A 57,041-nucleotide genomic window follows, 5' to 3' on the forward strand; every position below is an offset into this window, starting at 1 on the left:
TAAGTCATGAGCGAACGGCTGCAGGACATTGAGCTGAGGTTGCTGCTGGAAGGCGTCTTCCTGAGATACAGCCACGATTTCCGCAATTATTCCAAGGCCTCGCTCAAGCGCCGGGTGTTGCAGGCGCTGACACGCTTCGACTGCCCGAGCATCTCGGCCCTGCAGGAGCGGGTGCTGCGCGATCCGGCGCTGTTTGCCGAGCTGCTGCAATTCATCACCATCCCGGTCAGCGAGATGTTTCGCGATCCGGGCTACTTCCTCGCCCTGCGCCAACAGGTCGTGCCGGTGCTGCGCACCTATCCCTCGCTCAAGGTGTGGATCGCCGGTTGCAGCACCGGTGAGGAAGTCTTCTCGATGGCCATCCTGTTCCAGGAAGAGGGGCTGCTCGACCGTACCCTGTTCTATGCCACCGACATCAATCCGCGCTCCATGGAGAAGGCCCGCCAGGGCATCTTTCCGCTGGAGCGGATGCGCGCCTATACCGCCAGCTATCAGAAAGCGGGCGGCACCCGGGCCTTCTCCGACTACTACACCGCGGCTTACGACGGCGCCCTGTTCGACAAGTCGCTGATCGCCAACGTGACCTTCGCCGACCACAGCCTGGCCACCGACAGCGTCTTTTCCGAGACCCAGCTGGTGTCCTGCCGCAACGTGCTCATCTACTTCAACAAGAATCTGCAGAACCGGGCGCTCGGCCTGTTCCACGAGTCCCTGAGTCACCGCGGCTTTCTCGGCCTGGGCAGCAAGGAGTCGCTGGACTTCTCCGCCTATGCCAGCCACTTCGAGCCGGTGGTGAAGCAGGAACGCCTGTTCCGCAGGCTCTAGCATGTTCCCACCCGTGAAGCCGTTGCGCCTCATCGTCATCGGAGCCTCTGCCGGCGGGCTGCAGGTGCTGCTGCGTCTGCTCTCGACGCTGCCAGCCAGCTTCCGCCTGCCGCTGGCCGTGGTTCTGCACCTGCCGGACGACCGCAATTCGCGCCTGGCCGAGCTGTTCCAGGCGCGGCTCGCCCTGCAGGTGCGTGAAGCCGAGGACAAGGACGCTATACTGCCGGGCACTCTGTATTTCGCGCCGCCGGGTTATCACCTGCTGGTGGAAGACGACTTCACCCTGTCGCTCTCGCGCGACGAGCCGGTGCAGTTTTCCCGGCCGTCCATCGATGTGCTGTTCGAAAGCGCGGCCGATGCCTTGGGTGAACAGGTTTGCGGCATCCTGCTCACCGGTGCCAACCATGACGGGGCCAGTGGTCTGCAGGCCCTGGCTCAGAACGGCGCGGTGACCGTCGTCCAGTCGCCGCAATCGGCCGAGGTGCCGACCATGCCCGAGGCGGCGTTGAAGAGATTCCACCCGGATTTCGTGCTGGATGTGCCGGGCATCCATCTATTGCTCATCGAGCTGGAACGCGATCATGGCTGAAGTACCCGTCGAGCAGGCGAAGATCCTGCTCGTAGACGACCTGCCGGAGAATCTCCTGGCACTGGAAGCCTTGCTGCGCAGCGAGGCGCTGGAGATCTTCCAGGCCACCTCCGCCGAAGCGGCGCTGGAGCTCCTGCTGATGCACGAATTCGCCCTGGCGATCCTCGATGTGCAGATGCCCGGCATGAACGGCTTCGAGCTGGCGGAGATGATGCGCGGCCTGGAAAAGACCCGGCATATCCCCATCGTCTTCGTCAGCGCCGCCGGTCGCGATCTCAACTATGCCTTCAAGGGTTACGAGAGCGGTGCGGTGGACTTCCTGCACAAGCCCCTCGATGTCCATGCGGTCAAGAGCAAGACCCGCGTCTTCGTCGACCTCTACTGGCACCGCAAGCGCCTGGCCGAGCAGCTGGTGGCCCTGGAACAGAGCCGTCAGGAGCAGGAGATCCTGCTGGCCGAGCTGCGCCAGACCCAGGTGGAGCTGCAGCAGGCGGTGCGTACCCGGGACGACTTCATGTCCATGGTCTCCCACGAACTCAAGACGCCACTCAACACCCTGATGCTCGAAGCCCAGCTGCGCCGTATGTACCTGGACAAGGGCAAGCTGGAAGCCTTCACCCCCGACAAGCTGGCTGGCATGGCCGAGCGCGACGAGCGCCAGATCCAGCGCCTGGTGCACCTGATCGACGACATGCTCGACATCTCGCGCATCCGCACCGGCAAGCTGTCCATCCGCCCCTCGCAGTGCGATCTCGCCGCCCTGGTGAATACCGTGGTGGACAGCTTCGCCTCGCAATTCGCCGCCGCCGGCTGTCCCGTGGAGCTGCACGCCGAAGGTCCGGCGCCCGGTTTCTGGGACGAATTCCGCATCGAGCAGGTGATCACCAACCTGCTGACCAACGCCATGAGATACGGCGCCGGTCGGCCCGTAGAAATCTCCCTGCGCAGCGACGGGGCTGAGGTGGAGCTGAGCGTCAAGGACCACGGCATCGGTATCCCGGTGGAGCATCAGGCGCTGATCTTCCGCCAGTTCGAGCGTGCCAGTGGTACCGAGAACATCGCCGGCCTAGGCCTGGGGCTCTACATCGCCGACCAGATCGTCAAGGCGCACCGCGGCAGTCTGCACGTGGAAAGCATCGCCGGACAGGGCGCGACATTCAGGCTAAGGCTGCCCTGCCTGTCCGCTTAGGTAGCATTGACAGGACCCTGGGCGCTCGCGAGAATCGTGAAAAGAGGTGGGATGTCGTACCTCTTGCCAGATAACTCCATAAGAAGGCACCCAGTCATGTCCGAAGCCCGCTCATCCCATTTCCATCGTCTGTTGCTGACCGGCGCCGCCGGTGGTCTGGGCAAGGAGCTGCGCCAGCGGCTCAAGCCCCACGCCGAGATCCTGCGCCTGTCCGATATCGCCCCGATGGACGCCGCCCAGGGGCCGGCGGAAGAGGTGGTGACCTGCGACCTGGCGGACAAGGCCGGCGTCCATGCCCTGGTGGAAGGCGTTGATGCCATCCTGCACTTCGGTGGCATCTCCACCGAGCATGCCTTCGAGCCCATCCTCGAAGCCAACATCCGCGGCACCTTCAACCTCTATGAGGCCGCACGGCGCCACGGGGTGAAGCGCATCATCTTCGCCAGCTCCAACCATGTCATCGGCTTCTATCGCCAGGATCAGCGCATCGACGCCAGCGTGCCCCAGCGTCCGGACAGCTACTACGGCCTGTCCAAGGCCTTTGGCGAAGACCTGGCGACCTTCTATTTCGACCGCTATGGCATCGAGACGGTGAGCATCCGCATCGGCTCCTCCTTCCCCGAGGCGCAGAATCGCCGCATGCTCGCCACCTGGCTAAGCTACGAGGACCTGACCGACCTCATCCTGCGCAGCCTGACCACCCCCGATGTCGGCCACACCATCGTCTATGGCGCCTCCGACAACCGCGACAGCTGGTGGGACAACCGCCTGGCCGCGCACCTGGGCTTCCAGCCCAAGGACAGCTCCGAGCAGTTCCGCGCCAAGGTCGAGGCCCAGCCCATGCCGGCGGCGGACGATCCGTCGAGGGTCTACCAGGGTGGTGCCTTCGTTGCCACCGGCCCCTTCGACGACTGAGGGTGCCCGTCATGACCGCTGAACTACTGGTCGATGCTCGCAATGCCACCGGCGAGTGCCCGGTGTGGCACGTCGCTGAACAGGCGCTCTACTGGGTCGATATTCCTGCCAAGCGCCTGCACCGCTGGACCCCAGCGGGTGCCCTGGACAGCTGGAACGCACCGGAAATGCTCGCCTGCATCGCCGCCCGCGAAGGCGGCGGCTGGCTCGCCGGTCTGGAAAGCGGCCTCTTCACGCTGCAGGCCGAGGCTTCCGGCCAGCTCAGTGGTGAGCGTCTGGTCGCCCTCGACCATGTCCATTCGGCCATGAGATGTAACGATGGTCGCTGCGATCGCCAGGGCCGTTTCCTGGTGGGCACCATGGTGCAGGACATGGCCCAGGGCGCGACTGCGGGGCGCCTCTACAGCCACACGGCAGGTGAGGGCGCCAGGTTGCTGCTGGACGACCTCATCGTCCCCAACGGCCTGGCCCTGAGTCCCGATGGCCGCACCCTCTACCTGTCCGACTCCCATCCCAGCCGCCAGCTGATCTGGGCCTTCGACTACGATCCCGATACGGGAACCCCTAGCAACCGGCGACTGTTCGTCGACATGAATGCCCATCCCGGCCGGCCCGATGGCGCCGCGGTGGACGTGGACGGCTGCTACTGGATCTGCGGCAACGACGCCGGTCTGATCCACCGCTTCACCCCTGATGGCCGCCTGGATCGCTCCCTGGTTGTGCCAGTCAAGAAGCCCGCCATGTGCGCCTTTGGTGGGCGCAACCTGGACACCCTGTTCGTCACCTCCATCCGCCCAGGCGGGGATCTCGCCGGCCAGCCACTGGCCGGCGGGCTGTTCGCCCTGGATCCCGGGGTGCAGGGATTGCCCGAGCCCACTTTCGCGGGCTGAGCGGCAGTCGAACTCGGCTGCAGCAGGACTCCTGGCGGAGGGGTCCTGGCTCGCCCGCTAACCGGCGCCTGGTAATCCCAGGACACCGGTTGTCATGCTTTTGTCATGAGTGGCGGCAAGGGGCGAGCCCGGGCGGCTTATAATCACGCTCTACCCGCCGTAAAGCGCCGCCATGACCCCCTCACCCGCACTCCGCCCCACCGCCCGTTACTACGGCCTGGAATGGCTGAGATTCCTCATGGCGCTGTACATGGTCGTCTACCACCTGGGCGGGCTCTATAGCGATCTGCCGGACGCCTTCCGCCGCCTGGCCGGCATGGGCTTCTTCGCCACCAGCACCTTCTTTCTGCTCTCCGGCTTTCTGCTGGCCCACGTCAGCCTGGATCGCCAGGGCGCGCTCAAGGGCAGCTCGCGCGGCTTCGTGCTGCGCCGACTGTGCAACCTCTATCCCATCCATTTGCTCACTCTGCTGGTGGCGCTAGGCCTGTCCTACTGGCTGTCCCAGGACTCCTGGCTGGAGCACGGGGTGCCGGTCTACTACAACCAGCATCCTTATCTGCAGCTGGAGGAGGGCAGCGAGCTGGACGAAATGCTGCCGCTGACCTGGCTGGCCGCTACCACCCATGTGCTCCTGCAACTGCTTCTGCTGCAATCCTGGGAACCGCGCTTTCTCTGGCTCAACGGCGCCGCCTGGTCGATCTCGGCACTGCTGTTCTTCTACCTGCTGTTCCCGCTGCTGGGCCCGCGACTGATGCGCCTGCGCCGCTGGGCCCTGGCTGCCGCCGTGCTCTGGGGGCTCTATCTGCTCGGACCGCTGGTGGCCACCTGGGCCCAGGCTTTCGATACCGTCACCGTGGGCGTCATCCATCGCAATCCGCTGATCCGCCTGCCGGAGTTCCTGCTCGGCATCCTGCTCTATCGCGCCGTGCAGGAGCCCTGGGTGGCCGAGACGACCCAGCGCCTGCGCGTACCTCTGCTGCTGTTCGGCCTCACCGGCCTGTGGCTGGGCGCCCTGCTACTGGAAGGCGATGGCCGCCGCTGGTTCTACCTGGTCCACAACGGCCTGCTCACGCCCTTCCAGGCCGCCGTGCTGCTGGCCTGCGCCACCTTCGGCGAGCCCGGCCGCGCCGGTGTGCGCCGCCTGGCCCAGCGCCTCGGCGAGGCCTCACTGTGCATCTTCGCCGTCCACACCCCGCTGATCGGCGTGCTCGAACCCTGGACCCGCACCCTGCTGGGCTGGATGCACCTGGCCGGCGACAGCCTCGAAGACCTGGCAGAAGACGTCGGCGAGGTGCTGGCGCTGCCCATCCCCATCCCCGGTTGGATGCTGCCGCTGCACCTGGTGCTCATCGTCCTGCTCGGCCTGGCCATGCAGCGCTGGGTAGCCGGCCCGCTAAGGCGCTGGCTGCAGGCACGCTTGCCCAACTCTTAAGAAGGCCTTAAGCCAGCCCGACTAGCCTCGCCGCAGGAATCCGCAGCGGAGCTGAACCTTGTCCAGCGAATACGAAGTCCACGGCCCCCACGACCACGAAGTGGAACACGCCGCTCACAGCGCCCATCGCCGCGACAGCCTCACCGGCCGCATCGCCGTCACCACCGCCATCCTCGCGACGCTAGGCGCGCTCTGTGCCTATCAGGGCGGCAACGCCGAGAGCCTGGCGCTCTACTACAAGAACGAAGAAGCCATCGCCAAGACCGAAGCCGCCAACCAATGGGGCTACTACCAGGCCAAGGGCGAAAAGCAGAACCTCGCCGACTTGGGCGCCGCGCTCACTACCAACCCCGAGACCGCACAACGCTTCATCCAGGACAGCCAACGCTATGCCCAGCAAAAGGCCGAGATCCGCACCAAGGCCGAAGCCTTGGAAGCCAAGGTCGACGCCAACGAAGCCCTGAGCGAAACCCAACTCCACCGCCACCACCGCTGGGCCCAGGCCACCATGCTCATGCAGGTCGCCATCTCCCTGGCCGCCATCACTCTGCTGACCCGGCGGCGGTGGTTGCAGGCGGCGGTCTATGGGGTGGCGGGGGGAGGGGTAGTGGTTGGGATGTTGGCGCTGTTGCATGTGTAAGCGCCAGAAGCGTGAAAAGCGATCTGCAGGCACAAAAAAGCCGCGCAAGGCGCGGCTCCTGAAAGCTGGTGGGCCCACACGGACTCGAACCGTGGACCAAAGGATTATGAGTCCTCTGCTCTAACCAACTGAGCTATAGGCCCTATAGCGCGGTGGAGTATACCGGGGTGGGGGAGGATCGCCAAACCCTTGTCGGGCATAAAAAAACCGGAGCCTGGGCTCCGGTTTTCTGGTGCAGCATGGGCGCCTTACTCGTCGAGGAAGGAGCGCAGGTGTTCGCTGCGGGAAGGGTGGCGCAGTTTGCGCAGGGCCTTGGCTTCGATCTGGCGGATACGCTCGCGGGTAACGTCGAACTGCTTGCCCACTTCCTCGAGGGTGTGGTCGGTGTTCATGTCGATGCCGAAACGCATGCGCAGGACCTTGGCTTCACGGGCGGTGAGGCCGGAGAGCACGTCGCGGGTGGCTTCCTTGAGGCTTTCGCTGGTAGCCACTTCGATCGGGGACTGCATGGTGCTGTCCTCGATGAAATCGCCCAGGTGCGAATCCTCGTCGTCGCCGATGGGCGTCTCCATGGAGATCGGTTCCTTGGCGATCTTGAGCACCTTGCGGATCTTGTCCTCGGGCATCTCCATGCGCTCGCCCAGCTCTTCCGGGGTCGGCTCGCGACCCATCTCCTGCAGCATCTGGCGGGAGATCCGGTTCAGCTTGTTGATCGTCTCGATCATGTGCACCGGAATCCGGATGGTGCGCGCCTGGTCGGCGATGGAGCGGGTGATGGCCTGGCGAATCCACCAGGTGGCATAGGTGGAGAACTTGTAGCCACGGCGGTATTCGAACTTGTCCACCGCCTTCATCAGGCCAATATTGCCTTCCTGGATCAGATCGAGGAATTGCAGACCGCGGTTGGTGTACTTCTTGGCGATGGAGATCACCAGACGCAGGTTGGCCTCGACCATTTCCTTCTTGGCGCGGCGGGCCTTGGCCTCGCCAATGGACATGGCGCGGTTGATGTCCTTGATCTGCGAGACTTTCAGCTCGTAGTTACGCTCAAGTTCAGCCAGCTGGGCCTGCTTGGCCTGGATGTCGGCCTGGAAGCGCTCGAGACCTTCGGCGTACTTGGGCTTGCCCTTGAGCAGGCCAGCGGTCCACTCGGTGTTGGTCTCGTTGCCGGGGAAGTGGCGCAGGAAGTCGGCACGCGGCATACGGGCATCGCGTACGGCCAGCTGCATGATGGCGCGCTCGAGGCCACGGACGCGTTCCAGGGACTCGCGCACGCGGATCACAAGGGCTTCGTACTGCTTGGGCACCAACTTGATCGGCGAGAACAGCAGGGCCAGGGCGACGAATTCTTCCACGGCGTGGTCGTTATCGCGGCCGTGCTTCTTCAGCACCTTCTTGGTCTTTTCCAGCTGCTCGGCGACCGCGCCGAAACGCAGGCGAGCCTCTTCCGGATCCGGACCGCCGTCGCCTTCTTCCTCGTCGGCGTCGTCGCTTTCTTCCTCTTCGTCCTTCTCGTCGTCCACGGCCTTGGCATCGGTGGCCTTGTTCGGGACGGGCAGCTCATTGCTCTCGTTCGGCAGGGTACCGTCGTCGGGATCGATGTAGCCGGCGAGGACGTCGGACAGGCGACCGCCTTCGGTGGTGACGCGGGTGTATTCGCTGAGGATGTAGTCGACGGTACCCGGGAACTGGGCGATGGCGCCCATGACTTCGCGGATGCCTTCCTCGATGCGCTTGGCGATCTCGATCTCGCCTTCGCGGGTCAGGAGCTCCACGGTGCCCATTTCACGCATGTACATGCGCACCGGGTCGGTGGTGCGGCCGACATCGCTCTCCACTGCGGCCAGGGCGGCAGCGGCTTCTTCGGCGGCGGCTTCGTCGGTATCCGTCTCGGCCAGCAGCAGGGCATCGGCGTCCGGCGCGGTTTCGAATACGTTGATCCCCATGTCATTGATCATGCGGATGATGTCTTCCACCTGTTCCGGATCTGAAATATCCTCCGGTAGGTGGTCATTGACCTCCGCGTAAGTCAGGTAACCCTGCTCACGACCGCGGGCGATCAATTCTTTCAGACGGGATTGCTGTTGCGCTTTTCCGGACATAGGTACCCTTCCACTGAAGGCTTAGGCGGGCAAAAATAGCTGAACATTATAGCCGGTTAGACGGTGGTCGTGCCAGTTAGGTCACGGACCCCGCCGGACGGCTGAGGAGTTCGCGTAGGCGGTCCTTGTCTTCGGAGCTCAGCTCGCTCTGTCGCGCCTTGCGTAGGAGTTGCTCCAGCGAGCGATCACGCTGGCTGGCGGCTAACCTCGTTATGGTGTCGAAAAACTGTTGTTCAAGGTTGTCGCCGGCAATCAGCCATTCTTTTTCCGCCAGGGCGCGCAGCAGTCGACCCTGTTCGGTGCCGTGCCAGCGCGCGATGAGCGCCAGGGTGCTCTGCCCCGGTTTCTTCTGCAGGGCCTCGACCAGGGCGACCAGCAGCTGGGCGTACTGATCGCTTTCCTCGGCCAGGTTGCGGGCGTCCTGTACCGCCTGGGCCAGGGTCGGGTGGTGCAGCAGGCTGCGCAGCGCGGCCAGTACCGGCGTCTCCACCTTGACCGGGGGCTGACGTGGAATGCGCTCTCCACCGCCCTTGCCGTTGAAATCCTTTTTCCAACCCTTGCCATCGCGCCCGCCCTTGCCGTCGCGGCGTGGCGTCCACTGCTGCTGTGCGGGGGCTTCTTCGGCATGGGCATAGGCATAGTCGCCATAGTCCATGGGAGGAGCGTCCTGCGGCGGCGCGGCGGGTGCCAGCTGGCTCAAGGCGTCGTTGCCCAGGCCAGTGAGTTCGCTCAGGCGCTGGCGCATCAGCAGCCGCAGGTTGTTGCCAGGGATCTTCTCGATCAGCGGCGCCGCCAAGGTGGCCAAGTGCGCCTTGCCCTCCAGGGTGGCCGGATCCGCTTCGATCATGAGTTGCTGGAAGAAGTACTCGGCCAGCGGCTGGGCCTGCTGGACGAAGCGCGCCTGGAAGGCATCCGCGCCTTCGGCACGGACCAGGGTATCCGGGTCTTCGCCTTCGGGCAGGAACAGGAAGCGCACCCGAAAGCCGTCCTTGAGCACCGGTAGTGCCGATTCCAGGGCGCGCCAGGCGGCGCTACGGCCAGCCTGGTCGCCGTCGAAGCAGAACAGGATGCTCGGCACGATGCGGAACAGTCGCTTGATGTGCTCTTCGCTGGTGGCGGTGCCCAGTGTGGCCACGGCATTGCGGATGCCTTGCTGGGCCAGGGCGATGACGTCCATGTAGCCTTCCACGACCAGGATCTCGTCCAGGTCACGGTTGTGCTTGCGCGCCTCGAACAGGCCGTAGAGTTCCTGGCCCTTGTGGAACACCGGGGTCTCCGGCGAGTTGAGGTACTTGGGCTTGTCGTCGCCCAGCACGCGGCCGCCAAAGGCAATGACCCGACCGCGGCTATCGCGGATGGGGAAGATCACTCTGTCGCGAAAGCGGTCGTAACGCTTGCCGCTCTCAGCGTTCTCAACCAGCAGGCCGGCATCGAGCATGGCCTTCTGCTGGAGGTCATCGCCGCCCAGGTGCTTGCCCAGGTTGTCCCAGCCGGGCGGGGCGAAGCCCAGGCCGAAGTCACGGGCGATCTCGCCGGTCAGGCCGCGCTTCTTCAGGTAGTCCACCGCCGCCTGGCGCTTGGGATGGTTGCGCAGCGCCAGGCGATAGAACTCGGCGGCTGCGGCCAGCAAGGGGTAGAGCGGGGAGTCCGTGGGTTGTCGCGGCTTGCGCCGGCCGCCGCTTTCTTCGCGTGGCACCTCGACGCCGGCACGCTTGGCCAGCTCCTCGACCGCCTCGGGAAATTCGAGGTTGTCGTGGTCCATGATGAAGCCCAGGGCATTGCCGCCCGCGCCGCAGCCGAAGCAGTAGTAGAACTGCTTGTCAGGGCTGACGCTGAAGGAGGGCGTCTTCTCGTTATGGAAGGGGCAGCAGGCCATCCAGTTCTTGCCGGCCTTCTTGAGCTTCACCCGCGCCCCCACCACCTCGACGATGTCGGTGCGATTGAGCAGGTCGTCGATGAAGCCTTGCGGGATGAGTCCGGCCATGGTCAGCGTCTGGATAGAAGGGCGAAGAGCGGAGGGTGGAGCGAGGAGGGCAGTCTAGTGCGGTGCCTCAGAAGTTATCTACACAATTTTGGCGGCGCTTTTTCGTCCTGGACGGCGTTGCTACTCCTCGCCATAGCCCTGCTATGACTCGTCGCAGCGCCTTGCCCAAGCCAAAAAATCACTCGCCAAATCTTGCGCGAACTTCTGAGGCACCGCACTGCGCCAGAGGACGCCAGGGCGAAACGGGAAGGCCAGAAACAAACAACCCGACCAGAGGTCGGGTTGTCTTATAACGCCAGAGAAGCGCTGTAACTCAGTACAGGCGCTCGCGACGGCGCTGCTCGCGCTGTACTTTCTTGGCGTGACGCTTGACCGCGGCGGCAGCTTTACGCTTGCGCTCAGCGGTGGGCTTTTCGTAGAACTCGCGGCTACGAACTTCGGCCAGTACACCGGCCTTCTCGCAGGAACGCTTGAAACGACGCAGCGCTACGTCGAAGGGTTCGTTTTCTTTGACTTTGACGTTGGGCATCCAGGTCGTACCTTCAAATTTACCGAGGTTTAATCCAACGCTAGCGGCAAAAGGGCACGGGAAGCGTCGGTTTTTAAGGGTTGCGGATAGTAACTCTTCAACTGCCTTGCTGCCAAGCCCCGGCGGACGAAAAGCGCTGGCCGGTGCTGGAAGCGGCGCTTATCATGGGCAGCCTGACATCTTATACCCTCGAAGGCTTATCTCCATGCGTGTTCTGGGACTGGAAACGTCCTGCGATGAAACCGGCGTCGCCCTCTACGACAGCGAGCGCGGCCTGCTGGCCGATGCGCTGTTCAGCCAGATCGATCTGCACCGCGTCTACGGTGGCGTGGTGCCGGAGCTCGCTTCGCGCGACCACGTCAAGCGCATGCTGCCGCTGATCCGCGAAGTGCTGGACGAGGCGGGCAGCCGCCCTGAAGACGTGGACGCCATCGCCTATACCGCCGGCCCTGGTCTGGTCGGCGCCCTGCTGGTGGGCGCGGCCTGCGCCCAGGCATTGGCGCTGGCCTGGGGCGTGCCCGCCTTGGGCGTCCACCATATGGAAGGTCATCTGCTGGCTCCCATGCTCGAAGAGCAGCCGCCGCAGTTTCCCTTCGTCGCCCTGCTGGTCTCCGGTGGCCACACTCAGCTGGTACAGGTGGATGGCATCGGTCGCTATACGGTGCTGGGCGAGTCCCTGGACGACGCTGCCGGCGAGGCCTTCGACAAGACCGCCAAGCTGTTGGGCCTGAGCTATCCGGGCGGACCGGAAATCGCGCGCCTGGCCGAGCGTGGCGTCCCAGGCCGCTTCGTCTTCCCGCGACCGATGACCGATCGGCCAGGGCTGGAATTCAGTTTCAGCGGTCTCAAGACGTTCACCCTCACCACCTGGCAGCGTTGCAAGGCCGCCGGTGACGATGGCGAGCAGACCCGCTGCGATATCGCCCTGGCCTTCCAGACGGCGGTGGTCGAGACCCTAGCGATCAAGTGCAAGAGAGCGCTGAAGCAGGCCGGTCTGAAGTCACTGGTGATCGCCGGTGGCGTCAGTGCCAACCAGGCGCTGCGCCAGACGCTGGAGCAGATGCTTGGCGAGCTGGGTGGTCACGTCTTCTATGCCCGGCCGCGCTTCTGCACCGACAACGGTGCCATGATCGCCTATGCCGGTTGCCAGCGTTTGCTAGCCGGCCAGCAGGAAGGTCCGGCCATTGCCGTCAAGGCGCGCTGGCCCATGGAGCAGCTGGCGGCGCTCTGAGACGGGCGGAAGGCGTCGCTGGGCAATCCCCGTGCGGCGCCAGGGTCAAAAATGACGCTCGGTCCCCTGACGCAGGGCGCGCAGATTGTGTCTATGGCGAATCAGGATGAGCAGCGCGAGCAGCAGCATCGGCGCCAGCAGGTCCGGGCGCTGCCAGGCAAACAGCGGCAGGATGCCGAGCAGCGCCACCAGCGACGCCAGGGAGGCGATCCGGAGCGTGGCGAACACCGTGGCCCAAAGGGCGAGACCCAGCAGGGCAGCGGGTGGATAGACCCCCAGCAGCAGACCGGCGGCCGTGGCGACGCCCTTGCCGCCTCTGAAGTGGAAGTACAGCGGATAGAGATGACCGACCACGGCAGCCAGGCCAATCCAGGCCTGCTGCAGCGGCGAGAGTCCCAGCTGCTGAGCGATGAGCACGGGAATCAGGCTCTTGCTCAGGTCGCCGGCCAGGGTCAGCAGCGCCAGCTTGCGTCCGGCCAGACGCAGCATGTTGCTGGCGCCGGGATTGCCGGAGCCGTCGTGACGCGGGTCGCGAGTGCCGAACAGGCGACTGAGCAGCACGGCGAAGGAGAGCGAGCCCAGCAGGTAGGCCAGCAGGAGCAGCAGCCAGAACATGGTAGGGTTCCGCGCCAGGAGAAGGCTCGATTCTACCGACAGCCCGCCGCCCGACGATAGGCCGGCGGCGACGATCAAACAGAGCACGGCAAAGGTGCGAGGCAAAGGCAGTGGACAAGGTTTTCATCGAGGGGCTCGAGGTCGACACCGTGATAGGGGTGTACGACTGGGAGCGTGACATCCGCCAGTGCCTGCGCATCGATCTCACCATGGGCTGGGACATCCAGGCGGCGGCCGAGAACGACGAGCTCGAGCACACTTTGAATTACGCGGCGGTGGCCGAGCGCATCACCACCTTCGCCCACGAGACCGCCTTCGAACTGGTCGAGACCTTTGCCGAGCGCCTGGCCGCCTTGCTGCAGGCGGAGTTCAAGTTGCCCTGGCTGCGCTTGCGCATCACCAAGCCCGGCGCGGTGCCGACCGCCCGTGGCGTGGGTGTGGAGATCGAGCGGGGGCAGGCGTGACCCGGGTCTATCTGGGGCTGGGCAGTAACATCCAGCGCGAGCAGCATCTGGGTATGGCCCTGGACGAACTCGCGATGCTGCTGACCGATATGCAGTGCTCGCCGGTGTTCGAAAGCGAGGCCGTGGGTATCCGCAGTGCGCCTTTCTTCAATCTGGTGGTGGCGGGTAACACCGACCTCGATCCCACGGCCCTGAGTCAGAGACTCAAGGCCATCGAAACCCGCAGTGGCCGCTATGCGCCGGATCGCCAGGGCTTGCCGCTGGACATCGACATCTTGCTGCATGGCGATCTGACCGGCGAGTTCGAGGGCCTGACGCTGCCGCGCGCCGAGATCCTGCGCAATGCCTTCGTGCTCTGGCCGCTGGCCTTGCTGGTGGGCGAGCGGCGGCATCCGGACAATGGCCGTAGCTTCAACGAGCTGTGGCAGGAAATGCGTGCCCAGACCAACCAGGTGTTGCGGCCGGTGTCTTTCAGTTGGAAGGGGATCGAGCTCACCCCAGAGACACTGCTTGGCACCAAGCTAGCGTAGCGCGGTAGTTGTTGGGCTTCGCTGCGCTCAGCGCCAACCTACGGGAGTGCCACTTGTCTCCCTCTACCGCTGGGAGAGGGCTGGGGTGAAAAGGCTCGGGTGCGAGGGCTCCACTGCGCTCAGCCCAACCTACGAAAGCTGTGCCAGGGCGTCGATGCGGGCCTGCTTGAGGGCCTCGCCCAGGGCCGCGCCCTTGAAGCCCTGGGCCACCAGCGGCTGTACCTCCACCCCGCGCAATACTTCGGCAGCCTGGCGCAGCAAGGCCAGCGGCGGCTCGCCCTCGTCGGTCCTGACCGTCGCCGCACAGGCGCAGGCCTGGAGGAATTCTTCGAAGCGCGCCGGACGCCGCAGCACATCGAACCCTTGCAGCAGCTCGAACCAGGCTTCCGGTGTCAGCTGCCGAGCCTGCAGGGCCGTGGGCCAGTGGCGAGCCAGCAACAGTGCCAGTTCGGCGGGTTCGCGCGGGACCTTGAGGCGGGCGCTGATCGCAGCGTGCTGCTCTTCGGGTACGTCCAGCAGCAGACAGGCCCAGCGCACATTCAGCGACGCCTGTACCTCTGCCGTCTGGCGCAGGGTGGCATAGAGCCGGGCACCCGGTTCAGGCCGATCGGCTGCGAAACGTGCCACGACTTCCGGCAAGAGCACGGCCAGGGCACCGCAATCGTGCAGCACCCGAATGAAGACATCGGGGCGCTCTTCGAGCAGGGCGCGGGAGATTTCCTTCCACAGCCGTTCGGCGGTCAGGGCATCCAGCTCGCCGCTGGCAACCATCTCCTGCATCAGCAGCAGCGTCTCGGGCGCCACCTGAAACCCCAGGGTGCAATAGCGGGCGGCGAAGCGGGCCACGCGCAGCACACGCAGGGGATCTTCGGCGAAGGCCGGGGAGACGTGGCGCAACAGGCGCGCCTGGAGATCGGCGCGCCCGCCATAGGGGTCTATGACATGCCCCTCGTCATCCTCGGCCATGGCGTTGACGGTAAGGTCGCGGCGGATCAGATCCTGTTCGAGGGTGACGTCGGGTGCGGCATGAAAGGTAAAGCCGCCATAGCCGCGCCCGCTCTTGCGTTCGGTACGGGCCAGGGCGTACTCCTCACCCGTCTCGGGATGCAGGAAGACCGGAAAGTCGGCCCCTACCGGGCGAAAGCCCTGGGCGGCCAGCGCCTCGGCGGTGGCACCTACCACGACCCAGTCCACTTCGGTGACCGGTCGGCCGAGCAGGCGATCGCGTACAGCGCCGCCTACCTTGTAGATTTGCATAGAAAAAGACCTCCTTGCGGAGGCCTAGGATAGCGTGAAAGACCAGGTCGGCTCAGATCGGCGAGGCCAGATCCAGACGGCGGTCCTGGTCGCGACTCTCATGGCGGGGTGGAACAAGGAAGCTCTGGGCGACGTCTTCGCCCCTCATGCTTTCCAGGCGGATGTCGAAACCCCAGAGCCGGTGCAGGTGCTTGAGCACCTCGTCCGTGGAATTGCCCAGCGGCTTGCGATCATGCTGGAAGTGGCGAAGGGTGAGCGAGCGATCGCCGCGCCGGTCGACGTTCCAGATCTGCACATTGGGCTCGCGATTGCCCAGGTTGTACTGGGCGGCGAGCTGTTCGCGGATCAGGCGATAACCAGCGTCGTCATGGATGGCCGCTACCTCCAGTTCGTCGCGCTGATCGTCATCGAGAATGCTGAACAGCTTGAGGTCGCGGATCACCTTGGGCGAAAGGTACTGCAGGATGAAGCTCTCGTCCTTGAAGCTCTTCATGGCGAAGGTGACGGTGGCCAGCCAGTCGCTGCCGGCGATGTCGGGGAACCAGCGGCGGTCTTCTTCCGTAGGGTCCTCGCAGATGCGGCGGATGTCGCGGAACATGGCGAAGCCCAGGGTGTAGGGGTTGATGCCGCTGTAGTAGGGGCTGTCGAAGCCCGGCTGGTAGATCACCCCGGCGTGGGATTGCAGGAATTCGAACATGAAGCCTTCGGTCACCAGGCCCTCGTCGTAGAGATCGTTGAGCAGGGTGTAGTGCCAGAAGGTAGCCCAGCCCTCGTTCATCACCTGGGTCTGGCGCTGGGGATAGAAGTACTGGGCGATCTTGCGCACGATGCGGATCACCTCGCGCTGCCATGGCTCCAGCAGCGGGGCATGCTTTTCCAGGAAATAGAGGATGTTTTCCTGGGGTTCGGCGGGAAAGCGCGCGCCCTCGTCATGCAGCTCCTTGCCGGCCATCTTGGGAATGGTCCGCCAGAGATCGTTGACCTGGCGTTGCAGCTGCTCTTCGCGTTCCTTCTGCCGCTGGCGTTCCTCGGCGGCGGAGATCGGATAGGGCCGCTTGTAGCGATCCACCCCGTAGTTCATCAGGGCATGGCAGGAATCCAGCAGCTCTTCCACTGCATCGATGCCATGGCGTTCCTCGCACTGGGTGATGTACTGCTTGGCGAACACCAGGTAGTCGATGATGGAGCTGGCATCGGTCCAGGTGCGGAACAGGTAGTTGCCCTTGAAGAAGCTGTTGTGGCCATAGCAGGCATGGGCGATCACCAGTGCCTGCATGGTCATGGTGTTCTCTTCCATGAGGTAGGCGATGCAGGGATCGGAATTGATCACGATCTCGTAGGCCAGGCCCATCTGGCCGCGGCTGTAGTGCTTCTCGGTATGCAGGAAGTGCTTGCCGTAGGACCAGTGGTTGTAGCCGATGGGCATGCCGACGGAAGCATAGGCATCCATCATCTGCTCGGCGGTGATCACCTCGATCTGGTTGGGGTAGGTGTCCAGCGCATAGCGCTTGGCGATCCGGGCGATCTCCCGGTCGTAGGTCTGGATCAGCTCGAAGGTCCATTCCGAACCGGTGGAGATGGGCTCACGCTTCATGACACGAGTCTCCGCTGGAACAGTTCGCGGAACACGGGATAGATATCCCCCGCCGAGACGATCTGCTGCTGCGAGAAGGAATCCGGGAACGCACCGCGAACGTTCTCGTACTCGTACCACAGCGCCTGGTGTTCGCGCGGGGTGATCTCCACGTAGGTGTAGTACTGCATGAAGGGCAGGATCTGCTTGGTCAGGATCTCCCGGCAGATGGGCGAGTCGTCATTCCAGTTGTCGCCGTCGGAGGCCTGGGCGGCATAGAGATTCCACTCGTTGACCGGGTAGCGCTCGGCCATGACTTCCTGCATGAGCTTGAGGGCGCTGGAGACGATGGTGCCGCCGGTTTCGCGGGAGTAGAAGAACTCTTCCTCGTCCACTTCCTTGGCACTGGTGTGGTGACGGATGAACACCACCTCGATGCGCTCGTAATTCCGCTTGAGAAAAAGGTAGAGCAGGATGTAAAAGCGCTTGGCGATGTCCTTGGTGGCCTGGGTCATGGAACCGGAGACGTCCATCAGGCAGAACATCACCGCTTTCGAGCTGGGGCTGGGCTGCTTGGAGAGCAGGTTGTACTTGAGGTCGAAGGTGTCCAGGAAGGGCACCTTGTCGATGCGCGCGCGCAGTCGCTCGATCTCGACCTCCAGCGCCTGGATGTCGCCCAGGTTATCGGGCTCCTCCACGCGCAGCCGCGCCAGTTCCGCCTTGGCTTCGCGCAGCTTGTTGCGGCTGCCGCCGGAGAGGGCGATGCGCCGGGCATGGGAGGCGCGCAGGGTGCGGATGATGTTGATGCGGGCCGGATTGCCCTCGTTGCTGATGCCGGCGCGTACCGTCTTGAAGGTGTCGGTGCCGGTCAGCTGCTTCTTGACCAGATTGGGCAGCTCCAGGTCTTCGAACATGAAGTCGAGGAACTCGTCCTGGGTGATCTGGAAGGCGAATTCGTCCATGCCTTCGCCGCTGTTGCTGGCCTTGCCCTGGCCCTGACCACCGCCGCCGCCCTGGGGGCGCGGGATGCGTTCGCCGCTGACGAATTCCTTGTTGCCCGGATGGACGATGGTCTGGCGTCCGCCCTTGCCCTGATAAAGGGCGGGCTCGTCGATGTCGCGGGCAGGAATGCTGATCTGCTCGCCGTGTTCCATGTCGGTGATGGAGCGCCGGCTCACGGCTTCCTCGACCGCCTTCTTGATGTGCTCACGGTAACGCCGCAGGAAACGCGTGCGGTTCACCGTGCTTTTGTTCTTGCCGTTTAGACGCCGGTCGATGACATAACTCATACAGGCCCTCCGGGCTATTGCAGGACGCCGCGACGACGCAGCTGGCGCGTCGTCGCGGGTTCAGCCTCAGGCTGCCTTACTGCGACTTGCGTACCCGTGAATACCATTCGGACAGCAGTCGCACCTGCTTCTCGGTGTATCCACGCTCTACCATGCGGGTCACGAAGTCGCTGTGCTTCTGCTGGTCTTCCTTGCTGGCCTTGGCATTGAAGCTGATGACCGGCAGGAGCTCCTCGGTGTTGGAGAACATCTTCTTCTCGATCACCGCCCGCAGCTTCTCGTACGACAGCCAGCTCGGATTCTTGCCGTTATTGTTGGCCCGGGCGCGCAACACGAAGTTGACGATCTCGTTACGGAAATCCTTCGGATTGCTGATGCCGGCCGGCTTCTCGATCTTCTCCAGCTCCTCGTTGAGGGAGGCGCGATTGAGGATCTCGCCGGTTTCCGGGTCGCGGTATTCCTGGTCCTGGATCCAGAAGTCCGCATAGAGCACGTAGCGGTCGAAGATGTTCTGGCCGTACTCGCTGTAGGACTCGAGGTAGGCGGTCTGGATCTCCTTGCCGATGAACTCCACGTAGCGCGGCGCCAGGTATTCCTTGATGAATCTCATGTAGCGTTCGCGGGTCTCGGCCGGGAACTGCTCGGCTTCGATCTGCTGCTCCAGCACATAGAGCAGGTGCACCGGGTTGGCGGCGATCTCGTTGGCGTCGAAGTTGAACACTCGCGAGAGGATCTTGAAGGCGAAGCGCGTGGACAGGCCGTTCATGCCTTCGTCGACGCCCGCGCTGTCGCGGTATTCCTGGATCGACTTGGCCTTGGGATCGGTGTCCTTGAGGTTTTCGCCGTCGTAGACGCGCATCTTCGAGTAGATGTTGGAATTTTCCGGCTCCTTGAGGCGCGAGAGCACGGAGAACTGGGCCAGCATCTTGAGGGTGTCCGGCGCGCAGTGGGCGTTGGCCAGGGAGCTGTTGACCAGCAACTTGTCGTAGATATGGATCTCGTCGGAGACGCGCAGGCAGTAGGGCACCTTGACGATGTAGATCCGGTCGATGAAGGCTTCGTTGTTCTTGTTGTTGCGGAAGGTGTGCCACTCGGATTCGTTGGAGTGGGCCAGGATGATGCCGCTGTAGGGCAGGGCGCCGAGGCCCTCGGTGCTGTTGTAGTTGCCTTCCTGGGTCGCAGTCAGCAGCGGGTGCAGGACCTTGATCGGGGCCTTGAACATCTCCACGAATTCCATCATGCCCTGGTTCGCACGGCACAGAGCGCCGGAGTAGCTGTAGGCGTCCGCATCGTTCTGCGGGTATTCCTCCAGTTTGCGGATGTCCACCTTGCCCACCAGGGCGGAGATGTCCTGGTTGTTCTCGTCGCCCGGTTCGGTCTTGGCGATGGCGATCTGATTGAGGATGGAAGGGTAGAGCTTGACCACCCGGAACTTGCTGATGTCGCCGCCGAATTCCTGCAGGCGCTTGGCCGCCCAGGGCGACATGATGCTGCGCAGGTAATGGCGGGGGATGCCGTAGTCCTCTTCAAGGATCTGGCCGTCCTCGTCGGGGTTGAACAGCCCGAGGGGCGATTCGAACACCGGCGAGCCCTTGATGGCGTAGAAGGGGACCTTCTCGATCAGGTGCTTGAGTTTTTCTGCGAGGGACGACTTGCCGCCGCCCACCGGGCCAAGCAGATAAAGGATCTGCTTTTTCTCTTCCAGGCCCTGCGCCGCATGGCGGAAGTAGGACACGATCTGCTCGATGCAGTCTTCCATGCCATGGAAGTCGGCAAAGGCCGGGTAGCGGCGGATGACCTTGTTGGAAAAGATGCGTGATAGGCGTGAGTCACTGGTGGTGTCCACCAGTTCGGGTTCGCCGATGGCCATGAGCATGCGCTCGGCGGCACTGGCAAAGGCGGTACGATCCTTCTTGCAGATCTCAAGGTATTCCTGAAGGGAATACTCTTCCTGGCGAGTCGCTTCGAAACGCCCCTGGAAGTGACTGAAAATGCTCATGACGTCTCCTCGCTGGATACCCTGGACCAGCTTGGAATCGATGCCTGGAGCCTTGCCTTGCTGCCGGTGGGGAGCGGTCATGCCGGGCGACGAAAGATAACGTCTCTAATACCTTCGCGGTCGTCTTGCCTAATCGATCCTTCACGCCTGCAGAAGTAGGGTTGGGTTTCGAGAGACGCACGAGGAGACCGATGGAAACGGTCCCCCTGGAATTCCCCCGAATCTCCAGTGGTTACACCGATGGTCCAAAGCCGGTTATCGAGCCCGCCGTTTCCGGAGGGCCTGATTCCAGAATAGTCCTATCTGCGAGATGTGGAAGAGCCAATTCGGTTTATTCTTGTAACGACAGCGTCAACCCGCTGTGTTAAACGGCCTGCCCGCTTTCGGTCTGCTCGGGATAGAGGGTGCGCCAGTTTTCGAAGCCGCCGTCGACGCTGTAGACCTGACTGAAGCCCTGGCCGGCAAAGAAGGCCGCCGCGCTTTGGCTGGAATGGCCGTGGTAGCAGAACACCAGCAGCGGCGCGTCCAGATCCGCGGCGGCGATGAAGTCGTGGATGTTCTGGTTGTCGACCCGCTGGGCACCGGCGACGTGCAGGGTGGCGTAGCTGTGCGGGTCGCGGATGTCGACGATCCGGGCGCCCTCACAGCGCAGTTCCAGGGCCCGTTCGGGGGAGATACAGGTGAATTCGCTCATTTCTTCTCCTTGCAACTGCAGAGATGACGGCGGTTGCCGTCGACGTCGAGCAGGGTCATGTCGCCGCCCCAGACGCAGCCGCTGTCGAGCGCCTCGACATTGGGCGCGGCGCATTGCCCCTTGAGCGCGGCCCAGTGGCCGAACAGAATCCGCACGTCTTGAGTCAAGCGATGGCCATGGCTGAACCAGGGGGCGAAGCCGGCCGGCGCACTGTCCAGGCCTTCCTTGCTCTTGAACTCCAGACGCCCTTCCGGGCTGCAGAATCTCATGCGAGTCAGGTAGTTGGTGATCAGGCGCAGGCGGTCCTGGCCCTCGAGATCATCTTGCCAGAGCGTCGGCTCATTGCCATACATCTGCTCCAGAAAGGGCACGTATGCCGCTTCATCGCGCAACACGGCCTCTACCTCGCCAGCCAGGCTCAGCGCCTGGGCCAGCGTCCACTGTGGCGGCAGGCCAGCGTGGACGAGTACGCAATTGCGCTCGGCGTCGTGCTGGATCAGCGGCAGCTGGCGCAGCCAGAACAACAGTTCATCGCGGTCGGGCGCGGCGAGGATGTCGCTCAGGGTGTCCTGCTTCTTCAGCTTGGCGCCGCCGAAGGCGACCGCCAGCAGGTGCAGGTCGTGGTTGCCCAGGACACTGACTACCGAGTCGCGCATGGCGTAGAGGTATCTCAGGGTTTCCAGGGATTGCGGTCCGCGATTGACCAGGTCACCCACCAGCCAGAGGCGGTCCTTGGCGGGATCGAAGCGGACCTCGTCGAGCAGACACTTGAGCGGGTCGAGGCAACCTTGCAGGTCGCCAACGGCGTACAGCGTCATCGGGACTCCTGGTATGGGGGGTTAGAAGTTCGCGCAAGAGTTGGCGAGTGATTTCTGGTCTGGATCCGGCGACGCCTCATAGCAAGGCTATGACGTGGCAACGCAGCTCGGGCTGAAAAAGCGCTGCCGAACGCGTGTAGATCCCGTCTGAAACACCACACTAGTGTAGCGAGCCGGGTACGGCCAGGCGGAAAGTGGGAATGGCGGCCTCGAAGCTGTGGCCGTCACTGGCGACCATCTGGTAGCTGCCCCTCATGCTGCCCACCTGGGTCGGCATCAGGGTGCCGCTGGAATAGCTGTGGGTCTCGCCTGGCGCGATCAGCGGTTGTTCACCGACCACACCTGGCCCGCGGACTTCCTGCGCCTCGCCATTGCCATCGGTGATGATCCAGTGACGGCTGAGCAGCTGCGCCGGCAGCTGACCGTCGTTGCGGATGCTCACGTCGTAGGCGAAGGCGTAGCGCTCCTGGCTGGCGCTGGACTGTTCAGGCAGGTAGCGGGTGGTGACCTGCACGGTGATGAGGTAGCGCGGATCGGGCTCGGTCACGAAAAGGATCTCTGCAGAGGCGGGATGAAAGGGCGTCAGTTAGACGCCAGCTGATTGGCCAGACGCACATAGGCTGCCAGGTCCAGCTGCTCGGGACGCAGTCCCGGATCGACGTCGGCGGCTTCGATGGCGGCGCTGTCCAGGGTGCCCTTGAGGGTGTTCCTGAGTGTCTTGCGCCGCTGGCCGAAGGCTTCGCGGACGACGCGTTCGAGCAGGGCTGGATCGCGGGCCACATGGGGTCTTTCGGTATGGGGCACCAGGCGGACGATGGCCGAGTCCACCTTTGGCGGTGGATTGAAGGCGCCCGGACCGACGTTGAACAGGTGCTCCACGCGGCAGTGGTACTGCACCATGATCGACAATCGGCCCCAGTCGCCATTGCCAGGCACCGCGGCCAGGCGTTCCACCACTTCCTTCTGCAACATGAAGTGCATGTCGGCGATGATGTCGGCGAAGCTGAGCAGGTGGAAGATCAGCGGCGTGGAGATGTTGTAGGGCAGATTGCCCACGACCCTTAGCCGATCGCCTGCAGCGATGCTGGAGAGGTCGTACTTCATGGCGTCGCCCTGGTGCAGGGTGAACAGCGGGTTGAGACCGAACTTGAGCTTGAGCAGCGGGATCAGGTCCTGGTCCAGTTCGATGACGTCGAGCTGGGCTCCGCTGTTCAGCAGACCCTCGGTCAGGGCACCCTGGCCCGGGCCGATCTCCAGCAGCCGCTCGCCGGGCCGCCCATGGATGGCGCGAAGGATGCGATGGATCACCCCGGCGTCGTGCAGGAAATTCTGGCCGAACCTCTTGCGGGCGCGGTGTTGGTAGAGCTCGGTCATCTGGTGCTCCGGCGCAGGCGCAGGGCCTGCGATTTCAAGACGGCAAAGACCCACCAGTTTAGCAGACCCTTGGCCACCTCCGGAGCGCTCGGAGCCTCTTCATAACCTGCTGCGCGTCGGCCAGGCGGTGTTGAAAAGCCTCTAGGGGATCAGCCCCGCCTAGGTGGCCCTGCCGCAATACCCTTTACCACGCATGAACTCGTATGCGCGTCCGCTCTGCTTCCTTGGGTCTTTTCGCGGGTGCGGCCTCGGCCTTTCGGCTTTGGTTCGCGACACCATGAACAGGTGCTTAGGTCACCGAACGGCGATGGCCCGCCATGGTGTAGGCGGTGTCGAGAGCGACCTTCAGGCTGCCGGTATCGATCCGTCCGCTGCCGGCCAGGTCCAGGGCGGTACCGTGATCGACCGAGGTGCGAATGATCGGCAGGCCCAGGGTCACATTGACCGCGGCGCCGAAACCCTTGTGCTTGAGCACTGGCAGGCCCTGGTCGTGATACATGGCCAGGACCGCATCGCAGTGATCGAGGTGCTTGGGGGTGAAGAGGGTATCGGCAGGCAGCGGCCCGACGAGGTCGAGGCCCTCGGCGCGCAGGCTGTCCAGTGCCGGCTCGATGATCTCGATCTCTTCGCGGCCCAGGTGACCGCCTTCGCCGGCATGGGGGTTGAGGCCACAGACCAGGATGCGGGGTTGGGCGACGCCGAAATAGCGTTGCAGGTCGTCGTGCAGGATGCGGGTGACCTGGAGCAGCGTCTGGCGATCGATGGCATCGGCCACCTCGCGCAGCGGCAGGTGGGTGGTGACCAGGGCGACCCTCAGTCCGGCGGTCGCCAGCAGCATCACCACCTGAGGGGTCTTGGTCAGCTCGGCCAGGAATTCGGTATGGCCGGAAAAGGCCACGCCGCCGTCGTTGATCACGCCCTTGTGCACCGGCGCGGTGATCATGCCGGCGAAGGTGCCGTCCAGGCAGCCCTGGCCGGCGCGGGTCAGGGTCTGCAGCACATAATGGGCGTTGGCGGTATCGAGCTGGCCCGTGACGACAGGCGCACCCAGCGGGGTATCCCAGACATAGAGGGCACCCGCCGGTGCCGGCGTTTCCGGCCAAGCCGCCGGCGCCACCTCGAGCAGGTCGATGGAGAGTCCCAGTTCGACGGCGCGGGCGGTCAGCAGAGCGCGGCTGGCAATGGCGATCAGGGGGTAGGGCTGAGCCTCCCGGGCCAGCAGCAGGCAGAGGTCGGGACCGATACCGGCGGGTTCACCGGGGGTGAGGGCGAAGCGCAGGGCCATGCACAGCTCCGGAAACAGAAAGGCCGCAGGGGGTACCTGCGGCCTTGGGGTTACTGCTTGATCTCGACGTAGGCTTCGTCGCGGATCTGGCGCAACCAGGTCTGCAGCTCCTGGTCGTACTTGCGACTGCGCAGGAGGTTCAGGGCCTGCTGTTCGCGCGCCTGCTGGGTGTTGTCGGTGGCCCGACGCCCAAGGACTTCCAGGATGTGCCAGCCAAACGGCGTGTGGAAGGGTTGCGACAGCTGGTTGACCGGAGCGCTGTTCATGACCTCGCGGAACTCCGGTACCAGGGATTCCGGGTTGATCCAGCCCAGGTCGCCGCCATTGAGCGCCGAGCCCGGATCTTCCGAGAAGCTCTTGGCCAGGGTGGCGAAGCTTTCGCCGTTCTGGATGCGCTCGCGCAGGCGTGCGGCCAGTCGCTGGGTCTCGGCATCGCTGCGCACGGCATTGGGCTTGAGCAGGATGTGGCGCACATGCACCTCATCGACGATGCTCGCCTCGCCACCACGCTTCTCTTCCACCTTGAGGATCACGAAGCCGCCGGGGACCCGCACGGGCTGGGTGATGCCGCCGACACCGACGCTACCGATCAGGCGATCGAAGGGCGGGGGTAGCTGGGCAGCCTTGCGCCAGCCGATCTCGCCGCCGTCGAGGGCGTTGTCGCCGGCCGAGCGGGCGATGGCCAGCTGGTTGAAGTCGGCGCCCTGGCGTAGCTGGTTGTAGGTGTCCTGGGCCTGGCGTGCGGCGGCATCGAGACCGGCAGTGCCGGCGTTGTCGGCTGCCGGGATCAGGATATTGGCCAGGCGATACTCTTCGGACAGCTGCAGCTTGCCGAGGTCGGACGCGAGGAAGTTCTGCACTTCCTGCTGGGTAACCTGTACCCGCTGGCCAACCTGGCGCTGGCGTACCCGACTGATCATCATCTCGCGACGGACCTGCTCGCGGGCGGCGTCGTAGGAGAGACCGTCGCGAGCCAGGGCTTGACGGAATTCAGCCACGCTCAGGCCATTGCGCTGGGCGATGGTGGCCACGGCCTGGTTGAGCTCCTCGTCGGAGATCTTCACGCCCATGCGTCCAGCCAGCTGCATCTGGATGTCTTCCAGAATCAGGCGCTCTAGCACCTGCTGACGCAGCTCGCTTTCCGGCGGCGCCGCGGCGCCGCGGCGGGTGATGTTCTGCTTGACCTCATTGAGTCGCTGATCGAGCTGGCTCTGCATGACCACGTCGTTGTCGACGATGGCCACGACCTTGTCCAGCGGTACTACGGCAGCCTGAGCCAGAGGGGTGAGGGCGAGCGCCGCGCCCAGGGCGAGCGGGCGCAGGGCGTTACATAGCTTGGTCTTCACGTTCACGATAGCCTTGAATGCCTCTGTCCAGGAAGCCTTCGGTCTTGCCGCCGAAGACGTTGCCGAGTCCCTTGAGCACGATTTGCAGGAAGATCCCGCGATCGGCTTCGGAGCTCTGGGCGGTGTAGAAGACGTCGTCTTCGCTCTTGAGCCAGTAGCGGCTGATCAGGCGCAGCTTCCAGCAGCAGTTGTCGTACTCGAAGCCACCAAAGGCTTCCAGGGTACGGCTCTTGTTGTAGTCGAACTGCCAACGGGCAATGGCGGACCACTGGGGCACGATCGGCCAGATGAAGGAGATGTCGTGCTGGTCGACCTTGTAGTCGTCGCTGTTGTAGGTGAAGCGGCCAAGGGTGGGATCAAACACCCGGACATTGTCACGATAGCGATAGCCGACGTTGAGGATCTTGCCCGGCTCGGCTTCCGGTTGATAGTGGAACATCACGCTGCCGGAGTCGGTCTGGTGCAGGGTCGGATCCCAGTTGAATTCACCGTTCACGCGCCAGTCGCGATTGAAGCGATACATGCCGGCCAGGGCATAGGGCGAGCGGGAACTGGTGGCCTGGGGATTGTCGAGATTCTGCCCCAGGCTGCGGGCGTAGGCCAGGTCGTCCTTGGTCAGGCCGGGCAGCTGCACCTCACGATCGCGGAAGTAGAACAGCTGGCCAAAGCTTACATTGGCCCGCTCGAAGCCATTGGGCTCGATGAAGCGGCTGGTTGCACCCAGAGCCAGCTGGTTGGCATCGCCGATGCGATCGCGACCGGTGAAGCGGTTGTCGCGCCACAGTGAGCTGTAGCTGAAGGTGTATTCACCGGTATCGAACACCGGCAGGTCGTCCTGGTCGCGATTGGGTACATAGAGGTACTTGGCGCGGGGTTCGAAGGTCTGCTTGCCACCTTCGCCGAACAGGTTCGAGGCGCGGTCGAAGTACAGGCCACCATCGAGGCTGAAGATGGGTACCGAACGGGTGGGGCTGTCGTTGAAACTGGTCACGCTGGAGCCGGCTGAGGCGCGGCGGCCACCGCCAACCAGCGGCGAGTTCAAATCACTCTGACCGGTGCTGTCCAGATCCAGGTCATAGCGGGTGTAGGCATAGCGCAACGAGGGCGTCAGGAAGCCCCAAGAGGCGGTCATTGGCCGCGCGATGCCTGGCTCGACATGGTAGCGATTGCCTTCGGCACGGGTCAGGCCGAAGAGGTTGACGTCGGGGCGGTTGCGCACGTTGGTGCGGTTGCCGTTGTCATCCAGGTCGAAGTAGGTATTGTCGTCGAAGCTGCGGGTGAAGCGCACCGCCTCGGTGTCGTAGGTGAAGTCCAGACCGCCCGGGTTGTAGGGCAGGGCACCGCTCAGGGTCAACTGCGGCAGGCGGTTGTAGGGCGTCACGTCGGAGACGGTGGCCAGCTGGTAGGCCTGGGCATTGAGGCCGGCGACGAAGGTATCGCCACGGTAGGTCAGGCGACCCTGCTGGTTGACGTAGGTCGGCTTGTTGATGCCGAGGTCCGTTTCCAGGTCCTGGAAGTAGTAGGGATCGCTGATGCGGGTGTAGTCCACCTCGGCCATCAAACGCGAATCCAGGCCGCTGCGATTCTTCCAGCCGTACAGCCAGCGGCTGTCGGTGGCTTCCGGTTCGCCCTCGTGCTCCGGGTCGGTGTCCTTGAGGTAGGAGCCGTACACCTGGCCTTCGCTGCTGTGGGTCAGGTAGCGGAACTCACCCTCGGTCTGCAGGCCGTGCTTGGCCATGTAGCGCGGATAGAGGGTGGCATCGTAGTTGGGTGCCAGGTTGAAGTAGTAGGGCGTGGTGATCGCGAAGCCGGTGTCGCTGGACGTACTGATCGAGGGCGCCAGGAAACCGGACTGCCGACGGTCGTCGATCGGGAAATAGATGAACGGCGTGTAGAGGACCGGAATGTCCTTGACCCGCAGGGTGGCATTGGTCGCATAGCCCAGGCCGGTGGCCGGATTCAGGGTGACGGTATTGCCCTTGACCTGCCAGGCGTTGCTGCCCGGTTCGCAGGTGGTGTAGGTGCCATCCTTGAGGCGGATGATGGCGTCGTCGCCGCGCTTGGCGTAGAGCGCGCTGCCGCGGGCCCGGCTCTGGTGCATGACGAATTCGGCGTTGTCGACCTGGACCTGGCCGTTGTCCAGCTGCATGTCGGCCTTGTCGCCGACCATCAGCAGGCCGTTGTCGCGGAATTTGACGTTGCCCTTGAGCTCGCCGCGATTCTCCAGCTGGTGCAGGTTGGCCTCCTGGGACTCCACCTGCATGCCGCCCTGACGCAAGACCACGTCACCGGCGAGGGTGGCGACCTGCTGCTCCTGCTCGTAGCGCGAGGTCTTGGCGGAGACGTAGGTCGGAGCCTTGGCAGTCGGGGTGTCGTCGTACATGCCCGGACGCTGCGGCTCGACATAGGCGCCGCTGCAGTAGGGGCCGGTCTCGGCCAATTGGGCCGGGGTCAGCTGATCGCGCGGGACCCAGTCCAGGTGGCTGTAGTCGGCGCTGCGGGACTTGAGGGCGCGACCCTTGCTCTCGGTCACCAGGACGGCATCGTCGCCCTTGCGCGCGGCGGGCTGCGCCGCGACGCCCTGGGTCTCACCCTGGCTGGGGCGGGGCGGAATGGCCGCTGTCGGCGCCTGGGTGTTGCACGACCAGCCACCGCCGGCCCCGGCGCTGCAGCTGAACTGCTCGGCGGGCGCGGCGATGAGGGCGGTGACCGGCTGCATGGCGAGCAGGCTGCCGGTTACCAAGAGGGGAAATTTTCTGCGAAACGCGGGGGTTTTCACGGCCATCCTTAAAGTCGTCCTGCACGCCGGCCATTAAGGGGCCGCGGCCTCTCGATGGGCTCAAAAAGATAGCGGATAATAAAACATGACCTGCGCATCGGCTAGGGCCGGGGGATCCGCTGCAAATGACTGAAGATGTTCGCTTGAACCAGATAGAAGACTGGCTGACTACCGTTTTACCGGAAATTTTCCGGGCGCAGGCCTGGGGCGAGGTGCCCGTGGGCACCCTGACCGCAGCCAGCAGCGATGCCAGCTTTCGCCGTTATTTCCGCTGGGCGGCCGAAGGGCGCAGCCTGATCGTGATGGATGCACCGCCGCCGCAGGAGGACTGCCGTCCGTTCGTCCAGGTGGCGGGCCTGCTGGACGCCGCCGGGGTCCATGTACCGCGCATCCTGGCCCAGGATCTGGAACGGGGGTTCCTGCTGCTGAGCGACCTCGGCCAGCTTACCTACCTGGAGGTGATCAACGCGACGAATGCCGACGAGTATTTCCAGGCGGCCATCGACGCGCTCCTGGCTTTCCAGCGTAAGCAGCCGACGAACGGCAGCCTGCCGCTCTACGATGAGGCTCTGCTCGCCCGCGAGCTGGGGCTGTTTCCGGAGTGGTATGTCGGGCGTGAACTGGACCTGACCTTGAGTGCCTCTCAACTCGAACGCTGGCAAGCCGTCTGCCGGCTGCTGATCGACAGTGCCCTGGCGCAGCCCCAGGTGCTGGTCCATCGAGACTTCATGCCGCGCAACCTGATGCTCAGCACGCCCAATCCAGGCGTACTGGACTTCCAGGACGCCGTCATGGGGCCGGTCACCTATGACATCACCAGTCTATTCAAGGATGCCTTCCTTAGCTGGCCGGAGCCGTTGGTCCAGCGCTGGCTGCTGGGTTATTGGGAGCAGGCACGGGCTGCCGGGATAGCGGTGCAGGCCGACTTCGCCGACTTCCAGCGGGCCTCGGACCTGATGGGAGTGCAGCGCCATCTCAAGGTGATGGGTATCTTCGCCCGCATCTGGCACCGTGATGGCAAGCCACGCTACGTCGCCGACACGCCTCGCTTTCTGGCTTATATCCGCACCGTGGTGGCTCGCCGGCCCGAGCTCGCCGACCTGGGCGCCCTGCTGGACGAGTTGCACGCCGAGCGAGCCCATCCATGAAGGCCATGATCCTGGCGGCGGGCAAGGGCGAACGGATGCGTCCACTGACGCTGACGCGCCCCAAGCCGCTGATCGAAGTGAACGGTCGTCCGCTCATCGAGCACCATATCCAGGCGCTGGCCGCCGCCGGTATCACCGACTTGGTGATCAACCACGCCTGGCTGGGCGACCAGTTGGAAGCCGTCCTGGGCGACGGCAGTCGCTTGGGTGTCTCCATTCGCTTTTCCGCCGAAGGTGAGCCGCTGGAGACCGGGGGCGGTATCTTTCGGGCGCTGCCATTGCTGGGTAGTGAACCCTTCATGCTGATCAATGGCGACATCCGCACCGATGTCGATTTCGCGGTCCTGGCACTGCCCGCCGGCTGCCTGGCGCACCTGGTGCTGGTCGACAATCCCGTTCATCACCCCAGCGGCGATTTTGGCCTGGTGGATGGGCGGATCACCCTGGAGGCCTCGGAAAAGCTCACCTACAGCGGCATCGCCGTGCTGCACCCGCAGCTCTTCTCCGACTGCACGGCAGGAGCCTTCAAGCTGGTCGATGTGCTGCGACCGGCCATTGTCGCCGGGCAGGTCTCGGGCCAGCGGTTGGCCGGACGCTGGGTGGACGTAGGCACCCTGGAACGCCTGGCCGAGGCGGAGCAACTGTTCGGGATGGCTTCTTGAAGCTCTGGTTCTGGCCGCTGACGCTGCTGGGTTTCCTGGCCGGTTGGGCGGTGGCCAGTATTCCCGGCGCCCTGCTGGTGGCGTTGCTTGCCCATGCCGGCGAGCGCCAGCTGGGGCTGACCTCCCTGGCGGGCTGGAAGGCGCGCTGGCAGGGCCGTCCCGGCCGCTTCGAGCACCAGGCGCAATTCCAGATGCTCGGGCGCCTGGCCAAGCGTGGTGGCCGGGTACTCACCGCCCATATCCGCCAGGCCGAAGGCGAGATCGAACGTCTGGGGCTGGGGGCGGACGACCGCAAGAAAGCCATCGCCGCCTTCGAGCAGGGCAAGGGTGGCACCCTGCCGTCAGCGGCAGACCTGCAACGACTCAGCGAGCGCAGTGAGCTGATTCTGCGGGCCTGCTGGCGCATGGTCTGGATCAGCGGCAGCGTACGTCCCGGTGATCGCGATGAAATCCTGGGCTGGGGGCAGGCGATGGGCCTGGCCGAAGCCCAGGTACTGGCCCTGCAGCCGCCCGTGCAGGCGGCGCCGCGGCAGCCCAGCAACGAAGAAAAATACCGCAAGGCCCTGCAATTGCTCGGCGTCACTGACGATGCCGACGCGGCCACGGTCAAGCAGGCCTATCGCCGGTTGCTCTCGCGTCACCATCCCGACAAGAAGGCCGGTGCCGGAGCGGGCCAGTCGGCGGTCTATGCCGCTGCCCAGCGTACCGCCGAGTTGCATGCTGCCTACCAGGTGATCAAGAAGCGGCGGGGCTTTCGCTAGGGGCCGACGGCAGGCGCTCCAGCCAGGCGCGCAGGCGGCGAACGGTCTGCTCCTGCTCTGCAGCCCGGTCGCCCGGGATGACCGGCAATTCGATCTGCCGATAGCCCTTGTTGGCCTTTTGCGCCGCGCGCTCCTTGCGCTGCTGTGCGGGCTGGCCGGGGGCGTGCACCAGATCGGCGATCTGCAGGTCGGTCTTGCCCATGGTGGCGTCCAGTCGCGGCGGCATACCCTGCGGCGCGCGGGCATCGATGAGTACCAGTTGCTTGACCTCGGCTGGCTCCTTTTCCGCCAGGTAGCGCGCCGCCCAGTAGGCGCCGGTCCCGTGACCGGCCAGCACGATGGGATTGGCGCCCTGTTGCAGCGCCAGATCGATACCGGCGGCGATGCGTGCTAGCACCCGGGCGGTCTGGGCGTTGGCCGCGGCTTCGGGATCGGCGGGCGTGACCGCTGCCTGAGCGGGCTCGCCACTGCCCGCCTCGGCCTGCGTTGGAGCGGCCGGCGCCGTGCCACTGCCGCCGGTGACCGGCGGTGCCTTCTGTTCGCTGTTGGCCTGGGCGTCGGTGTCCACGGGAGCCGTGTCCCGTTCGATCGCCACCACGGGGTCATAGGGATCGGGCAGGCTGAGGCTGATGGTCTGCCACCCGTAGGTGGGCAGCTCCTGACGCACTGGGGCTATCACATTGGGCCAGTCGGCCGATTCGCCATCGCCCGGCACCAGCACCACCGTCCCGGCGGTCTTGGCGCGGGCGCTGGGTAACAGCAGGGCGAGAAAGGACTCGTCGCCGGCCTGCAGGGTCTTCTGCTGCTCGGCGGGTAGCTGCCGCATGAGTGCCTGTTGCTGCTCCTGGCTGCGCGTCAACGCTGGCGCCAGGCGTTTGGTCGGTGCCTGGGGCGCCGGCGTGGGCGCCTCTTCGGCCAGGACCGGTGTGGTCAAGCCGAGCAGCAGGAGGAGGCAGAGGGGCAGAGGGGCAGGCAACGACATCGGGCGGAATCCTCAAGGGAGACGGTTGACCCTGACGAGCCTACCGCCGTTCGCCTCGTCGGGGCAGCGGGAACGCCTTAGCGGCAGACGGATCTCCGTTACAATGCCGCCACTTAACCTTCGCCGAGGCTATCCCATGCAACCCTTCGCCATCGCTCCCTCGATCCTGTCCGCCGATTTCGCCCGCCTGGGCGAGGAAGTCGACAAGGTCCTCGCCGCCGGTGCCGACATGGTCCATTTCGACGTGATGGACAATCACTATGTGCCCAACCTCACCATCGGCCCCATGGTCTGCAAGGCGTTGCGCAACTACGGGGTGACCGCGCCCATCGACGTGCACCTGATGGTCAAGCCGGTGGATCGCATCATCGGCGACTTCATCGAGGCCGGCGCCACCGACATCACCTTCCATCCCGAGGCCTCCGAGCACATCGACCGCTCGCTGCAGCTGATCAAGGATGGCGGCTGCCGGGCCGGCCTGGTATTCAATCCGGCCACTTCGCTGGACGTGCTCAAGTACGTGATGGACAAGGTCGACATGGTGCTGCTGATGAGCGTCAACCCCGGCTTCGGTGGCCAGAAATTCATTCCTGGCACCCTGGACAAGCTGCGCGAGGCGCGTGCCCTGATCGACGCCTCGGGCCGGCCGATCCGCCTGGAAATCGATGGCGGCGTCAACGTCAAGAACATCGGCGAGATCGCCCGCGCGGGTGCCGACACCTTCGTTGCCGGCTCGGCCATCTTCGGCCAGGCGGACTATGCCGCGGTGATCCAGGCGATGCGCGCCGAGCTGGCCAAGGCCCAGTCGGTATGAGCGCCCTGGTGCAGCTCGGCGGCGGGCATCCGCCCGCGCTGGTGATGTTCGACCTCGACGGCACGCTGCTGGATTCCGCGCCCGATCTGGCCACGGCGGTGGACGCCATGCTCGAACGCCTGGGCCGTGCGCCGGCGGGGCTGGACAAGGTGCGCCTGTGGATCGGCAATGGCGCCCGGGTGCTGGTGCGCCGCGCCCTGGCCGATGGCATGGAGCACGGCGCCGTGGACGATGGCGCTGCCGATAGCGCCCTGGCACTGTTCATGGAACTCTATGGCGGCAGCCACGCCCTGACCCGCGTCTATCCGGGCGTGCTGGACTGTCTGGCGCTGCTGCGCACCCTGGGCGTGCGCCTGGCGGTGATCACCAACAAGCCGGAGCGCTTCGTCGCGCCGCTGCTGGCGGACATGGGCCTGGGCGATTTCGACTGGATCGTCGGTGGCGATACCCTGCCACAGCAGAAACCCGATCCGGCCGGCCTGCTGTGGGTGATGGCGCAGGCGGGGGTGGCCGCCGACCGCGCCCTGTTCATCGGCGACTCGCGCAACGATATCCGTGCCGCCCGCGCCGCCGGGGTACGCTGCGTGGCCCTGAGCTACGGCTACAACCACGGCGAGCCCATCGCCAACGAGGCGCCGGATCTGGTCGTCGACGATCTGCGCGAGCTGTTCATCTAGCACGCCGACATGGCCGGCCGGTTGCCATGCTGGGCCGGCTAGGCTAACGTGGCCCTTCAATCCCCGCCCCAAGAGCAAGAGATCGCATCGTGGTGGTCACCCGCACAGGCTCCTCGCGAGCATGGATGAAGGTCATCAAGGCCCTGGCCCGTTGGCGCTGGCGCGCCTGACTTTGTCCTGGCCGGTATCAGACCGGCGCGCTGTGCACTTGACCTTTCGTTTTCCTCGCCACGAGGCTGATCATGACCCGCGACGACTTCCTGCGCCTGGCCGCTCAAGGCTATAACCGCATTCCCCTGGCCTTCGAAACCCTGGCCGACTTCGACACCCCGCTGTCTCTCTATCTCAAGCTGGCCGATGCGCCCAACTCCTATCTGTTGGAATCGGTGCAGGGTGGCGAGAAGTGGGGTCGCTATTCCATCATCGGCCTGCCCTGCCGCACGTTGCTGCGCGCTCGTGGCTACGAGGTCACCGTGCACGAGGGCGAGCAACAGCTCGAAGCCTGCACCGTCGAGGATCCGCTGGCCTTCGTCGAGGCCTTCAAGGCCCGCTATCGCGTGCCGGTCGTGCCCAACCTGCCCAAGTTCGATGGCGGTCTGGTGGGTTACTTCGGTTATGACTGCGTGCGTTATGTCGAAAAGCGCCTGGGGGCCAGTCCCAATCCCGATCCGCTAGGCACTCCAGACATCCTGCTGATGGTGTCGGACGAGGTGGTAGTCTTTGACAACCTCGCCGGCAAGCTGCACTGCATCGTGCTGGTGGATCCCAGCCAGCCGGAGGCCTATGAGCAGGGCCAGGCCCGGCTGGCCGCGCTGCGTGAGCGTATCCGCCAGCCGATCATCCCGCGGCTGGGGCTGGACTTCGCCGCAGTAGGTGCCGGCAGCGAGCCCGAGTTTCGCTCCAGCTACAGCCGGGCTGACTACGAGAACGCCGTTGAGCGGATCAAGGCTTACATCCTGGCCGGCGACTGCATGCAGGTCGTGCCCTCGCAGCGCATGACCATCGACTTCCAGGCGGCGCCCATCGACCTCTACCGGGCGCTGCGCTGCTTCAATCCCACGCCCTACATGTATTTCTTCAACTTCGGTGATTTCCACGTGGTCGGCAGTTCGCCCGAGGTGCTGGTGCGGGTGGAGGACGGCGAGATCACCGTGCGCCCCATCGCCGGTACCCGCCCGCGCGGGGCCACCGAGGAGGCCGACCTGGCACTGGAGCGCGATCTGCTGGCCGATGCCAAGGAGCTGGCCGAGCACCTGATGCTGATCGACCTAGGCCGCAACGACGTGGGCCGGGTATCCGCCACCGGCAGCGTGAGCCTCACCGAGAAGATGGTCATCGAGCGCTATTCCAACGTGATGCACATCGTCAGCAACGTCACCGGCCGGCTCAAGCCCGAGCTGAGCGCCATGGACGCCCTGCGCGCCATCCTGCCGGCCGGAACCCTGTCCGGAGCACCAAAGATCCGCGCCATGGAGATCATCGACGAACTGGAGCCGGTCAAGCGTGGCATCTATGGCGGCGCCGTGGGCTATCTGGCCTGGAACGGCAACATGGACACCGCCATCGCCATCCGCACCGCGGTGATCAAGGACGGCGAGCTGCACGTGCAGGCGGGCGGTGGCATCGTCGCCGACTCCCAGCCGGCGGCAGAGTGGGAAGAGACCCTCAACAAGCGTCGCGCCATGTTCCGCGCCGTCACCCTTGCCGAACAGTCCGTCTGAGGAGCCTGCCATGTTGCTGATGCTGGATAACTACGATTCCTTCACCTACAACCTGGTGCAGTACCTGGGCGAGCTGGGTGCCGAGGTCAAGGTGGTACGCAACGACGAGGTGCCGGTCGAGGCGATCGAGGAACTGGCCCCGGAGCGCATCGTCGTCTCCCCTGGCCCCTGCACGCCCAACGAGGCGGGTATCTCCCTGGCTACCCTGGAGCGCTTCGCCGGCAAGCTGCCGGTCTTGGGCGTCTGCCTGGGCCATCAGAGCCTGGGTCAGGCCTTTGGCGGTGAAGTCGTGCGGGCACGCGAGCCGATGCACGGCAAGACCAGCCCGGTCTATCACAATGGCGAAGGCGTCTTCGCCGGCCTGCCCAATCCTTTCACCGTGACCCGCTACCACTCCCTGGTGGTCAAGCGCGAGACCCTGCCCGAGTGCCTGGAAATCACTGCCTGGACCCAGCATCCGGACGGCAGCATGGACGAGATCATGGGGCTGCGGCACCGCGAATTCATGATCGAAGGGGTGCAGTTTCACCCCGAGTCCATCCTCACCGAGCATGGCCACGATCTGCTGGCCAACTTTCTCCAGCAGCAGGGAGGGCGTCGTTAGATGGACATCAAGCAAGCCTTGGATCGCATCAGCGGGCAACTCGACCTCAATGTGGCGGAGATGCAGGCGGTGATGCGCCAGATCATGACCGGTGGCGCCGACGAGGCGCAGATCGGTGCCTTCCTCATGGGCATGCGCATCAAGAGCGAGACCATCGACGAGATCTGCGGCGCGGTCAGCGTGATGCGCGAACTGGTCACCCCGGTGGCGCTGCCGAGCCTCGACCATGTGGTCGACGTGGTAGGCACCGGCGGCGACGGCGCCAATATCTTCAACGTCTCCTCGGCCTCGGTGTTCGTGGTGGCGGCGGCAGGCGGCAAGGTGGCCAAGCACGGTAATCGTGCGGTCTCCGGCAAGAGCGGCAGCGCCGACCTGCTGGAGGCGGCCGGCATCTACCTGGAGCTGACGCCTGCGCAGATCGCCCGCTGCGTCGAGCAGGTGGGCGTCGGCTTCATGTTCGCCCAGTCGCACCACAGTGCCATGCGCCATGCCGCCGGCCCGCGCCGTTCGCTGGGGCTGCGCACCCTGTTCAACATGCTTGGCCCGCTGACCAATCCGGCCGGTGTCCGTCACCAGGTGGTCGGGGTGTTCAGCGCCGCGCTGTGCCGACCCCTGGCCGAGGTGCTGCAGCGCCTGGGCAGTCAGCATGTGCTGGTGGTGCATTCCCGCGATGGCCTGGACGAATTCAGCCTGGCCGCCGCGACCCAGGTGGCCGAGCTCAAGGACGGCAGCATCAGCGAGTACCAGGTGCTGCCGGAGGACCTGGGCATCAAGAGCCAGACCCTGGTCGGCCTGACCGTGGACAGCCCCGCGGCCTCCCTGGCGCTGATCCGCGATGCCCTCGGTCGACGCAAGACCGAGGCCGGGCAAAAGGCCGCCGACATGATCGTGCTCAACGCCGGCGCGGCGCTCTACGCCGCGGATCTCGCCCATAGTCTGCATGAAGGGGTACTCTTGGCTCACGACGCGCTCTACAGCGGCCTGGCCCGGGAAAAGCTGGATGAGCTCGCCCATTTCACATCCGTCTATCGAGAGGAGGGTCGCCTGTGAGTGTGCCAACCGTGTTGCAGAAGATCCTGGCCCGCAAGGCCGAGGAAATCGCCCAGCTCAAGGCCCGTACCAGCCTGGCCGAACTCGAGGCCCTGGCCCGGGCCGCCGATGCACCACGCGGTTTCGCCCGCGCCCTGCAGACCCAAGTGGCACGCAAGGAAGCGGCGGTCATCGCCGAGGTGAAGAAGGCGTCGCCAAGCAAGGGTGTGATCCGTGAACACTTCGTGCCAGCCGAGATCGCCCGCAGCTACGCCCTGGGTGGGGCTACCTGCCTGAGCGTGCTCACCGACGTCGATTTCTTCCAGGGCGGTAACGCCTACCTGCAGGAGGCCCGCGGCGCCTGCGAACTGCCGGTGATCCGCAAGGACTTCCTCATCGATCCCTTTCAGGTAGTGGAAGCTCGTGCCATCGGTGCCGACTGCATCCTCCTGATCGTCGCCGCGCTGGACGATGGCCTGATGGGCGAATTGGCCGCCACCGCCAAGTCCGTCGGCCTGGACGTGCTGGTCGAGGTCCACGACGGTGCCGAGCTGGAGCGTGCGCTCAAGGTGCTGGATACCCCGCTGGTGGGCATCAACAACCGCAACCTGCATACCTTCGAGGTCAGTCTCGAGACCACGCTGGAGCTGCTGCCGCGCATTCCTCAGGATCGCCTGGTGATCACCGAAAGCGGCATTCTCAATCGCGCCGATGTGGAGCTGATGGAGGTCAACGAGGTGCGTTCCTTCCTGGTGGGCGAAGCCTTCATGCGCGCCGACGAGCCAGGGCAGGAGCTGCAGCGGCTGTTCTTCCCTGACCGACGCTTCCCGCTCATGGACGCCTGACTGTTCAGGCGCCTGAACGAGGCCTCGGTGGCGACTACCGAGGCCTTTTTTTATGCCGCAAGGTGACCCAAGTCGACTCGCGCCTACCTCAAACGGCGGGAACGACCTCCGTGTACCCGCTGCCGACGAGGGGCTTTGTTTCCTGACGCCTAAACCCGGTTAATGACCTTCGACCCGCTGAACCGTGGCGGGTCGAGGAGTCGGTCGGCCATCGCGAGGTGCGCCGGGCTCCGCCGCATCAGGCTATCCATAACCAGGGCAAGCAAGAACCATGGCAACGGAAGAAAAAAGCGAAACACTTGATATCAGCGTCACCGATCCCTCTCGGACCGAAGAGGCGCGGCGTGATCGTCGACTTGCCGGGACCACCGATTGGGTGGTCTTCGGCATCACCAGCATCGCCGCTCTCGCCTTCGTGATCTGGGGATTCATCAACCAGGTCAGTCTGGCCAGCAGCGCCTCGACCGCCCAAGGCTGGGTGATCACCCACTTTGGCTGGCTGTTCGTTCTCACTTCCACTGGCTTCGTGGTCTTCGTCATCTGGCTGGCTGCCAGTCGCTACGGACGCATTCCCCTGGGACGCGACGACGAACAACCGGAGTTTCGCACCCTGTCATGGGTGGCGATGATGTTCAGCGCCGGGATGGGCATCGGTCTGATGTTCTTTGGCGTCGCCGAGCCGCTTTCGCACTACCTCAATCCGCCGCCCGGCGGCGCGGCAGGGCAGAGCAGCGCCGCCCTGCAGGTGGCCATGGCCACCACGCTGTTCCACTGGACGTTGCATCCCTGGGCGATCTACGCCGTCGTTGGTCTGGCCATCGCCTATGGCACCTATCGCCGGGGGCGCTGCCAGCTGATCTCGGTCGCCTTCCGGCCGCTGATCGGCGAGTACGCCAATGGCCCCCTCGGCCGCGTCATCGACATGATGGCGATCTTCGCCACCCTGTTCGGTTCGGCCGCCTCCCTGGGCCTGGGCGCCCTGCAGATCGCCGGTGGCCTCGAACACAACGGCTGGATCGAGCAACCGGGCAAGCTGCTCTACATCAGCATCATCACCGTGCTGACGGTCGCCTTCGTCATCTCCGCCGTGTCGGGCGTGGAGAAGGGTATCCAGTGGCTGTCCAACACCAACATGGTGCTGGCGGTGGCGCTGGCGCTGTTCGTCTTCATCGTCGGCCCAAGTCTGCTGATGCTCAACCTGCTGCCTACCGCCATTGGCGACTACATCGACCTGCTGCCGGAGATGATGGCCCGCACCAGTGCCAGCGGCGGTGAGGCCATGGGCAACTGGCTGTCCAGCTGGACGGTGTTCTACTGGGCCTGGTGGATTTCCTGGACGCCCTTCGTCGGCATGTTCATCGCCCGCATCAGTCGTGGCCGCACCATTCGCCAGTTCGTCACCGGCGTGCTGCTGGTGCCGAGCCTGGTCAGCGTGGTCTGGTTCGTCATCTTCGGCGGTGCTGCGATCGACGCCATGCGTCTGGGCGCCTTCACCCTGGTCGACGGCGCGGTGAACAGCAACTTCGCCCTCTATGATCTGCTGTCCAGCTATCCCTGGGCCTCGGTGACCTCGGTGCTGGTCATGGTGCTGGTGGCGATCTTCTTCGTCTCTGGCGCCGACGCCGCTTCCCTGGTGATGGGCACCCTGTCCGAGCGCGGTACCACCGAGCCCTCGCGGCGCACGGTGATCTTCTGGGGCGCCCTCACCGGCGCGGTGGCGGCGATCATGCTGGCCATCGGCGACCCGGGCAATCCGGGGGCGGCCCTCAATGGCCTGCAGAACCTGACCATCGTGGTCTCGCTACCCTTCGTGGTGGTCATGGCGCTGCTGTGCCTGGCGCTCTACCGCGATCTGCGCTGCGATCCGCTGATGCTGCGGCATCTGCGCGGTACCGAGCTGATCGAGAAGGCGGTGCTCTATGGCGCGGTCAAGCACGGCGAAGAATTCCACTTCGTGGTGGGGGAGCCCAAGGCCAAGGGTAACGGCGAGAAGACCGTTGGCGAGAAAGCCACGGTGCGGGTAGAGAAGGTTGAAAAGCAGGTCCAGGTCTGATGCCGGGACCGGCGGGGGCGTCTGCCCCCGCCGGCTGGCGGAGGCGCGCCGCGTGGGTTCAGCGGGTGCCGAACACCACCATGGTCTTGCCCTTGACGTGGACCAGACCCTGTTCTTCGAGGGACTTCAGCACGCGACCGACCATCTCGCGGGAGCAGCCGACGATACGGCCAATTTCCTGGCGGGTGATCTTGATCTGCATGCCATCCGGATGGGTCATGGCGTCGGGCTGCTTGCACAGGTCGAGCAGGGTGCGGGCTACGCGACCGGTGACGTCGAGGAAGGCCAGGTCGCCGACCTTGCGGGTGGTCTGGCGCAGCCGCTCGGCCATCTGACGGCCCAGGGAGAAGAGCATGTCCGGATCATGCTGGCTCAGTTCGCGGAACTGGCCATAGCTGATCTCGGCGACTTCGCACTCGGTACGGGCGCGTACCCAGGCACTGCGCTCGGGTTCGCTACCTTCCTTGGAAAACAGACCCATCTCGCCAAAGAAGTCCCCGGCGTTGAGATAGGCAATGATCATTTCGCGGCCTTCATCGTCCTCGATGAGGATGGTGACCGATCCCTTGAGGATGAAGAACAGGCTCTCGCTGTTGTCGCCAGCGTAGATGATGGTGGTTTTTGCCGTATAGCGACGACGCGAGCAATGCGCTAGCAGCTTGTCGATGTGCTGTAACTTCGCGGGAGGGATGATAGCGGCCATGCTGATTCCTGAGGTTGAAAGCTAACCTGAGTCGGGGGCACCGATGTCCGAACCGGTGCATGCATAGGCTGCGCCGGTTCCAATTCAAAGACCGGATAAGAACACGCGCAGCTTAAATGCGAGCTGAATAACCTTACACTGGTACCCAGTTTACGCCATTCAGCATGTTAAGCTGATCACCATTTGCATATATAAGTAGGACGAAAGCGATGAAAGCGCGCATTCAGTGGGCGGGCGAGGCCATGTTCCTTGGCGAGTCTGGCAGTGGCCATGTAGTGGTCATGGATGGCCCGCCGGAAAGCGGCGGTCGCAACCTGGGCGTACGGCCGATGGAGACCGTGCTGATCGGTCTGGGCGGCTGCGCCAGCTACGACGTGGTCAGCATCCTGCGCAAGGCGCGGCAGCCGGTGGAGAGCTGCGAGGCGTTCCTCGAGGCCGAGCGCGCCGATACCGAGCCCAAGGTGTTCACCCGCATCCACCTGAAGTTCGTGGTCAAGGGGCGCGGTCTCAAGGAAGCCCAGGTCAAGCGCGCCATCGAGCTGTCGGCGGAAAAATACTGCTCGGCGTCCATCATGCTTGGCCGCGCCGGCGTCGAGATCAGCCACAGCTACGAACTCGTCGAACTCGCCTGAATCCCTCGCCCGCGACGCCCGTTCAGGCGTCGCTATCCGCGTCATCCCCTTCTCGCCGACATCAATTCATCACCTGAGCCCGGCAGACTCTGGCCCCAGCCGCTGCCGATCTGCATAATGCGCCGCTCTTAAGGGGCATGCCCCGACAAGTACAGCCAATCGCCATCGCGAAGAGGTGTTCGCCGCCCTACGCAGCTTGCGCAATCCGCAACTGACGGGCATTCAGGACCGCGGTCAGAGACCGCACGACGGGAGCTTTACCACCGTGAAAAGCAAACTCAGGCTTCATGGTTTCAACAACCTGACCAAGACCTTGAGCTTCAACATCTACGACATCTGCTATGCCGAGACGTCGGAAGATCAACAGGCCTATGTCCAGTACATCGACGAGGAATACGACGCCGAGCGTCTGACCCAGATACTGACCGACGTGGTCGACATCATCGGGGCCAACATCCTCAACATCGCCCGCCAGGACTACGATCCCCAGGGTGCCAGCGTGACCATCCTGATTTCCGAGCAACCGGTCGAGCCGACCGAGAGCCAGATCGAGGAGTCGCCCGGCCCGCTGCGCGAGACCATCCTGGGCCACCTGGACAAGAGTCACATCACGGTGCATACCTATCCGGAGATTCATCCGGATGACGGCATCGCCACCTTCCGCGTCGACATCGACGTCTCCACCTGTGGCGTGATCTCCCCGCTCAAGGCCCTGAACTACCTGATCCACCAGTTCGACTCGGACATCGTCACCGTGGACTACCGGGTGCGTGGTTTCACCCGCGACATCGAAGGGCGCAAGCACTTCATCGACCACGAGATCAATTCGATCCAGAACTACCTGTCCGAGGATACCCGCGCGGCCTATCAGATGGTCGACGTGAACGTGTACCAGGACAACCTGTTCCACACCAAGATGCTGCTCAAGGAATTCGAACTGGACAACTACCTGTTCGGCGACGCCTCTCGCAGCCTCTCGACCGAACAGCGTCAGCAGATCACCCAGCGTCTCAAGCACGAGATGCGCGAGATCTTCTCCGGACGCAACCTGCCGCGCTGATCGCTTGGCTGTTGCTCAAAAACCCCGTCACGGCGGGGTTTTTCGTTTCCCGGGCTCAGTGATGCTCGTCGCGCGCGATCGGTGTGGCACCGGTGACGCTCTTGACCACCCGGCCGATGGTCAGGCCCTGGCCGAGGATGGAGACCAGTACCACGATATAGGTCAGCGCCAGGATCAGATCCCGTTCCGGACCGGCTGGCAGGCTCAGGGCCAGAGCCACGGAGACACCGCCGCGCAGGGCGCCCCAGGTAAGGATGCGCGCCGTGCCGCGGGTCATGTTGCGCCAGTGCGGACTCAGCAGTACCACCGGTGCCACGCTGATCCAGCGGGCGAAGAGAATCGCCAGGGTCACCAGCAACGCTGCGCCCAGGTGGGTCCAGCTGAAGGGCAACACCAGCAGCTCCATGCCGATCAGGGCGAACAGCAGGGCGTTGAGGATCTCGTCGATCAATTCCCAGAAACCGTCCAGGTAGCGCCGGGTGAAATCGTTCATGGCCTTGGTGCGACCCAGGTTGCCGATGATCAGGCCTGCCACCACCATGGCGATGGGGCCGGAGACGTGCAGGTGACTGGCCAGGGTCGAGCCGCCGATCACCAGCGCCAGGGACAGCATCACCTCGATCTGGTGCTGCTCGATGCTCAGCATCAGCCAGTAGCAGATGAAGCCGATCACCAGGCCAAAGAGGATGCCGCCGCCGGCTTCTTCGAGAAACAGCCAGAGCGCGGCGTTGACCGTGGGCGTCTCGCCCAGCTGGATCACCCCCAGCAGCACCGAATAGACCACCACGGCGACGCCATCGTTGAACAGCGCTTCGCCGACGATGGTGGTTTCCAGCGACTTGGGCGCGCCGGCCGAGCGCAGGATGCCGAGCACGGCGATGGGGTCGGTGGGGGAGATCAGGGCACCGAAGATCAGGCAGTAGAGCAGGTCGATGTGCCAGCCCAGCCAGCCGAAGATCCAGTAGGTCAGGTAACCGATCAGTACCGTGGAGATCACCACGCCCAGGGTGGCCAGGCCACCGATGGCCCACCTGTAGTCACGCAGGTCCTTGAGATTGACGTGCAGGGCGCCGGCGAACAGCAGGAAACCGAGCATCCAGTTCATCAGCAGGTCGTTGAAGTCGATCTGCCCGAGCAGCTCGCCGATGCGGTGCTCGAGACCGGGAAAACCCAGCCAGGACAGGCTCTGCAGGCCGACCGAGAAGATCAGCGCGATGACCATGACGCCGATGGTGGGTGGCAGGCCAATGAAGCGGAAGTTGAGGTAGGTGAGCAGCGAGGTGAAGCAGATGAAGGCAGCAGCGAGTTCGAGCATGGGCGTTCCAGATCCATCAGACAACGAGACCCCGCGAACGCGGGAGCTAGGGGTAGGATGGGGCGGATGCCGCAAAAGTTACATTATCGATAGCCTGCTATCCGAATTCTCGTTGGAAAGAAGGTGCACCGCGCTCTACCCAGGCGGGTAACGCCTGAGCAGGGCAAGGTGCGTGACGCAGAGACGAACGTCGTCGTGGCTAGAGCGAAGCTGCGACTCCGAGTGCGGTCTCGCGCAGGGGCAGCGGGTGGGGCGCGGCGATACGCGCCTCCAGAGTCGCCACGTAACTGCGGGCATCCGCTTCGCTAAGAAAGGTAATGGCCTGCTTGTCGATGCAGACCTGCCAGGCACTGGTGGTGGACTTGCGCAGGGGACGAACCACGATCTTCATGCTGATACCCTCGGGGACAGACGAAAAGTGGAAACCCGAGTCTAGAGTGGTTTTGATTGCAGAACAGTGACACTCGTCAGTCCGCTGGCTAAGCGCGTGCGCGTTGCCGCTCGGCATACCAGGCGGCGAACTCTTCGGGAGGCAACGGCGGACTGAACAGGAAACCTTGGCACTGCTGGCAGCCCAGCTTGCGCAGGATGTCCCATTGTTCGGTGGTCTCCACCCCTTCGGCCAGAACGTCCAGGCCCAGGCCCTGGCCCAGGGCAACGATGGCCGCGGCGATGGCCTGGCTGCTGTGGGTACCACTGTCGCTGCGCAGTTCGTGCATGAAGCTCTGATCGATCTTGAGCTTGTCGAGCGGAAAGCGGCGCAGGTAGGCCAGCGAGGAGTAGCCGGTGCCAAAGTCGTCCACGGCGATACGCACCCCGAGCGTCTTGAGGGTCGCCAGGGACATTAGCGCTTCCTCGACGTTGTCCATCAGGGTGCCTTCGGTGATCTCCAATTCCAGGTTCTCGGCGGGCAGGCGACTGCGCGCCAGGGCGCGGGAGATGGTGCTGGCCAGGTCACGCTTGGCGAATTGCCGGGGCGAGATGTTGATCGCCAGGGTCTCCAGTTCCAGCCCCTGCTCCAGCCAGCTGCGCATCTGCTGGCAGGCGCTTTCGATGATCCAGTCGCCCAGCGGCACGATGAGCCCGGTCTCTTCGGCCAGGGGAATGAACTCGGTAGGCGGGATGAGCCCCAGTTCCGGGTCCAGCCAGCGCACCAGGGCCTCCACGCCGATGGTCTGGGCCGAACTCACGCTCATCAGCGGTTGGTAATGTAGGACGAAATCACCGCGCTTGAGCGCCATGCGCAGTCGCGATTCAAGATTCAACCGGCGCCGTGACTGCTCGGTGAGAGCCTGGGTATAGAAGCGGAAGGTATCGCGACCCTGATCCTTGGCCTGGTGCATGGCCGTGTCGGCATTGCGGATGAGGTCGTCGGCGGTGCTGCCATCGTCGGGGAAGAGACTGATGCCGATGCTGGCGCTGAGGTAGATGTCGTGGTCGCCCAGGTGGAAGGGCTGCTCCAGCTTGCCAAGCATCGCCTGGGCGATCTGGGCGGCGAATTCGGGGCGGTCCAGGCGCTCGATGATGACCAGGTACTCATCACCGCCGATGCGGGCCAGGGTGATGTCCTCGCTGAGCAGGGCGCGCAAGCGAGCGGCGAATTCCACCAGCAGCTCGTCGCCCAGGGCATGGCCATGGCTTTCATTGACCGTGCGGAAGAGGTCGAAGTCGAGGATCAGCACGGCGACCAGGTATTCCTGGGGTTCCGCAAGGGCCAGCGCGTGTTCGAGATGAGTACGCGCCAGCAGGCGGTTGGGCAGGTCGGTCAGCGGATCGTGGTGGGCGAGGTGACTCAGGCGCGCCTCGCTCTCCCGCAGCCGGGTGGTATCGCTGACCGTGACCGTGTATTGCCGTCTTTCCCGGGGGTAGAGGGTGTCGATGGTGGTCCAGGCTGGGAAGGTGCTGCCATCCAGGCGAGGCCAGAGCAGTTCGCCTTCCCAGCGACCCTCGCGGCGTACGGTGCGCCAAAGCTCGCGATAGAAGCGCTGATCCTGCCGGCCCCCGCTGGGCAGCCCGAGACGCTGGCCAAGCAGGGTGCCCTCCTGGGCGCCCAGCAGCCGGGCGAAGGCCGGATTCACCGCCAGGATCCAGCGACGTTCGTCGAGCAGCAGCAGGCCATCGCGACTGTTCTCGAACATCGCCGCAGCCTGGCGCAGGCTCTCCTCCTGCTGTTTGCGCAGGGTGATGTCCTGAGCGGTACTGATGAAATACTGCGGCAGACCCTGATCATCGCGGATCAGCCGGGTGGTGACGTTGGCCCACACCGGCTGGCCGCTGCGATGCAGATAGCGTTTTTCCAGGGTGTAGCGATCCTGGCCGGTATCGATCAGCTGTTTCCGCAACGCGGCGCCGAGGGCACGCTCTTCCGGATGAGTCACCGAGGCGATGTCGCGTTGCAGCAATTCCGGTTGCGAATAGCCGAGCATCTGGCAGAAGTGATGATTGATGCTCAGCCAGTGGCCGTCCAGGTCATTCAGCATGATGCCGGTATAGGCCTGTTCGAAGATGCTGCGGTAGCGGGCTTCGCTGGCTCGCTGGGCCTGGACGGCGCGCTGTTGCCGAATGGCCAGCACCGCCAGGCGGGTGAACTCGGTGATCAGGGTCTGGGTTTCCGGCTCGGGTAGCCGCGCCTCGCCATAGTAGATCCCCAGCGCGCCCACGGCGCGCTGTTGCTCGTCCTGCAGGGGCAGTGCCCAGGCGCCGCGAATGCCCGCCGCCAGGGCTGCCGGTAGCAGAACCTGCCAGGCCGGATCCAGTTCGATGTCGATGGTGAACACGGGGGCATTGCCGGTGACGGCGGAACAGCAGCCCTGGTCGTGGCGACCGCGGGGGACACCTTCCAGCGCCGCCTGAAAGGCGGGCGGCAGGCTGGGCGCCGCGGCGACGCGCAGGTGCTCGCCCTGATCGTCCAGCAGCAGGGCGACGCGCATCTCGGGATAGATGCGTTCCAGCCGCAAGGCGATGCCCTGCTGGATCTCCGCCAACGGCAGGCCGGTGAGCAGGTCGTCGAGCACGTCGCTGCGGGCCTGCTGTAACTGCTGCGCCTGGTAGTCGTGATGAATGTCGGTCAGGGTGCCCTGGATTTCGCCATCGAGGCCGGCGCGCAATTCCATCTGCATCCAGCGGTGGCTTTCCACCGACTGCCGCAGCCGCACCACGCCGTTCCAATGCAGGCGCTGACCCGCCGCGAAATCGGCGACCAGCTGGCGCAGCCGGGCGCCATCCTGGGGATGAAAGGCCTGGTCCAGGGGGTGGTTGAGTTGCTGGGCCGGAGGTTGACCGGTCAGGCTTTCCCACGCGGGATTGAGGAATTGCCAACGGCCGCGGTGGTCACTGGCGAATATCACCAGCGGCAGATGCTGGACCAGTTCGCGATAGCGTCTCTGGCTGTCCTGCAGGGCCTGCTCGGCCAGCTTGTGGCTGGTGATGTCGACCAGGGCACCGCGGGTAACGCCAGCTTCGTCGAAGTCGCTCTGCCAGTTGAGCCAGCGCCAACTGCCTTCGCCGTCATCGAAGTGCGCGGAAAAGTTCAGCGGCCCCTGCATGTGCTGCAGGCGTTCGAGCATGCTGCGGACATGGTCGCGATCCTCGACGCGCGCGCAGGCCACTACCGTGGCGAAATCCAGCGGATCGCTGTCCTTGGGCTGGTGCAGCATCACCAGGGTCCGTTCGGAGCAGAGCAGGCGGCCATCGGGCAGCAACTGCCAGTCGCCGGTATTGGTGAGTCGCTGGATGAAATCCTGGGTACCGCGCTGGGTCTGCAGTTCTTCGATGAACCCTTCGCGATGCCTGACCTGTCGCTGCATCAGTCCATACAGGACCAGCGACAAAAGGCTGATGAAGCCCAGGCTTTTCAAGGTATGCCAAGGATAGGCACTGTCCTGATCGCCGACCAGGACATGCAGCAGCCCATCGCTACCGATCACCCAGAGGGCGCTCAGCAACAGATAAATCAGGGCAATGCGCGCAGGAGAAAGAGGCCGCATCCCGGATCCTCAAGGCCCGATCGTAGGTGTCGGGTTCAGTTCAGCATTGACCGGATAAAGGTGCAGCAGTTCTGGTTTGGCCACCCGGCAATTCCTCTTTCTATCGTGCGGCATCGGTCGACGCATCACGCGGGCAACTACCCGGGCTAGACGTCCCACCCAGAGTCGTCTGACCTCGTGCAATTTACCAGACGAATTTTCACCTTTCTTGCATTTTGCCTGCTGGCCAGCAAGGTGAAATCTATATAAGTAATTGATTTTTAATGACTTTTTATGGGTTTGGAATTCATCGCGACCGTTGCGCTCTACATCTAGGTCGCTGCTGCCAGGACCTGGACGCAGTACCACCAAGGAAAACAGGAGTCATCTCATGAAAAAGACTTTCGGTACCTTTGCTCTCGCTGCCGTCACCGCTTCCGTACTGAGCCTGCCGCTGGCCGGCGGTGCCTTCGCTGCCACCAGCCAGAACATGACCCTGGCCGCCAATAACACCATGGACAAGACCGAAGAAGCCGCATCCGATACCTGGATCACCAGCAAGGTGAAGGCGTCTTTCCTGGCTGACGAACACATCAAGGGCACCTCGATCAAGGTCGAGACCAACAAGGGCGTCGTCTCCCTGTCCGGCACCGTGGCTACCGAAGCCCAGCGCGACCTGGCGATCAAAGAAGCCAAGGCCATCAAGGGCGTCAAGGCCGTCTCGGCTGACGCGCTGAAAGCAGCCCAGTAAGACCGCCTGGTAACCCCGGCACGATGGCAGCGACACCCGCTGCCATCGCCCCTTGCCCTTCACCCCGGAGAACTGCCATGACCAATACGACCGAAACCCTCAACGATCTGATCGAGATCGCCCGTGACGGCAAGAATTTCTATGAGCATGCCCTCACCGAAGTGAAGAACCCCGAATTGAAGGCGCTCTTTACCGAGATCGCCCAAAGCAAGGCCGAAATCATCAGCGCGCTGAGCAGCCAGGTATCGGCTGCCGGTGAAAAGCCCGCCGAGCAAGGCACCTTTGCCGGCAGCTTCCGCAAGTACTACACCGACGTCAAAACCTCCTTTGCCAGCAAGGAAAAGGAAGAGGTCACCTACGTCAGTGAACTGGAAGAACAGGAAGACCGCCTGTTGCACGCGCTGGAACGTGCCGTGAACGAACATGCCACGCCGGATGCCCAGGCCAGCCTGCGCAGCCAGCTCGAAAAGGCCCGTGCGACTCATGATCGCATGCGTGACCTGAAGCACCGGATGCAAGCAGCCCACTAAGGCCGCTGGTAGAAAAAAGCCCCGCCTAGGCGGGGCTTTCCTTTGGGCTGCTGCCTAGCCCTGCGGGGCGCGGTTGAGACGAGCGTCGATGAGGCTGTCGACCACGGACGGGTCGGCCAGGGTCGAGGTATCGCCCAGGCTGTCCAGCTCGTCGCAGGCGATCTTGCGCAGGATGCGCCTCATGATCTTGCCGGAGCGGGTCTTGGGCAGCGCCGGCGCCCATTGCAGGAACTCCGGCTTGGCGAAGCTACCGATCTCGTCGGCTACCTGCTGACGCAGCCGAGCCTTGAGTTCATCGCTCGGCGTTACCCCGCCCTTGGTGGTGACGAAGGCGTAGACCGCCTGCCCCTTGACCTCGTGCGGGCAGCCCACCACGGCCGCCTCGGCCACGTCTGCATGCTCGGTGAGGACGCTTTCTACTTCCGCCGTACCGATGCGGTGGCCAGAGACGTTGAGCACGTCGTCCACCCGCCCGGTGATCCAGTAGTAGCCGTCTTCATCCCGCCGTGCGCCATCGCCAGTGAAGTAGTAGCCTGGATAGGCACTGAAATAGGTGTCGATCAACCGCTGGTGATCGCCATAGACGGTGCGGATCTGACTTGGCCAGCTGGCCTTGATCGCCAGCACGCCGCTGCCGGGACCGTCGATTTCCTTGCCCTGTTCGTCCAGCAGGACCGGCTGGACGCCAAAGAAGGGCAGGGTGGCCGAACCTGGCTTCAGCGCCAGGGCACCGGGAGGCGGCGCGATGAGGATGCTGCCGGTCTCGGTCTGCCACCAGGTGTCGACGATAGGGCAGCGACCTTCGCCCACCACCCGGTGATACCACTCCCAGGCCTCGGGATTGATGGGCTCGCCGACGCTGCCCAGCAGTTGCAGGCTTTGCCGCGAGGTGCGCTGTACCGGCTCGTCGCCCTCCCGCATCAGGGCGCGCAAGGCAGTGGGAGCGGTATAGAAGATATTGACCTGATGCTTGTCCACCACCTGCCAGAGGCGACTGGCGTCGGGATAGCTCGGCACGCCTTCGAACATCAGAGTAGTGGCGCCGTTGGCCAGGGGCCCGTAGACGATGTAGCTGTGGCCGGTGACCCAGCCGACGTCGGCGGTGCACCAGAAGACCTGCCCCTCGTGATAGTCGAACAAATACTTGAAGCTTAAGGTGGCGCCCAGCAGATAGCCCCCGGTGGTATGCAACACGCCCTTGGGTTTGCCGGTGGAGCCGGAGGTGTAGAGGATGAACAGCGGATCCTCGGCGTCCATGGGCTCCGCCGGGCAGTCGGCGGAGACGTCGGCCACGGCCTGGGCATAGGGCAGGTCGCGACCTTCCTGTCGACCCACCGCGGCGCCGGTACGCTCGACCAGCACCACGGTGTGGACGTCCGGACACTTGGCCAGGGCCTTGTCGACATTGGCCTTGAGCGGGACGCGCTTGCCACCGCGCACGCCCTCGTCGGCGGTGATCACCACCCGGCAGTCGGAGTCGAGGATGCGATCACGCAATGCCTCGGGCGAGAAGCCGCCGAATACCACCGAATGGACCGCACCGATGCGGGCGCAGGCCAGCATGGCGTAGGCCGCCTCGGGGATCATCGGCAGGTACAGGCAGACCCTGTCGCCCTTCTTTACCCCGCGCGCCTTGAGCACATTGGCCAGGCGGCAGACGTGTTCGTACAGCTGACGATAGGTGATGGTCTGGCTGTCGGCGGGATCGTCACCTTCCCAGACGATGGCGGTCTGGTCGCCGCGGGCGGCGAGGTGGCGATCGATGCAGTTGTAGGCGACGTTGAGCTGACCGCCGCTGAACCAGCGGGTACGCCCCTCGCGCATATCGCCGCTATGGACTTCGTCCCAGGTGCGTGACCAGTCGAGCAGGGCGCTGGCCTGCTCGCTCCAGAAGCGTTCCGGCTGGTCCACCGAACGCTGGTAGAGCTCGCGATAACGGGCTTCATCGAGATGGGTGCGCGCACTCAGGCTCTCGGGCACGGGATAGCGGTGGCTCATGGCCGGCTCCTTCTTGGTGTTGTTGTGCTCCTAGTTTAGGCCCGGATGGCGCGATGGGGTTCAGAGGGACGACAAAACGAAAAAGCGCCGCAGAGCGGCGCTTTTCGAGAGAGCAGAGGCGATCAGCCGCGGTGACGACCGCGGAAGTAATCAATCAGGCCCTGAGTGGAGCCATCGTCGGCCTTGCCTTCGCTACGGCCGATGATGTGCTGGTAGACATCCTTGCCCAGCTCCTTGCCCAGTTCGACGCCCCACTGGTCGAAGCAGTTGATGCCCCAGATGACGCTCTGCACGAACACCTTGTGCTCGTACAGCGCCACCAGCGCGCCCAGGCGCCGCGGCGAGATGCGCTCCAGCACCAGGGTGTTGCTCGGACGGTTGCCCGGAATCACCTTGTGCGGCGCCAGCTTGGCGATCTCGGCTTCGCCCATGCCCTTCTCGCGCAGTTCCTTCTCGGCTTCCTCGCGGGTCTTGCCCAGCATCAGCGCCTGGCTCTGCGACAGGCAGTTGGCATAGAGCCATTGCTGGTGATCGGCCACCGGGTTGTGGCTCACCACCGGCACGATGAAATCACCGGGGATCAGTTGGGTGCCCTGGTGGAGCAGCTGGTGGTAGGCGTGCTGACCGTTGCAGCCGACGCCGCCCCAGATCACCGGACCGGTTTCCATGCTCACCGGCGAGCCGTCCTGACGCACGCTCTTGCCGTTGGACTCCATGTCCAGCTGCTGCAGGTGCTTCACGAAGTTACGCAGGTGGTGGTCGTAGGGCAGGATCGCGTGGCTGGTCGCGCCCCAGAAGTTGCCGTACCAGACCCCGAGCAGGCCCAGCAGCACCGGCATGTTCTCTTCGAAGGGCGCGCTGGTGAAATGCTGGTCCATGGCATAGGCGCCGGCCAGCAGGTCCTTGAAGTTGGACATGCCGATGGCCAGGGCGATGGGCAGGCCGATGGCCGACCACAGCGAGTAGCGCCCGCCGACCCAGTCCCACATGGGAAAGATGTTCTCTTCGGCGATGCCGAATTCCACCGCCATCTTGACGTTGCTGGAGACCGCGATGAAGTGCTTGTGCAGCTCCGGCTCCGGGCAGCCCTGGGCCAGGCACCAGGCGCGCGCGGCCTGGGCGTTCTTCAGCGTCTCCAGGGTACCGAAGGACTTGGAGGAGACGATGAACAGGGTGGTGTCGGCGGCGAGCTTGGAGGTTACCTCGCGGAATTCGCTGCCGTCGATGTTGGCCAGGTAGTGGCAACGTACGCCGCGCTGGGTGAAGGGCACCAGCGCCTCGGACACCAGCTGCGGGCCGAGGAAGGAACCACCGATGCCGATATTGACCACGTCGGTGATCGGCTTCTCGGTGTAGCCGCGCCAGAGGCCGTTGTGGATGCGGGTGACCAGCGCGGTCATCTGGTTCAGGACTCGATGCACCTCGGGCATGATGTCCTGACCGTCGATCTCGACGCTGTCGCCTACCGGACGACGCAGTGCGGTGTGCAGCGCGGGGCGGTGTTCGGACGAGTTGACGTAGGCACCGTCGAATAGGGTACGGATGGCGCCTTCCAAGCCCGCTTCGCGGGCCAGGTTCACCAGCAGCTCACGGGTCTGCTCGGTGATGAGATTCTTGGAATAGTCGAGGAACAGACCACTGGTGTTCAGGGAGAACTGCGTGAACCGCTGCGGGTCGGCGGCGAAGGCGTCGCGCATGCGAAAGTTCTGCATGGCCTTGCGGTGCTCTTGCAGCGCTTTCCAGGAGGCGAGCTGGGTCACGTCGAGAGGATGTTGATAGTACTCCATGGGTAGGCTTTTCCTTGGTGGCTCTTGTTTGCTGTTGTGCCCCACAAGCCGGTGGCTTGCAAGGGAAAGTCGGCTGCCGCGCGACGCCTGACGTGGCGCCGCGCTTCGAGCATGAAAAAGCCCGGTATGTTCCGGGCTTCCAGGGTCTGAGCAGGTTTGGGTGAGCTAACCTTCGGTTGCATCACACTCGGGGCCTGCGGCGAAAGCTCAGGTTGTCGATCAGGCGGGTCTGGCCAAGGTAGGCCGCCACCAGCAGGACCAGCTCGCGGGCGTCTGGTCCGACCGGTTGCAGACTCGACTGCTCGCGCAACTCCAGGTAGTCGACTTTAAGCCCCTGAGCTTGCAGTTCGGCGACACCCGCGGCCAGGACCGGCTCTATCACGGCGCCAGCGGCGAGCTGATCGGCCAGGCGCCTGAGCAGGCTGTACAGGCAGGGCGCACTGGCGCGCTGACCGTCATCGAGATAGCCGTTGCGCGATGACAGGGCCAGGCCATCGGTGGCCCGTACCGTGGGTTGGGCGACGATCTCGATGGGCATGTCCAGGTCCTGGACCAGCTTGCGGATCACCGCCAGCTGCTGATAGTCCTTTTCGCCAAAGACCGCCACGTCCGGTTGCGCCATCTGGAAGAGCTTGGTGACCACGGTGGCCACGCCTTCGAAATGGCCAGGACGGCGGGCGCCGCAGAGGCCTTCGGACACGCCCGGCACCCTCACCCGGGTCAGGCCATCCATGCCATTGGGATACATCTCGCCAACCGCTGGCGCGAACAGCAGGTCGCAATGGGCCTCGTTCAGCTGACGGCTGTCTTCCGCGAGGGTGCGCGGATAGGTGTCCAGATCCTCGCTGGCTCCGAACTGCAGTGGATTGACGAAGATGCTCGCCACCACGAAGTCGGCGTGACGCCGGGCGGTCTCCACCAGCGCGATATGGCCGGCGTGCAGATTGCCCATGGTGGGCACCAGGCCGATGCGCAGGCCCTGGCGGCGCGCGGCGGCGACGGCGGCGCGCAGTTCGCGGACGCTATGGACCGTCTTCATGCGGAGAATCCGTGTTCGGGAGCGGGAAAGCTGCCGTCCTTGACGGCGGCGACGTAGGCCGCCAGGGCAGCCTGGATGCTGTCCTGACCGGCCATGAAGTTGCGGACGAATTTCGGCGTGCGCCCGCGCAGGGCCAGGCCGAGCATGTCGTGCAGCACCAGCACCTGGCCATCGGTAGCGGCACCGGCGCCGATGCCGATCACCGGCACCCGGGCAGCCCGGGTGATTTCCTCGGCCAGCGCCGAGGGCACGCATTCCAGCAGCAACATGGCCGCGCCGGCTTCTTCCAGCTCCCGCGCGGCCTCGCGCAGCTGCTGCGCGCGGAGCGGATCGCGGCCCTGCACCTTGAAGCCACCGAAGACATTCACCGACTGGGGCGTCAGGCCCAGGTGGGCGCAGACCGGTACGCCATTGGCGGCCAGACGGCGAATCGGCTCGGCCAGCCAGGCGTCACCCTCGAGCTTGACCATTTGCGCGCCTGCCTGCATCAGGCGGCCGGCGCTGGTCAGGGTCTGTTCCAGGGTGGCATAGGTCATGAACGACAGGTCGGCGACGATGAAGGCGTCGGCATGGCCACGCTTGACGCAGGCGGTGTGGTAGACCATGTCGTCGAGGGTCACCGGCAGGGTGCTGTCGTGACCCTGCAGCACCATGCCGAGAGAATCGCCGATGAGCAGCATCTCGACGCCGGCTTGGCTCGCGGCCTGGGCGAAGGTGGCATCGTAGGCGGTCAGCATGGCGATCTTTTCGCCACGCTGCTTGAGCCCCTGAAGGGTCGTGAGGCTGATATCAGGCATGCAAGGGTCCTCGTGGAACGGCGCTATGGTTATTGTCTGGCGCCGCGGGCGCGGGTCGGCCGCGCGAAAACGGCTGCTATAGTCCCGGCGCATCCGGCACAAGTCAATGCTCGGTGTTACTGGTGTGTTACCGGGTAGGTAACGACGCTACCAGTCGCTCCAGACCTTCGAAAGGACAGGCGGACAGCAGGTCTGGCAGGCGGCGGCCGTCGGGCAGTTGCAGCTCGGGCGCAAGGTCTGCCAGCGGATAGAGCACGAAGGCGCGGGCCTGCAGATGGTAATGGGGGACCTGCAGACGTGGCTCGTCGATCAGCCGTTCGCCAAACAGCAGGATGTCGATGTCCAGGGTCCGCGGACCCCAGCGTTCATCCTTGCGCACGCGGCCTTGCTGCTGCTCGATGGCCTGGGTGGCGTCGAGCAGCGCCAGGGGCGCGAGGCAGGTATCCAGGGCCGCGACGGCATTGACATAGCGTGGCTGGTCGGGCGGTCCCAGGGGGTCGCTGGCATAGAAGGCGGAGACCGCGACCAGCTGGCTAGCGGGCAGCTGGGCCAGGGCATCCAGGGCCGCGTCCAGCTGCCGCCGGGGCTCGGCCAGGTTGCTGCCCAGGCCGAGATAGACCCGTTCCATCATTCGTCGCCGGCCGTGGGGGCGTCCGAGGTGCGCCGCTTGCGATTGCTGCCGCCACGACGACGGCGCTTGGCGGGCGCGCCGTCTTCCCGGCTTAGGTTCTTGATCATCTCGCGCCGCTGGCTGTCGCCGACTTCCTGATAGCGCGTCCACCATTCACCGAGTCCGCCGGTTTCCTCACCTGCGCTCTCGCGCAGCAGCAAGAAGTCATAACCGGCGCGGAAGCGCGGATTCTCCAGCAGCTGATCGGCGCGCTTGCCCTGACGGCGGGGCAGGCGTTCCTGCATGTCCCAGATCTCGCGCATGGGCATGGTGAAGCGCTTGGGCACAGCGGTGCGCTGGCACTGCTGCAGGGTCAGGTCGTGAGCGGCTTCCTGCATCGCTGGAATCGGCGGCAGACCACGCTCCTGATGATGACGGACGCGCTCGGGCAGCGCCGGCCAGAGCAGGGCCGCGAACAGGAAGGCCGGAGTGACCGGCTTGCCTTCGCGGATGCGGGTGTCGGTGTTGGCCAGCGCCTGCCGGATCAGCGTACCGGCGTACTCCGGATCGCGCTCCAGGGCTTCGCCGCTGGCAGGGAACAGTGGAGCGAACAGGCCGTACTGGCAGAGCAACTCGAAGGTGCGCTCCGCCTTGCCGCCAAGCAGCAGCTTGATGATCTCGTCGTACAGCCGCGGCGCCGGAATGTCGCGCAGCAACGGCGCCAGGCGGCTGATGGGTTCGGCGGTAGCCGTCTCGATCTGGAAATCCAGCTTGGCGGCGAAGCGTACGGCCCTGAGCATTCGCACCGGATCTTCCAGGTAGCGCTGCTCGGGATCGCCGATCAGGCGGATCTGGCGCAGGCGGATGTCCTGGGCGCCGTTAGCGTAGTCGAGGATGCGCTCGCCACTGGCATCGTAGTAGAGCGCGTTGATGGTGAAATCGCGCCGCTCGGCATCCTGTTCCTGGTTGCCGTAGATGTTGTCGCGCAGGATCCGGCCGCTTTCATGGCGTGAGCCCTGGGCCTCGTCCTCGGCGTCGCCGGTGGGATGATTGGCGCGGAAGGTCGCGACCTCGATGATTTCTCGACCGAAATGCACGTGAACCAGCTTGAAGCGGCGACCGATTACCCGGGCGTTACGGAATTCAGCGCGCACCTGCTCGGGCGTGGCGCTGGTGGCGACATCGAAATCTTTGGGCTCGAAGCCAAGCAGCAGGTCGCGGACGCAGCCGCCGACCAGGTAGGCCTGATAACCCGCTTTTTCCAGTCGATCAACGACGCTCAGGGCGTGACGACTGATTCGCTCTCGTTCCAGAGCATGCTGACTGCGGGGCAATTCGATGGGCAAGGCAGGCGCGGACGGAGTACGTCGCAGGGGCGAGCGCAAGGTCTGGATGAGCTTCTTCAGCATGCGAGTTTCTGTTTGGAGAGACGGCTATACGCAATCTGGGCACGAATTGATGCCATTGCGCAATAGATAAGGAGGGGATCTTGAACGAGGGAGGGGAGGCTGTCAAAGGCACTGGGGGAGCCGAAGCTCCCCCCCAAAGTGGTACGTGCTTTGTTTTTATTGTTTATCCAGACCTTTTGTTTTTCTTGTGTGGTCTGTCCCGTGCGGATACCGGCCGCCGGAAAGGCTCTGAAGTCTAGAGCCAAGAGCAAACGGATTACTTTGGAAGCTGAGGTCGTCAGGATCATTCCTGCAGTGCCTGGTACGGGTGCTGCCTTGGGGCAGTTTTGTTGTTCTCTGTCCTGACATCGCGCGGAGCATCCCGCAAGACGACTCTTCTCCAAAATGATCAGTTAGCTACGCCTCCGCCTGCTTGTTCTTGTTGTGCTGGAGTCGCTACGTCTTGTTTTTGTTATGGAGTGAGATACGTTTTTATTGTTGTTGTGCCAGAACATAAAGCAGATGCCGTGCCAGTTTTCAAAAATCCTTTAATTTCAGTGACTTGGAAAAAATGTAGCCCTTTTGCCTAATGGCTACAGACGTATTTTCGTTACCGCTGAACCCGCTTCTTGTTACGGCGGTAACACATTGCAAAGGATGTGCAGGGGAGAGGAGGGGGTGTTACCGCGGGGCGCCGCGAAGAATCACGCGCCCCTGGCCAGCCTCAGCTGGCGTCGCTGCTGGCGCTGGCCTTGCGCCGGGGGATGCCCAGGCGCTGACGTCGTTCCCACAGGCACTTGCGACTGACACCGAGCTTGCGG

General features: G+C 64.3%; 52 protein-coding genes and 1 tRNA gene (2 of these 53 only partly in view). 25 read left to right on the plus strand and 28 right to left on the minus strand.

The features are described 5' to 3' along the window. From APT59_RS01810 to APT59_RS01845, 8 genes are all read left to right on the plus strand, one after another. Positions 1–3, plus strand: partial view of a response regulator gene (locus APT59_RS01810; RefSeq protein ID WP_059313289.1) — the 3' portion only. It extends 3,534 nt beyond the left edge of the window; 3 of the gene's 3,537 nt are visible here — the last part of the coding sequence; its start codon lies beyond the left edge, outside the window; its stop codon occupies positions 1–3. 3 nt (positions 4–6) lie between these two features. After that, a complete protein-coding gene (locus tag APT59_RS01815; RefSeq protein WP_059313290.1) occupies positions 7–825 on the plus strand; it encodes a CheR family methyltransferase in 819 nt (272 codons plus the stop codon). Position 826: 1 nt separating this feature from the next. Continuing rightward, entirely contained in the window at positions 827–1,414 is a 588-nt protein-coding gene (locus APT59_RS01820) for a chemotaxis protein CheB (protein ID WP_059313291.1), read from the plus strand. Then, positions 1,407–2,603, plus strand: a complete 1,197-nt coding sequence (locus tag APT59_RS01825; RefSeq protein ID WP_059313292.1) for a hybrid sensor histidine kinase/response regulator — start codon at positions 1,407–1,409, stop codon at positions 2,601–2,603. The genes APT59_RS01820 and APT59_RS01825 overlap by 8 nt, the downstream gene beginning before the upstream one ends. A 96-nt stretch (positions 2,604–2,699) precedes the next feature. Then, entirely contained in the window at positions 2,700–3,518 is an 819-nt protein-coding gene (locus APT59_RS01830) for an NAD-dependent epimerase/dehydratase family protein (protein ID WP_059313293.1), read from the plus strand. Between the two features lie 11 nt (positions 3,519–3,529). Beyond that, positions 3,530–4,408: an SMP-30/gluconolactonase/LRE family protein gene (locus APT59_RS01835; RefSeq protein ID WP_059313294.1), complete on the plus strand. Its 879-nt coding sequence runs from the start codon at positions 3,530–3,532 to the stop codon at positions 4,406–4,408. Positions 4,409–4,580: 172 nt separating this feature from the next. After that, a complete protein-coding gene (locus tag APT59_RS01840; protein ID WP_174523121.1) occupies positions 4,581–5,840 on the plus strand; it encodes an acyltransferase family protein in 1,260 nt (419 codons plus the stop codon). A gap of 58 nt (positions 5,841–5,898) precedes the next feature. Next, positions 5,899–6,480, plus strand: a complete 582-nt coding sequence (locus APT59_RS01845) for a DUF4337 domain-containing protein (protein WP_059313296.1) — start codon at positions 5,899–5,901, stop codon at positions 6,478–6,480. A gap of 66 nt (positions 6,481–6,546) precedes the next feature. On the opposite strand, the gene APT59_RS01850 is transcribed toward APT59_RS01845, so the two are convergent. From APT59_RS01850 to rpsU, 4 genes are all read right to left on the minus strand, one after another. Beyond that, positions 6,547–6,623 (minus strand) — tRNA-Ile (locus APT59_RS01850). Positions 6,624–6,728: 105 nt separating this feature from the next. Further along, the gene (rpoD, locus tag APT59_RS01855; protein ID WP_059313297.1) at positions 6,729–8,582 is read right to left on the minus strand and encodes an RNA polymerase sigma factor RpoD; all 1,854 of its coding nucleotides are present in this window, start codon (positions 8,580–8,582) and stop codon (positions 6,729–6,731) included. A 76-nt stretch (positions 8,583–8,658) separates the two neighbouring features. Next, positions 8,659–10,566 carry a DNA primase gene (gene dnaG / locus APT59_RS01860; RefSeq protein ID WP_059313298.1) on the minus strand — a complete coding sequence of 636 codons (1,908 nt, stop codon included), beginning with the start codon at positions 10,564–10,566 and terminating at the stop codon, positions 8,659–8,661. Between the two features lie 313 nt (positions 10,567–10,879). After that, the gene (rpsU, locus tag APT59_RS01865; RefSeq protein ID WP_007159750.1) at positions 10,880–11,095 is read right to left on the minus strand and encodes a 30S ribosomal protein S21; all 216 of its coding nucleotides are present in this window, start codon (positions 11,093–11,095) and stop codon (positions 10,880–10,882) included. Between the two features lie 205 nt (positions 11,096–11,300). Between rpsU and tsaD the strand changes: the two genes are divergently transcribed. Further along, positions 11,301–12,326 (plus strand): tRNA (adenosine(37)-N6)-threonylcarbamoyltransferase complex transferase subunit TsaD, encoded by a 1,026-nt coding sequence (gene tsaD / locus APT59_RS01870; protein ID WP_059313299.1) that lies wholly within the window; start codon positions 11,301–11,303, stop codon positions 12,324–12,326. A gap of 45 nt (positions 12,327–12,371) precedes the next feature. Here the strand turns inward: tsaD and plsY are convergent, their stop codons facing one another. Continuing rightward, positions 12,372–12,941, minus strand: a complete 570-nt coding sequence (plsY, locus tag APT59_RS01875) for a glycerol-3-phosphate 1-O-acyltransferase PlsY (protein WP_059313300.1) — start codon at positions 12,939–12,941, stop codon at positions 12,372–12,374. A 110-nt stretch (positions 12,942–13,051) separates the two neighbouring features. Here plsY and folB point away from each other — a divergent pair, with 110 nt between their 5' ends. Together folB and folK (APT59_RS01885) are read left to right on the plus strand one after the other, a co-directional pair. Next, positions 13,052–13,405, plus strand: coding sequence for a dihydroneopterin aldolase (folB, locus tag APT59_RS01880; RefSeq protein WP_059313301.1), 354 nt, complete (start codon positions 13,052–13,054; stop codon positions 13,403–13,405). Beyond that, positions 13,402–13,935, plus strand: a complete 534-nt coding sequence (folK, locus tag APT59_RS01885) for a 2-amino-4-hydroxy-6-hydroxymethyldihydropteridine diphosphokinase (protein WP_059313302.1) — start codon at positions 13,402–13,404, stop codon at positions 13,933–13,935. The genes folB and folK (APT59_RS01885) overlap by 4 nt, the downstream gene beginning before the upstream one ends. A 129-nt stretch (positions 13,936–14,064) precedes the next feature. On the opposite strand, the gene APT59_RS01890 is transcribed toward folK (APT59_RS01885), so the two are convergent. The 11 genes from APT59_RS01890 to APT59_RS01940 all read right to left on the minus strand — a co-directional run bounded on the left by APT59_RS01890 (position 14,065) and on the right by APT59_RS01940 (position 28,355). After that, on the minus strand, positions 14,065–15,192 hold the full coding sequence (locus tag APT59_RS01890; protein WP_059313303.1) for a multifunctional CCA addition/repair protein: 1,128 nt from the start codon (positions 15,190–15,192) through the stop codon (positions 14,065–14,067). Between the two features lie 52 nt (positions 15,193–15,244). After that, entirely contained in the window at positions 15,245–16,786 is a 1,542-nt protein-coding gene (locus APT59_RS01895; protein WP_059313304.1) for a SpoVR family protein, read from the minus strand. Next, complete coding sequence (locus tag APT59_RS01900) at positions 16,783–18,054, minus strand: YeaH/YhbH family protein (RefSeq protein ID WP_059313305.1); 1,272 nt, start codon at positions 18,052–18,054, stop codon at positions 16,783–16,785. Before APT59_RS01900 ends, APT59_RS01895 begins: the two co-directional genes overlap by 4 nt. Positions 18,055–18,130: 76 nt before the next feature. Next, positions 18,131–20,053 carry a PrkA family serine protein kinase gene (locus APT59_RS01905; protein WP_059313306.1) on the minus strand — a complete coding sequence of 641 codons (1,923 nt, stop codon included), beginning with the start codon at positions 20,051–20,053 and terminating at the stop codon, positions 18,131–18,133. A gap of 364 nt (positions 20,054–20,417) precedes the next feature. Then, a complete protein-coding gene (glpE, locus tag APT59_RS01910; RefSeq protein WP_059313307.1) occupies positions 20,418–20,747 on the minus strand; it encodes a thiosulfate sulfurtransferase GlpE in 330 nt (109 codons plus the stop codon). Continuing rightward, a complete protein-coding gene (locus APT59_RS01915; protein ID WP_059313308.1) occupies positions 20,744–21,565 on the minus strand; it encodes a symmetrical bis(5'-nucleosyl)-tetraphosphatase in 822 nt (273 codons plus the stop codon). The genes glpE and APT59_RS01915 overlap by 4 nt, the downstream gene beginning before the upstream one ends. A gap of 160 nt (positions 21,566–21,725) precedes the next feature. Continuing rightward, the gene (apaG, locus tag APT59_RS01920) at positions 21,726–22,112 is read right to left on the minus strand and encodes a Co2+/Mg2+ efflux protein ApaG (RefSeq protein ID WP_059313309.1); all 387 of its coding nucleotides are present in this window, start codon (positions 22,110–22,112) and stop codon (positions 21,726–21,728) included. A gap of 35 nt (positions 22,113–22,147) precedes the next feature. Beyond that, entirely contained in the window at positions 22,148–22,939 is a 792-nt protein-coding gene (rsmA, locus tag APT59_RS01925; protein WP_059313310.1) for a 16S rRNA (adenine(1518)-N(6)/adenine(1519)-N(6))-dimethyltransferase RsmA, read from the minus strand. Between the two features lie 289 nt (positions 22,940–23,228). Continuing rightward, positions 23,229–24,224 (minus strand): 4-hydroxythreonine-4-phosphate dehydrogenase PdxA, encoded by a 996-nt coding sequence (gene pdxA, locus APT59_RS01930; protein ID WP_059313311.1) that lies wholly within the window; start codon positions 24,222–24,224, stop codon positions 23,229–23,231. Between the two features lie 50 nt (positions 24,225–24,274). Further along, positions 24,275–25,570, minus strand: coding sequence for a peptidylprolyl isomerase (locus APT59_RS01935; RefSeq protein ID WP_059313312.1), 1,296 nt, complete (start codon positions 25,568–25,570; stop codon positions 24,275–24,277). Then, positions 25,551–28,355, minus strand: a complete 2,805-nt coding sequence (locus APT59_RS01940) for an LPS-assembly protein LptD (RefSeq protein ID WP_059313313.1) — start codon at positions 28,353–28,355, stop codon at positions 25,551–25,553. The genes APT59_RS01935 and APT59_RS01940 overlap by 20 nt, the downstream gene beginning before the upstream one ends. A 119-nt stretch (positions 28,356–28,474) precedes the next feature. Here APT59_RS01940 and APT59_RS01945 point away from each other — a divergent pair, with 119 nt between their 5' ends. From APT59_RS01945 to APT59_RS01955, 3 genes are read left to right on the plus strand one after another with little or no spacing between them, the layout of a single operon-like run. Beyond that, positions 28,475–29,497 (plus strand): aminoglycoside phosphotransferase family protein, encoded by a 1,023-nt coding sequence (locus tag APT59_RS01945; RefSeq protein WP_059313314.1) that lies wholly within the window; start codon positions 28,475–28,477, stop codon positions 29,495–29,497. Next, positions 29,494–30,159 (plus strand): N-acetylmuramate alpha-1-phosphate uridylyltransferase MurU, encoded by a 666-nt coding sequence (murU, locus tag APT59_RS01950; protein WP_059313315.1) that lies wholly within the window; start codon positions 29,494–29,496, stop codon positions 30,157–30,159. Before APT59_RS01945 ends, murU begins: the two co-directional genes overlap by 4 nt. Then, positions 30,156–30,920: a DnaJ domain-containing protein gene (locus tag APT59_RS01955; RefSeq protein ID WP_017640360.1), complete on the plus strand. Its 765-nt coding sequence runs from the start codon at positions 30,156–30,158 to the stop codon at positions 30,918–30,920. The genes murU and APT59_RS01955 overlap by 4 nt, the downstream gene beginning before the upstream one ends. On the opposite strand, the gene APT59_RS01960 is transcribed toward APT59_RS01955, so the two are convergent. Then, on the minus strand, positions 30,895–31,902 hold the full coding sequence (locus APT59_RS01960; RefSeq protein WP_082696264.1) for a DUF3530 family protein: 1,008 nt from the start codon (positions 31,900–31,902) through the stop codon (positions 30,895–30,897). The two genes, APT59_RS01955 and APT59_RS01960, sit on opposite strands and share 26 nt — an antisense overlap. A 136-nt stretch (positions 31,903–32,038) precedes the next feature. Between APT59_RS01960 and rpe the strand changes: the two genes are divergently transcribed. The 7 genes from rpe to APT59_RS01995 all read left to right on the plus strand — a co-directional run bounded on the left by rpe (position 32,039) and on the right by APT59_RS01995 (position 39,645). Next, a complete protein-coding gene (gene rpe / locus APT59_RS01965) occupies positions 32,039–32,716 on the plus strand; it encodes a ribulose-phosphate 3-epimerase (RefSeq protein ID WP_059313316.1) in 678 nt (225 codons plus the stop codon). Continuing rightward, complete coding sequence (locus tag APT59_RS01970; protein ID WP_059313317.1) at positions 32,713–33,393, plus strand: phosphoglycolate phosphatase; 681 nt, start codon at positions 32,713–32,715, stop codon at positions 33,391–33,393. Before rpe ends, APT59_RS01970 begins: the two co-directional genes overlap by 4 nt. 242 nt (positions 33,394–33,635) lie before the next feature. Beyond that, positions 33,636–35,114 carry an anthranilate synthase component I gene (gene trpE, locus APT59_RS01975; RefSeq protein ID WP_059313318.1) on the plus strand — a complete coding sequence of 493 codons (1,479 nt, stop codon included), beginning with the start codon at positions 33,636–33,638 and terminating at the stop codon, positions 35,112–35,114. 10 nt (positions 35,115–35,124) lie between these two features. Then, on the plus strand, positions 35,125–35,718 hold the full coding sequence (locus tag APT59_RS01980) for an anthranilate synthase component II (RefSeq protein WP_059313319.1): 594 nt from the start codon (positions 35,125–35,127) through the stop codon (positions 35,716–35,718). Further along, entirely contained in the window at positions 35,719–36,768 is a 1,050-nt protein-coding gene (gene trpD, locus APT59_RS01985) for an anthranilate phosphoribosyltransferase (RefSeq protein WP_059313320.1), read from the plus strand. Then, positions 36,765–37,592, plus strand: a complete 828-nt coding sequence (gene trpC / locus APT59_RS01990; RefSeq protein ID WP_059313321.1) for an indole-3-glycerol phosphate synthase TrpC — start codon at positions 36,765–36,767, stop codon at positions 37,590–37,592. The genes trpD and trpC overlap by 4 nt, the downstream gene beginning before the upstream one ends. A gap of 271 nt (positions 37,593–37,863) precedes the next feature. Beyond that, complete coding sequence (locus APT59_RS01995; RefSeq protein WP_059313322.1) at positions 37,864–39,645, plus strand: BCCT family transporter; 1,782 nt, start codon at positions 37,864–37,866, stop codon at positions 39,643–39,645. Between the two features lie 58 nt (positions 39,646–39,703). Here the strand turns inward: APT59_RS01995 and crp are convergent, their stop codons facing one another. Further along, positions 39,704–40,348, minus strand: coding sequence for a cAMP-activated global transcriptional regulator CRP (gene crp, locus APT59_RS02000; protein ID WP_017640369.1), 645 nt, complete (start codon positions 40,346–40,348; stop codon positions 39,704–39,706). 209 nt (positions 40,349–40,557) lie between these two features. Between crp and APT59_RS02005 the strand changes: the two genes are divergently transcribed. After that, positions 40,558–40,980 carry an OsmC family protein gene (locus APT59_RS02005; RefSeq protein WP_059313323.1) on the plus strand — a complete coding sequence of 141 codons (423 nt, stop codon included), beginning with the start codon at positions 40,558–40,560 and terminating at the stop codon, positions 40,978–40,980. 265 nt (positions 40,981–41,245) lie between these two features. Continuing rightward, positions 41,246–42,040, plus strand: coding sequence for an adenosylmethionine decarboxylase (speD, locus tag APT59_RS02010; protein ID WP_059316808.1), 795 nt, complete (start codon positions 41,246–41,248; stop codon positions 42,038–42,040). Positions 42,041–42,095: 55 nt separating this feature from the next. Here the strand turns inward: speD and APT59_RS02015 are convergent, their stop codons facing one another. From APT59_RS02015 to APT59_RS02025, 3 genes are all read right to left on the minus strand, one after another. Next, positions 42,096–43,355 carry a cation:proton antiporter gene (locus APT59_RS02015; RefSeq protein ID WP_059313324.1) on the minus strand — a complete coding sequence of 420 codons (1,260 nt, stop codon included), beginning with the start codon at positions 43,353–43,355 and terminating at the stop codon, positions 42,096–42,098. 199 nt (positions 43,356–43,554) lie between these two features. Next, positions 43,555–43,746 (minus strand): hypothetical protein, encoded by a 192-nt coding sequence (locus APT59_RS02020; RefSeq protein WP_059313325.1) that lies wholly within the window; start codon positions 43,744–43,746, stop codon positions 43,555–43,557. Between the two features lie 88 nt (positions 43,747–43,834). Then, positions 43,835–47,341 (minus strand): EAL domain-containing protein, encoded by a 3,507-nt coding sequence (locus APT59_RS02025; protein WP_059313326.1) that lies wholly within the window; start codon positions 47,339–47,341, stop codon positions 43,835–43,837. Between the two features lie 370 nt (positions 47,342–47,711). On the opposite strand from APT59_RS02025, the gene APT59_RS02030 reads away from it, so the two are divergent. Beyond that, positions 47,712–48,071 (plus strand): BON domain-containing protein, encoded by a 360-nt coding sequence (locus tag APT59_RS02030; protein WP_017640375.1) that lies wholly within the window; start codon positions 47,712–47,714, stop codon positions 48,069–48,071. A 77-nt stretch (positions 48,072–48,148) separates the two neighbouring features. Beyond that, positions 48,149–48,601 carry a PA2169 family four-helix-bundle protein gene (locus tag APT59_RS02035; protein WP_059313327.1) on the plus strand — a complete coding sequence of 151 codons (453 nt, stop codon included), beginning with the start codon at positions 48,149–48,151 and terminating at the stop codon, positions 48,599–48,601. Between the two features lie 54 nt (positions 48,602–48,655). On the opposite strand, the gene acs is transcribed toward APT59_RS02035, so the two are convergent. The 7 genes from acs to APT59_RS02070 all read right to left on the minus strand — a co-directional run. After that, positions 48,656–50,599, minus strand: coding sequence for an acetate--CoA ligase (acs, locus tag APT59_RS02040; RefSeq protein ID WP_059313328.1), 1,944 nt, complete (start codon positions 50,597–50,599; stop codon positions 48,656–48,658). A gap of 122 nt (positions 50,600–50,721) precedes the next feature. Further along, positions 50,722–52,386, minus strand: a complete 1,665-nt coding sequence (gene pgi, locus APT59_RS02045; protein WP_059313329.1) for a glucose-6-phosphate isomerase — start codon at positions 52,384–52,386, stop codon at positions 50,722–50,724. A gap of 181 nt (positions 52,387–52,567) precedes the next feature. After that, positions 52,568–53,425, minus strand: a complete 858-nt coding sequence (gene panC / locus APT59_RS02050; protein ID WP_059313330.1) for a pantoate--beta-alanine ligase — start codon at positions 53,423–53,425, stop codon at positions 52,568–52,570. After that, positions 53,422–54,222 (minus strand): 3-methyl-2-oxobutanoate hydroxymethyltransferase, encoded by an 801-nt coding sequence (panB, locus tag APT59_RS02055; protein ID WP_059313331.1) that lies wholly within the window; start codon positions 54,220–54,222, stop codon positions 53,422–53,424. The genes panC and panB overlap by 4 nt, the downstream gene beginning before the upstream one ends. Before the next feature lie 127 nt (positions 54,223–54,349). After that, positions 54,350–54,853, minus strand: coding sequence for a 2-amino-4-hydroxy-6-hydroxymethyldihydropteridine diphosphokinase (folK, locus tag APT59_RS02060; RefSeq protein WP_167348551.1), 504 nt, complete (start codon positions 54,851–54,853; stop codon positions 54,350–54,352). Then, a complete protein-coding gene (locus tag APT59_RS02065) occupies positions 54,850–56,241 on the minus strand; it encodes a polynucleotide adenylyltransferase PcnB (protein ID WP_059313333.1) in 1,392 nt (463 codons plus the stop codon). Before APT59_RS02065 ends, folK (APT59_RS02060) begins: the two co-directional genes overlap by 4 nt. Before the next feature lie 703 nt (positions 56,242–56,944). Beyond that, a protein-coding gene (locus tag APT59_RS02070) for a sigma-54-dependent transcriptional regulator (protein ID WP_059313334.1) crosses the window boundary here: on the minus strand, positions 56,945–57,041 show its final stretch. Its footprint extends 1,319 nt past the window's final position; 97 of the gene's 1,416 nt are visible here — the last part of the coding sequence; its start codon lies beyond the right edge, outside the window — the gene reads right to left on this strand; its stop codon occupies positions 56,945–56,947.

The organism is Pseudomonas oryzihabitans (genome assembly GCF_001518815.1).
GTDB classification, from domain to species: Bacteria; Pseudomonadota; Gammaproteobacteria; order Pseudomonadales; family Pseudomonadaceae; genus Chryseomonas; species Chryseomonas oryzihabitans_E.

Bases quoted from the DNA above. Each gene is read 5' to 3' on its own strand.
- rpoD (WP_059313297.1), bottom strand. From the start codon at position 8,582: ATGTCCGGAAAAGCGCAACAGCAATCCCGTCTGAAAGAATTGATCGCC.
- glpE (WP_059313307.1), bottom strand. From the start codon at position 20,747: ATGAGCGAATTCACCTGTATCTCCCCCGAACGGGCCCTGGAACTGCGC.
- dnaG (WP_059313298.1), bottom strand. From the start codon at position 10,566: ATGGCCGGACTCATCCCGCAAGGCTTCATCGACGACCTGCTCAATCGC.
- APT59_RS01995 (WP_059313322.1), top strand. From the start codon at position 37,864: ATGGCAACGGAAGAAAAAAGCGAAACACTTGATATCAGCGTCACCGAT.
- APT59_RS02020 (WP_059313325.1), bottom strand. From the start codon at position 43,746: ATGAAGATCGTGGTTCGTCCCCTGCGCAAGTCCACCACCAGTGCCTGG.
- panB (WP_059313331.1), bottom strand. From the start codon at position 54,222: ATGCCTGATATCAGCCTCACGACCCTTCAGGGGCTCAAGCAGCGTGGC.
- folK (WP_167348551.1), bottom strand. From the start codon at position 54,853: ATGATGGAACGGGTCTATCTCGGCCTGGGCAGCAACCTGGCCGAGCCC.
- APT59_RS02030 (WP_017640375.1), top strand. From the start codon at position 47,712: ATGAAAAAGACTTTCGGTACCTTTGCTCTCGCTGCCGTCACCGCTTCC.
- APT59_RS01970 (WP_059313317.1), top strand. From the start codon at position 32,713: ATGAGCGCCCTGGTGCAGCTCGGCGGCGGGCATCCGCCCGCGCTGGTG.
- panC (WP_059313330.1), bottom strand. From the start codon at position 53,425: ATGAAGACGGTCCATAGCGTCCGCGAACTGCGCGCCGCCGTCGCCGCC.
- plsY (WP_059313300.1), bottom strand. From the start codon at position 12,941: ATGTTCTGGCTGCTGCTCCTGCTGGCCTACCTGCTGGGCTCGCTCTCC.
- APT59_RS01895 (WP_059313304.1), bottom strand. From the start codon at position 16,786: ATGAAGCGTGAGCCCATCTCCACCGGTTCGGAATGGACCTTCGAGCTG.
- APT59_RS01820 (WP_059313291.1), top strand. From the start codon at position 827: ATGTTCCCACCCGTGAAGCCGTTGCGCCTCATCGTCATCGGAGCCTCT.
- APT59_RS02015 (WP_059313324.1), bottom strand. From the start codon at position 43,355: ATGCTCGAACTCGCTGCTGCCTTCATCTGCTTCACCTCGCTGCTCACC.
- APT59_RS02025 (WP_059313326.1), bottom strand. From the start codon at position 47,341: ATGCGGCCTCTTTCTCCTGCGCGCATTGCCCTGATTTATCTGTTGCTG.
- APT59_RS01980 (WP_059313319.1), top strand. From the start codon at position 35,125: ATGTTGCTGATGCTGGATAACTACGATTCCTTCACCTACAACCTGGTG.
- APT59_RS01940 (WP_059313313.1), bottom strand. From the start codon at position 28,355: ATGGCCGTGAAAACCCCCGCGTTTCGCAGAAAATTTCCCCTCTTGGTA.
- APT59_RS02065 (WP_059313333.1), bottom strand. From the start codon at position 56,241: ATGCTGAAGAAGCTCATCCAGACCTTGCGCTCGCCCCTGCGACGTACT.
- rsmA (WP_059313310.1), bottom strand. From the start codon at position 22,939: ATGACCGAGCTCTACCAACACCGCGCCCGCAAGAGGTTCGGCCAGAAT.
- APT59_RS01835 (WP_059313294.1), top strand. From the start codon at position 3,530: ATGACCGCTGAACTACTGGTCGATGCTCGCAATGCCACCGGCGAGTGC.
- APT59_RS02035 (WP_059313327.1), top strand. From the start codon at position 48,149: ATGACCAATACGACCGAAACCCTCAACGATCTGATCGAGATCGCCCGT.
- APT59_RS01815 (WP_059313290.1), top strand. From the start codon at position 7: ATGAGCGAACGGCTGCAGGACATTGAGCTGAGGTTGCTGCTGGAAGGC.
- rpsU (WP_007159750.1), bottom strand. From the start codon at position 11,095: ATGCCCAACGTCAAAGTCAAAGAAAACGAACCCTTCGACGTAGCGCTG.
- APT59_RS01915 (WP_059313308.1), bottom strand. From the start codon at position 21,565: ATGACGCTGTACGCCGTTGGCGACCTGCAAGGTTGCCTCGACCCGCTC.
- APT59_RS01905 (WP_059313306.1), bottom strand. From the start codon at position 20,053: ATGAGCATTTTCAGTCACTTCCAGGGGCGTTTCGAAGCGACTCGCCAG.
- acs (WP_059313328.1), bottom strand. From the start codon at position 50,599: ATGAGCCACCGCTATCCCGTGCCCGAGAGCCTGAGTGCGCGCACCCAT.
- tsaD (WP_059313299.1), top strand. From the start codon at position 11,301: ATGCGTGTTCTGGGACTGGAAACGTCCTGCGATGAAACCGGCGTCGCC.
- APT59_RS01825 (WP_059313292.1), top strand. From the start codon at position 1,407: ATGGCTGAAGTACCCGTCGAGCAGGCGAAGATCCTGCTCGTAGACGAC.
- murU (WP_059313315.1), top strand. From the start codon at position 29,494: ATGAAGGCCATGATCCTGGCGGCGGGCAAGGGCGAACGGATGCGTCCA.
- APT59_RS01890 (WP_059313303.1), bottom strand. From the start codon at position 15,192: ATGCAAATCTACAAGGTAGGCGGCGCTGTACGCGATCGCCTGCTCGGC.
- crp (WP_017640369.1), bottom strand. From the start codon at position 40,348: ATGGCCGCTATCATCCCTCCCGCGAAGTTACAGCACATCGACAAGCTG.
- APT59_RS01960 (WP_082696264.1), bottom strand. From the start codon at position 31,902: ATGTCGTTGCCTGCCCCTCTGCCCCTCTGCCTCCTCCTGCTGCTCGGC.
- trpE (WP_059313318.1), top strand. From the start codon at position 33,636: ATGACCCGCGACGACTTCCTGCGCCTGGCCGCTCAAGGCTATAACCGC.
- APT59_RS01945 (WP_059313314.1), top strand. From the start codon at position 28,475: ATGACTGAAGATGTTCGCTTGAACCAGATAGAAGACTGGCTGACTACC.
- APT59_RS01900 (WP_059313305.1), bottom strand. From the start codon at position 18,054: ATGAGTTATGTCATCGACCGGCGTCTAAACGGCAAGAACAAAAGCACG.
- APT59_RS02005 (WP_059313323.1), top strand. From the start codon at position 40,558: ATGAAAGCGCGCATTCAGTGGGCGGGCGAGGCCATGTTCCTTGGCGAG.
- trpD (WP_059313320.1), top strand. From the start codon at position 35,719: ATGGACATCAAGCAAGCCTTGGATCGCATCAGCGGGCAACTCGACCTC.
- APT59_RS01840 (WP_174523121.1), top strand. From the start codon at position 4,581: ATGACCCCCTCACCCGCACTCCGCCCCACCGCCCGTTACTACGGCCTG.
- APT59_RS01830 (WP_059313293.1), top strand. From the start codon at position 2,700: ATGTCCGAAGCCCGCTCATCCCATTTCCATCGTCTGTTGCTGACCGGC.
- rpe (WP_059313316.1), top strand. From the start codon at position 32,039: ATGCAACCCTTCGCCATCGCTCCCTCGATCCTGTCCGCCGATTTCGCC.
- pdxA (WP_059313311.1), bottom strand. From the start codon at position 24,224: ATGGCCCTGCGCTTCGCCCTCACCCCCGGTGAACCCGCCGGTATCGGT.
- pgi (WP_059313329.1), bottom strand. From the start codon at position 52,386: ATGGAGTACTATCAACATCCTCTCGACGTGACCCAGCTCGCCTCCTGG.